Genomic DNA, 55,184 nt, shown 5'->3' on the forward strand with positions numbered 1-55,184 from the left:
CGCCCCAGTTTCTCGCGGGCCGCGCCAACCTGATTTTTTTAAAGCCTGCTCCAGCAGGCTGCCACCCTCACGCGGCTCGCTCCAGATCGCAAAGTACGCGTGCACAGTGCGCCACTTTGGAAACTCCTCGGGCAGCATGCGCCACTGGCAACCGCTTCTGAGCAGGTACAGCACTGCACAGAACACCTCGTACAAATCCACCCTGCGCGGAGAAGTCTTCCTGCGCGCGCTTTCCAACAGTGGCTTGATGGTCTCGAATTGTTCGCGACTGATGTCGCTCGGATAGTTCTTTCTCACTCCCCGAGCTTCTCACGCCAGTGGGGAGACTTTGAACAGGTTCTTACTGGCGGGCGGTGCGCACGTTGCGCGGCAGGCCCTGCGGGTGGCTGGTGCGCAGCGGGTTGATGTCCAGGCCACCGCGGCGCGTGTAGCGGGCATACACCGTGAGCTTGATGGGGTGGCAGCGCGTCCAGATGTCCATGAAGATGCGCTCCACGCATTGCTCGTGGAACTCGTTGTGGTTGCGAAAGCTCACGATGTACTGCAGCAGCCCTTCCTGCTGGATCTGCGGGCCGCTGTAGGCAATCTGCACGCTGCCCCAGTCGGGCTGGCCGGTCACGAGGCAGTTGCTCTTGAGCAGGTTGCTGGTCAGCACCTCGGACACCGGGGCTTCGCCCAACGCGGCGGTCAGCAGCTCGGGTGCAGGCTGGTAGCGCGTGCATTCCACGTCCAGGCGGTCCAGGCTCAGGCCATCGAGTTCGTGCACGGGCTCCTGGTCGAACAGCTCGGGGCCGATGAGCTTCACGCCCACGGTGGCCGGGTGTTCCGCGCCGCGCCACACGGCCTCGCTGATGTCGGCGCGGATGCGCGCCTGCACCTCGGCTGCGTCGGCAAAGCGTGTGTTGTTGAAGCTGTTGAGGTAGAGCTTGAACGACTTGCTTTCGACGATGTTGGGCGTTTCGCAGGGCACGGTGATGTGTGCCAGTGCCACCTGCGGTTTGCCGCGCGCATTCAGCCACGACAGCTCGAAGGCTGTCCACAGGTCGGCCCCGAAGAAGGGCGCCGCGCCCGCAATGCCGATCTCGGCGCGTTTGCCCGCGCGCGGTATGGGAAACAGCAGCGCGGCGTCGTACTGGTCAGCGTACGCCGATGCCTTGCCCAGCTGGGATTGTTCCGGTGTGGTCATGGTGAGTCCTTTTGCTATTTAATGAATAGCTGTTAGCGCTTTATCTATAAGCACTGCAACCTGTTTTTACTTGAATTCCCGTTCGCGCAGCCACTTGGTGGCGATCCACTTGTCGCCCGCAATCACCGGCGCGCCGCCATGCAGTGTGCGGGTGGACGGATCGGGGTGCGCGTAGCTGAAGAACACGGCATTGCCGCGCTGCGGCGCCACGGCGATCTGCGCTTGCGGAAAGAGGGTGGCGCCGCCTTTCTCGGGGGTGTTCAGGTACATCACCAGCGTGCCCACCCGCTGCCCGCCACGCCGCACGATGGCGGGGGTGCCGGGCTCGTTGGGGTCGAAATAGTCGTAATGCGGCTTGTATTCGGCCCCGGGGCGGTAGTGCAGCACCTGCAGGCCCTCGCCGTTCTCGACGGGCCAGTGCAGCAGGCGGGCAATGCGTGCCTCGATGCGCGCTATCAGCGGGCTCTCGCCACGCTGGAAGAACATGCCATCGCTGGTGCGATCGTCGTTGACTTCCTCGCCGCCCGTCTGCGTGGCCACCGTGAGCGAGCGGGCCATGCGCGGCGCGGCGCCAGCGATCAGGGCGTCGCACTCCTCGGGCGAGAGCAGCTGGCCCAACACCACGATGCGCGGCTGGGCCATGGTCAGCAGCACCTGCGCGGTGCGGTCGCCGCAATCCACTACGGCAGGGGAGTCCTGCAGCCGGGGTTCGGGCACCCGTGGCGCGGCCGGAGGGCCCTCGGGGGCAGCCATGGCGTCGAGGTGTTCCTGCAGCGTGATCTCCAGCACATCGGCGGCCAAGGCCTCGTTCCAGCCCGCATCGCGCAGGGCCTGCAGCATCACGGGTGCCGCGTGGCCGGCCCGGGCCTGCTCCCGGATCCAGCGGCGCAGAGCGGGTGTGATGGCCTGCCGTGCGGCGCTGCTGCGCTGGCTGCTTGCAGCGGCGGTGTGCGGGTGCTGGCCAGAACGCGATGCCATGGCGGTCTTTCAACAGGGGCGGGGGTTCGCGCGGATTTACGCGGTGGGCACGGTTTTGCGCCGGAACACCAGGCGCTCGGGTTCGGACGAGGCCGGGGCGAAGGCGTAGCCTTCCAGATCGAATGCCTGCAGCTGGTGCGGGGTGGCGATGCGCTGCGCGATGGCATGGCGCGCCATCAGCCCGCGTGCGCGCTTGGCATAAAAGCTGATGATCTTGTAGGCGCCGCCCTTCCAGTCCTCGAACACGCATTCGACGACGCGCGCCTTGAGCACCTTGCGGTCCACGGCCTTGAAATACTCCTGCGAGGCCAGGTTGACCAGCACGGGCGTGGTGTCCGATTGCAGGCGCTGGTTGAGGTGCTCGGCAATCTGGCGGCCCCAGAACTGGTAGAGGTTGCTGCCCGCATCGGTGACCAGGCGCGTGCCCATCTCCAGCCGGTAGGGCTGCATCCAGTCGAGCGGGCGCAACACGCCGTACAGGCCGCTGAGGATGGCCAGGTGGCTCTGTGCCCAGTCCAGGTCGGGCGCAGTGAGTGTGCGGGCCTGCAGGCCTTCGTACACGTCGCCGTTGAAGGCCAGCAGTGCCTGGCGCGCGTTGGTGGCGTTGAATTTCGGTTGCCAGACCTGGTAGCGCGCCACGTTCAGGGCGGCGAGCGCGTCACTCAGGCCCATCAGCGAGGCGATGTCTTGCGGCGATTTCTGGCGCAGCACCTCGATCAGCTGCATGGACTGCGGCACGAACTGTGGCAGGGTGTGTGGCAGTCCCGCTGGCAGAGGCGTTTCGTAGTCGAGTGATTTGGCGGGAGACAGCAGGAACAGCATGGTGGGGCGTTGTGGTCCGGGGATCTTGGAAATGAAGGCGGGCAACAAAACGGAGCAGACAGAGGCACCAGGGGCCCCAATGAAAGAAGGCGGCCCAGGCCGCCTTCTTGGTCACTGCATCAGGCAGCCGGGGGCTGCTCAAAAGGCAGCGTCATGGCCGACAGGTCGCGGCGGGTTTCCACCAGCACCAGCGGGCCTTCGTCCAGCACCACGGCGGGCGGACGCTCGCGTGGCACACGGATGGGCTGTGGCTCGGCTGCAATCGCTGCCTGCACGGCGGCGATCTTTTCAGCGTCCGAGTTCACCCACTGCAATCCGGATGCGGCAGCCACCTGCTGCAGGGCATCGAGCGGCAGCGTGAAGCTCTGGACGCGTGGCATGCCCTGGGTGGCAGGTGTCGCAGGCGCAGCAGCAGGCACCGGTGCCGCCACCGGTGCGGGTACGGCCACCGGCGCAGGCGCGGCGGCCATGGGTGCCGGCGCTGCGGGTACTGGCGCAGGCGTTGGCGTGGGTGCGGGCTCCTGTGCCGGTGCCTGGGCCGCCGGGGCCGTGTCAAAGTAGCTGCGGCGTGCGGGCTCTGGCTGGGCTTCGGCGGCCGGGGCAGCCACTGCGGCCGGCGCATCCGACTCCATCCGTGCGGGTGCCGTCGGCTCCACCGTGTCGCGGGGAGCGCGCTCGCCACGCTCACGCCGGTCGCGGCCATAACGGTCGCGCGAGCGGCGCTCGCGGCGGTCGTCGCTGGCCGGTGCGGTGTCGTTGCCGGTCAGGTCCAGGTCGGGCAGCGATGCCAGCGGGGCGGTATCCGCAAAGTCGGCGGCGGGGACACCGGTGTCTCGCGGGGCTTCGGCCGCGCGGGGGGGGCGCTCGCCACGTTCCCGGCGACCCTGGCCTTCGCCGCGCTCACGGCGGGGGCCGCGTTCGCCACGGGGCGGGTTGCCGGCCGCTTCGGCGCCATTGCCGTTCGGACCGGTCACCTGCGCCTGGATGGCGGTCTGGGCGGCGGTGTTGTCGGTGTCGGCCGCGGCGGCGTTGCTGCGGGGCTCGGCATCGCGGCGGCCACGGCCGCCTTCACGGCTTTCCCGGCCTTCGCGTCCATTGCGGCCTTCTCCTTCGCCACGGGGCGGACGGCCTTCGCCATCGCGCGGTGCACGGCCTTCGGCCGAGCGCTCACTACGGCGGCCACGGCCTTCAGCGGTGCCTTCGCGGTTGCCGTCACGGGGCGCTCCGTCGCGCTGACCGTCCCGGTTGCCATCGCGGCCACCACGGCGGCCGCGGCCTTCGCCGTTGCGACCTTCGCGGCGGGGTTCACCGCGCGTGCCGGCTTCAGCGGCAGGAGCGGGGGCCACCACCGGTGCGGGTGCCGGGCTGTCACCCATGCCAAACAGGCTCTTGAGCCAACCGAAGAAGCCCTGTTCCTGCGGCTTCGCAGCAGCCGGGGCGGCGGCTTGTGCCGGGGCGGTAGGGGCAGGGCGCTGGCCGGCGCGCGGTGGGCGCGCGGCGACTTCGGGGCGGGGCTCGGCCACGGGGGCGGGTGCGTCGGGCAGCACGCCCTTGATCACCGGGGTCTGCTTGTTGGTGGGCTCTTGCGAGCGGCGCGTCACGGCGGTGGGGTCTTCCACTTCCTCGGCGAGCTTGTAGCTGGCTTCGATGTGGTCCAGGCGTGGGTCGTCGTGCTTGAGGCGTTCCAGGCGGTAGTTGGGGGTTTCCAGCGTCTTGTTGGGCACCATCAGCACGGCCACGCGCTGCTTGAGCTCGATCTTGGCGATCTCGGTGCGCTTTTCGTTGAGCAGGAAGCTGGCCACCTCCACCGGCACCTGGCAGTGCACGGCGGCCGTGTTGTCCTTCATGGACTCTTCCTGGATGATGCGCAGGATCTGCAGCGCCGACGATTCGGTGTCGCGGATGTGGCCCGAGCCGCCGCAACGGGGGCAGGGGATGGACGAGCCTTCGGAGAGGGCCGGCTTCAGGCGCTGGCGGCTCATCTCCATGAGGCCGAACTTGCTGATGGTGCCGAACTGCACGCGGGCGCGGTCCTGGCGCAGTGCGTCGCGCAGGCGGTTTTCCACTTCGCGGCGGTTCTTGCTCTCCTCCATGTCGATGAAGTCGATCACGATCAGGCCGCCCAGGTCGCGCAGGCGCATCTGGCGGGCCACTTCGTCGGCGGCTTCCAGGTTGGTGCGGGTGGCGGTTTCCTCGATGTCACCGCCCTTGATGGCGCGGGCCGAGTTCACGTCCACGCTGACCAGTGCTTCGGTGTGGTCGATCACGATGGCGCCGCCGCTGGGCAGTTGCACGGTGCGTGCATAGGCCGATTCGATCTGGTGCTCGATCTGGAAACGGCTGAACAGGGCGGCGTCGTCGCGGTAGCGCTTCACGCGGGCGGCATGCTCGGGCATGACGTGCGCCATGAACTGCTGTGCCTGTTCGTAGATGTCGTCGGTATCGATGAGGATGTCACCGATGTCGTTGTTGAAGTAGTCGCGGATGGCGCGGATGACGAGGCTCGATTCCTGGTAGATCAGGAAGGCACCCTTGCCGCCCTTGGCAGCGCCGTCGATGGCGTTCCAGAGCTTGAGCAGGTAGTTCAGGTCCCACTGCAGTTCGGGCGCGCTGCGGCCGATGCCGGCGGTGCGGGCAATGATGCTCATCCCGTTCGGGTATTCGAGCTGGTCCATCGCCTCCTTGAGCTCGGCGCGGTCCTCGCCCTCGATGCGGCGCGAAACGCCACCACCACGGGGGTTGTTGGGCATCAGCACCACATAGCGGCCGGCCAGTGATACAAAGGTGGTCAGGGCCGCGCCCTTGTTGCCGCGCTCTTCCTTCTCGACCTGAACCAGCAGTTCCTGGCCTTCCTTGATCACTTCATTGATGCGCGCCTGGCTGGGCGAGACACCGGGGGCGAAGTAGCTGCGCGAGATTTCCTTGAACGGCAAAAAGCCGTGGCGGTCTTCGCCGTAGTCGACGAAGCAGGCTTCCAGAGAAGGCTCGACACGCGTGACAACGGCCTTGTAGATGTTGCCCTTGCGCTGTTCGCGCCCTTCGATCTCGATCTCGTAGTCGAGGAGCTTCTGTCCGTCGACGATGGCCAGGCGCCGTTCTTCGGGCTGCGTGGCGTTGATGAGCATCCGCTTCATGATGCGATTCCTTTGCGTGTTTTGCGGTGGGCGGCGGCGCAGCCAGCAGGGCTGCGCGGGCTGCCACCCGCAGTTCCAAACCAATAACAAGCTCTACCGGAGCTGTGAATGCCTGGACTGACGCATTGAAACGAAGGGAATTGCCGGAGATGCCGCAGGGCCGTCGAGCGCTAGCTCAGCGGGGGCGGCAAGGGCGGGTGGATGGGGGCGAGTGGGAGTGGACGCAGTTTTGCTATTGAAGTAATAGCTTTTTGCGCAGGCAAAATGAGCGCCAGAGGCGACATGACGCCCAAAAGCGGGGGCAAGCACCACCGCCAGAGCGTCAATATCCATGCCATCAGCAACCACATGCTCGCTTCGATCCGCTGGCAGACGGTGCCCTGGTGGGGCGAATCTGCCAGCTTGGGGGATTCCGTATCAGTGTTTCAACCTGTCAGCCCGCCGTGCGGTGTACGGGCCACTGCAGGCATCTGGCCTGCAATCTACCCGTACGACGCCCGCTGGCATCGACCTGCCTGCGCAGATGCAAGGGCTGTGTGGACTAAACTCCAGACAAATCAACCACTTACATATTGACGCGCAGGTGAAACACATTATAGGGGGCAAACCACCATCCGACCGTACTCCCGGCGCCCCCGCTCCTGCGGCGCGCCTGGTGGAGGTCGACGAAGACTCCGCTGGCCAGCGCCTCGACAATTTCCTGCTGCGCCAGCTCAAAGGCGTGCCGAAAACCCATGTCTATCGCATCATCCGCAGTGGGGAAGTGCGCATCAACAAGGGCCGGGTCAATGCCGACACCCGCGTGGAGGTGGGCGATGTGGTGCGCCTGCCGCCGGTGCGCATTTCCGACAAGGTGGCCGAGAAGGCTGAGCGGCCCGCGCCGGCGCGCGAATTTCCGATTCTGCTCGAAGACGAGCACCTGATCGCCCTGGACAAGCCCGCCGGCGTGGCCGTGCATGGCGGCAGCGGCGTGAGTTTTGGCGTGATCGAGCAACTGCGCCAGGCGCGGCCGCAGGCCCGGTTTCTGGAGCTGGTGCACCGGCTCGACCGTGAGACCTCGGGCATTTTGCTGGTGGCCAAGAAGCGGTCAGCGCTCACTCACTTGCAAGACCAGTTCCGCGAACGTGAAACTGGCAAGACCTATCTGGCACTGGTGACGGGTTCCTGGCCGGCCAACAAGAAGGTGATCGACCAGCCACTGCACAAATACCTGCAGGCCGATGGCGAGCGCCGGGTGCGAGTGACCACGGCCGATGACCCCGACGGCATGCGCTCCATCACGCTGGTCAAGGTGCGGCAGACGCTGCCCGCCCGCGCGGCGCAGGGCCTGCCCGCCATGAGCCTGCTGGAGGTGACCATCAAGACCGGTCGCACCCACCAGATCCGGGTGCACCTGGCAGCCCAAGGCCATCCCATCGTGGGGGATGACAAATATGGCGACTTTGACCTGAACAAACGCCTGCAGAAGCTGGGGATGCGGCGCATGTTCCTTCATGCCTGGCGGTTACAGTTCACCCACCCGGCCTCCGGCGAACGCGTGCTGCTGAACGCCGAGTTGCCGCCGGAACTTGCCGATTTCGTCCCCACCGCCTGATTGCCCCATGCGTCCCACCACCCGCCCGCGCCGCTTTGACCTGATCGCTTTTGACTGGGACGGCACCCTGTTTGATTCCACCGCCATCATCGTGCGCAGCATCCAGGAGGCGGTGCGCGACGTGGGCGGCGCCGTGCCCACCGACCAGGCTGCCGCCTATGTGATCGGGATGGCCCTCACGCAGGCGCTGGCCCATGCGGCACCCGATGTTCCGCCCGAAAAATACCCCGAGCTGGGCAACCGCTACCGTTTCCACTACCTGCAGCACCAGGACGACCTGAACCTTTTTGCCGGCGTGCTGCCGCTGCTGGCCGACCTGCGGGCGCAGGGGCACCTGCTGGCCGTGGCCACCGGCAAAAGCCGCCGGGGCCTGGACGAGGCGCTGCACTCGGTGCAGCTCAAGGGCGTGTTCGACAGTTCCCGCACCGCCGACGAAACCGCTGGCAAGCCCCATCCCCTGATGCTGCAGGAGCTGATGGCCGAGCTGGATGTCGCGCCCGAGCGCCTGCTGATGATTGGCGACACCACCCACGACCTGCAGATGGCGCTGTCGGCTGGATGCGCCAGCGTGGGCGTGAGCTACGGCGCCCACGAGCCCGAAGCCTTTGAGGTGCTGAACCCCTTGCATGTGGCCCACTCGGTGCGCGAACTGCACGACTGGCTGCTGACCAACGCCTGATGGGCCTGCCGTTGCGAGATCCTTGCTTGCCTGCCGTCCATGACCACCGCTGATTCCGTCGCCATTGCGCTGTGCAGCAGCGCCGATTTGCAGGAGCGCCACCTGGCCGTGCCCTTTGATGTGGTGTATGCCGGGCAGACCTGCCGGGCCTTTGCCATCCGCTTCGAGGGGCGGCCCCATGCCTTCCTGAACCGCTGCACCCATGTGGCCATGGAAATGGACTACCAGCCCGACCGTTTTTTTGATGACACCGGCCAGTGGCTGCTGTGCGCCACCCATGGCGCGGCCTACCGGCCGGACACCGGCGCCTGCGCGGGCGGCCCCTGCCGCGGTGGGCTGGTGAAGATCGCCCTGTCCGAAGTGGACGGGGTGGTGCACTGGCATACTGCCTACAACCTGCAACCCGTTGACTTCTGACCCATGACCGACACCACCCGCATCGAGCCCACAGGTTCTGGGCAAAATCCAGCGCAAGCGACCGATCTGTGGTCGCAAGCAGCTACAAATTCGGCAGCAAAAGTGAGCGATGCATCGCGTGAACCCGGTTGGGAGCGGGCCACGCTGGAAAAACTGGCCTTCGCTGCCCTCAACGAGCAGCGCAGCGCCCGCCGATGGAAGATCTTCTTTCGCCTGACCTGGCTGCTGGTGGCGCTGCTGGTGGCCTGGGCGGCCCTGTACCAGAGCACCAGTGGCCCCAGCAAGTCGGCGCCCCACACGGCGGTGGTGGACATCAAGGGCGAAATCGCCTCGGGCGCCGAAGCCAGCGCCGAACTGGTCGTGGCCGCCATGCGCAGCGCCCTGGAGGACGAGGGCTCGCAGGCGCTGGTGCTGCTGATCAACTCCCCCGGTGGCAGCCCGGTGCAGGCGGGCATGATCAACGATGAAATCGTGCGCCTGAAGGCCAAGCACAACAAGCCGGTGTATGCCGTGGTGGAAGAGACCTGCGCCTCGGCCGCCTACTACATTGCCGCGGCGGCCGACGAGATCTTTGTGGACAAGGCCAGCATCGTCGGCAGCATTGGCGTGCTGATGGACGGCTTCGGCTTTACCGGCACCATGGAGAAGCTGGGCGTGGAGCGCCGCCTGCTCACTGCCGGCGAGAACAAGGGTTTTCTCGACCCCTTCAGCCCGCAGACCGAAAAACAGCGCGAATACGCCCTGACCATGCTCGACCAGATCCACCGGCAGTTCATCGGCGTGGTGAAGGCGGGGCGCGGTGACCGCCTCAAGCCCACGCCCGAAACCTTCAGCGGCCTGTTCTGGACGGGCCAGCAGGCCATCGAGATGGGCCTAGCCGACAAGCTGGGCAGCCTCGACTTTGTGGCGCGCGAAGTGGTCAAGGCCGAAGACGTCATCGACTACACCCGCCGCGAAAACGTGGCCGAGCGCCTGGCCAAACGCTTTGGCGCGGCAATGGGCGTGGGTGCGGCCAAGGCCCTGGCAAGCAGCACCGCTCCGCAATTGCGTTGAACGCCGCGGCCCCGGGTTTTGCCCGGGGGGCGGTGCAGGGCCGAAAATTTGATAGAAAAATGCTTCTAGCGTTTATTTGGTAAGCACTGATAGCTATCGAATAAATCGTATTTCCGGGCCGCAATGGCGAAGAGCCTGTTGACGATCCCCTGCGAGATCGTCAACAGGCTCTAACGGCCGAAGGCAAATACCACCGGCGTGCGGTTGTCGATGGGGATGGCTTGCTGGCGCCACTGGCGCACCAGCTGGCTGCGGATCTGCACCTGGGGCAGTGTCAGCCCCCCCGCCAGTGCCAGCCTGGTGTGCGGCTGCAGCGTCTGCACCAGGGCCTGCCACAGCGCCGCGTTGCGGTAAGGTGTTTCGATGAAGAGCTGCGTCTGCCCCGTCTTGAGTGCCAGCGATTCCAGCTCGCGGATGCGCTGGGTGCGCTCCTGCGCGTCTTGCGGCAGGTAGCCGGTAAAGGCGAAATTCTGGCCGTTCAGGCCGCTGGCGGCCAGCGCCAGCAGCAGCGAGACAGGGCCCACCAGCGGTACCACCGGAATGCCCAGGTCGTGTGCCGCGCGCACCACGGACGAGCCCGGGTCCGCCACGGCGGGCATGCCCGCTTCGCTGATCAGGCCCATGTCATGCCCCACCAGGGCGGCGGCCAGCAACGGCCGGGCGTCGAAGGGGGCCGAGCCCTTGCCGCCGTGGTCGCCTTTCTTGTGGACTTCGCGCGGCAGCTCGGTGATGGTTTGCTGTTGCAGCGAGGCGGCCAGCGGGTGCAGGGGCTCGATGCGCTTGAGGTAGGCGCGCGTGCTCTTGGCGTTTTCGCAGATCCAGTGCGTCAGGCGGGCGGCCGTTTTCAGGGTGCCGTCGGGCAGGGCGTTCTGCAGGGGCGCCTGGGTGTCGCAACCGAAGTCGAGCGGCGCCGGCACCAGGTACAGCGTGCCGTGGGTGGCCGTGTAACCTGGCGCTTCCGCCGGGGGGGTGGTGTGTGTGCTCATGGCAGCACCAGGCCCGCGGCGCGCAGCATGCGGCAGGTGCGGATCAGCGGCAGTCCGACCAGGGCGGTGGGGTCGTCGCTCACGATGGCGTCGAGCAGCGCAATGCCCAGGCCTTCGCTTTTGGCGCTGCCCGCGCAGTCGTAGGGCTCTTCGGCGCGCAGGTAGCGCTCGATTTCATCGTCCGACAAGTGGCGAAAGCGCACCTCGACCGGCGCCAGGTCCACCTGCTCGAACCCGGTGGCGGTGCAGACCACGGCCACGGCCGTCTGAAAGATCACGGTCTGGCCGCGCATCTGGCGCAGCTGGGCCACCGCGCGCTCGTGCGTGCCCGGCTTGCCCAGCGGGTAGCCGCCCAGGTCGGCGACCTGGTCGGAGCCGATCACCACCGCCTGCGGGTGCTGACGGGCCACGGCACGGGCCTTGGCCAGCGCCAGGCGCAAGGCCAGGGTGCGGGGTGTTTCTCCAGCCAGCGGGGTCTCGTCCACCTCTGGGGCTGTCACCGTGAAAGGCAGGTTCAGCCGTGACAGCAGCCCATGGCGGTAACGCGATGTCGAGCCCAATACCAGTGGGCGTTGCGGGGTGTGGGATGGATGCATCGGCCGATTCTCTTACACTGCCGCCATGACCAAGGAATTCTCCCCCGACCGGCTCGATGTCAAGGCTTTCGCGCAGGCGGGCGGGCAGCTGTCCGGGCACGATTCGCTGCTGAAATACGAGCGGCTGTCCCAGGAGGCCAAGAGCCTGCACCCTGATCTGCGCGTGGACTGGACGGCCACTGGCGAGTTGCGCACCGCACTGGGTGGAATCGTGCAGGTGTGGCTGCATGTGCAGGTGCAGGCGACCTTTCCCATGGAGTGCCAGCGGTGCCTGACGCCGGTGGATGTGCCCTTGGCTGTGGAGCGCTCATTTCGCTTCGTGGCCGATGAGGCCACGGCCGAGGCGCTGGACGACGAGAGCGAGGAGGATCTGCTGGCACTGAGCCGCGAGTTCGACCTGCGCGAGCTCATCGAGGATGAACTGCTGATGGCGCTGCCCGTGGTGCCTCGGCACGACGAATGCCCCACGGCTGTGCCGCTGGCCTCCAGTGACGACGATTTCGAGGCCGCCAGCGCCGAAAAACCCAATCCCTTTGCTGCGCTGGCGAGTCTGCGCAAAGAAGAAAAGGGACAATAATTGGCGTTTGGGATATAATCGAGGGCTTCACGCGAATCCCCTCGTGTCTTTAATGGGCTGATCGCGTTTTTACCAACCCTATTCAAGACCAGGAGCCATCATGGCCGTTCAGCAGAACAAAAAGTCCCCTTCCAAGCGCGGCATGCACCGCTCGCACAATGCCCTGAACGTGCCGGGCATTGCCGTGGAGCCGACCACCGGTGAAACGCATCTGCGCCACCACATCAGCCCCAACGGTTTCTACCGTGGTCGCCAGGTGCTGAAGAACAAGTCTGAAGCCTGACGCTAGCCTTCCCCGCAAGGCCCGTTGCTACTTTTGCTGTAGCACGGGCCTTTGTTTTGACCGTTGCATTTATCTTTCGACCAGCCTTGCTGGCCGGACAAGTCGCCCATGATCACACTGGCTGTTGACTGCATGGGGGGCGACCATGGCCCCCGCGTCACGCTTGCGGCGTGCCGTCAGTTCCTCCAACATCATCCTGATGCCCATCTGCTGCTGGTCGGTCTGAAGGACAGCCTGCAGCCGTTCTCGCATGAGCGGGCCACCCTGGTGCCGGCCTCCGAAGTGGTCGCCATGGACGACCCGGTGGAGATTGCCCTGCGCCGCAAGAAGGATTCGTCCATGCGCGTTGCCATCCAGCAGGTAAAGGATGGCACGGCGGCTGCTGCGGTTTCCGCCGGCAATACGGGGGCCTTGATGGCCATTGCCCGCTACATCCTCAAGACGCTCGATGGCATAGACCGTCCGGCCATCGCCACCCAGATGCCCAATGCCCAGGGCGGCGCCACCACGGTGCTCGACCTGGGGGCCAATGTGGACTGCTCGGCCGAGCATCTGCTGCAGTTTGCTGTCATGGGTTCTGCCCTGGTTTCGGTGCTGAAAGACGCCGACGAGCCGACCGTGGGCCTGCTCAATATTGGTGAAGAGATCATCAAGGGCAGTGAAGTCATCAAAAAGGCAGGTGAACTTCTTCGATCTGCTGCCAATTCAGGTGATCTGAATTTTTATGGCAATGTCGAGGGCAACGACATCTTCAAGGGAACCGTGGACATCGTGGTGTGTGACGGTTTTGTGGGCAACGTGGCACTGAAGGCCAGCGAAGGTGTGGCGACCATGGTGGTAGGTGGGCTCAAGCAGGAGTTTTCGCGCAATATCCTGACAAAAGCTGCTGCCATCGTCGCCTATCCCGTGCTGAAAGCGTTGATGAATCGCATGGACTACCGTCGCTACAACGGTGCGGCACTGTTGGGCCTGCGGGGGCTGGTATTCAAGAGCCACGGGTCGGCGGATGCCATGGCCTTCGAGCAGGCGTTGAACCGGGCGTATGATGCAGCCCGCAACAACCTGCTCGATCGTGTCCGGACCCGGATTGCGCATGCGGCGCCCCTGCTGGCGCCCGCCAATGCCCAGTCAATGCCCGGTGCCGCGGCGACAACACATTGATGAGACGCTATTCCCGCATTACCGGCACCGGCAGCTACCTGCCGCCGCGCCGCGTGACCAACGCCGATCTGGTGGCCGAACTGGCACAGAGCGGTATCCAGACCTCTGACGAATGGATCGTGGAGCGCACCGGAATCCGGGCGCGCCACTTCGCAGCCCCTGATGTGACCAGCAGTGATCTGGCGCTGGAGGCTGCGCGCAAGGCGCTGGAGGCTGCCGGCTGCCAGGCGCAGGACATCGACCTGATCATCGTCGCCACCTCCACGCCGGACATGGTGTTCCCCTCGACGGCCTGCATATTGCAAAACAAGCTGGGTGCCAACGGTTGCCCTGCGTTTGACGTGCAGGCCGTGTGCAGCGGCTTTGTCTATGCCCTCACGGTGGCCGATGCCATGATCCAGAGCGGAGCCGCCAGGCGTGCGCTGGTGGTGGGCGCCGAGGTCTTCAGTCGCATTCTGGATTTCAAGGACAGGACCACCTGTGTGCTGTTTGGCGATGGCGCGGGCGCGGTGGTGCTGGAGGCGTCGGATACGCCCGGCATCCTGGCGAGCGAACTCCATGCCGATGGCCGGTATGTCGATATCCTGTGTGTGCCGGGCGGCGTCTCGGGCGGCGAGGTGCTGGGCCATCCGCTGCTGAAGATGGACGGCCAGGCCGTGTTCAAGCTGGCGGTGGGTGTGCTGGACAAGGCCGCCCGCGCCACCTTGGCCAAGGCGAACCTGACCGATGCCGACATCGACTGGCTGATTCCGCACCAAGCCAATATCCGCATCATGCAGAGCACGGCCCGAAAACTGAAGCTGTCCATGGACAAGGTGGTGGTGACGGTGGACCAGCATGGCAACACGTCTGCGGCCTCCATTCCGCTGGCGCTGGACCATGCGGTGCGCACGGGTCAGGTCCAGAAGGGTGAAACCCTGTTGCTCGAAGGCGTGGGAGGGGGCTTCACCTGGGGTGCTGTGCTCCTGAAGTTCTAGCTGTTTGCGCTTTATGGGTAAGCGCATGAGGCATATGTCCTATAAATATCTGGTGGTATGAAATCTTTTGCATTTGTCTTTCCGGGGCAGGGCTCGCAGTCCGTGGGCATGCTGGACGCCTGGGGCGATCACCCGGTGGTGGCCCAGACGCTTCAAGAAGCCTCCGATGCCCTGGGTGAAGACCTGGGCCGGCTGATTCATGAAGGCCCCAAGGAGGCGCTGGCCCTGACGACCAACACGCAGCCGGTCATGCTGGTGGCCGGGGTGGCCGCGTGGCGCGTCTGGCGCGCCGAGGGCGGAGCCATGCCGCTGGCCGTGGCCGGGCATTCGCTGGGTGAGTATTCGGCGCTGGTGGCTGCGGGTGTGCTGACACTGGCGCAGGCGGCACCGCTGGTGCGTCTGCGCGCTGCTGCCATGCAGGAGGCCGTGCCGGTGGGAACGGGGGCCATGGCGGCCATTCTGGGTATGGAGGCCGCCCGTGTCATCGCTGGTTGCTCCGAGGCGGCGGCATCCTTTGGTGCGGGATCGTCAGAAGTGGTCGAAGCCGTGAATTTCAACGATCCGGTCCAGACCGTGATCGCCGGTACCAAGGTCGGTGTCGAGAAGGCCTGCGAGCTGCTCAAGGCAGCGGGTGCCAAGCGTGCGTTGCCACTGCCCGTGTCGGCGCCGTTCCATTCCAGCCTGATGAAGCCTGCTGCAGAGAAGCTGCGCATGGCGCTGGCCGATGTGGTGCTGGGAGCGCCGCAGATTCCGGTGCTCAACAATGTGGACGTGGCCGTGCAGCAAGACGCGGATGCCATCCGGGATGCGCTGTACCGCCAGGCCTTCGGCCCGGTGCGCTGGGTCGAGTGCGTGCAGGCGCTCAAGGCGCGCGGCATCACCCACCTCATCGAATGCGGCCCCGGCAAGGTGCTGGCGGGCCTGGCCAAGCGCATCGACCCCGAGCTGGTCGGCGCGGCACTGTTTGATCCGGCTACATTGGCCGAAACCCGGGAGTTGTTGGCATGACGCAATCTGCATCTGAAACGCAAGTGGCGCTGGTGACCGGCGCATCGCGCGGCATTGGCGCGGCGATTGCGCTGGAGCTTGCCGCGCGCGGCTACCAGGTGGTGGGCACCGCCACCACCGATGAAGGCGCCGGGCGCATCAGCCAGGCTCTGTCGGCCTACCCGGGCTGCCGGGGCGCCAATCTGAACGTCAACGATGGCGCGGCCATCGAGGCGCTGATGGACTCCATCGTCAAGCAGCAGGGCGGCCTGCATGTGTTGGTGAACAATGCCGGCATCACGCGCGACACCCTGGCCATGCGCATGAAGGATGACGACTGGGATGCCGTGCTGGACACCAATCTCAAGGCGGTCTTCCGCGCGAGCCGTGCCGCCATTCGTCCCATGATGAAGCAGCGCTTCGGGCGCATCATCAGCATCACGAGCGTGGTGGGCGCATCGGGCAACCCGGGCCAAGCCAACTATGCGGCCGCTAAGGCCGGTGTGGCCGGCATGACGCGCGCACTGGCCCGCGAACTGGGGAGCCGCAGCATCACGGTCAATTGCGTGGCGCCGGGTTTCATCGAAACCGACATGACGGCCAGCCTGCCCGAAGAGCAGCAAAAAGCCCTCAACGCACAGATTCCGTTGGGCTGCATGGGCAAGCCTGCCGACATCGCCCATGCGGTCGCCTACCTGGCATCGCGCGAGGCGGGCTATGTGACGGGGCAGGAATTGCACGTCAATGGCGGCATGTACATGTAATTATTGAGAGTTAACGTCGGTTCATCCGTGCGACGGGTCGGCTTGGGGGCTTTCCTCAAGCGGCTAGAATCGCGGATCTATTCACAACCCCCAGAGGGAAACCATGAGCGATATCGAAGCACGCGTCAAAAAAATCATTGCTGAACAACTCGGCGTTGAAGAGTCCCAGGTCACCAACGAGAAAGCCTTTGTGGCCGACCTCGGCGCTGACTCCCTGGATACCGTCGAACTCGTGATGGCGCTCGAAGACGAATTCGGCATCGAGATCCCTGACGAAGATGCAGAGAAGATCACGACGGTGCAAAACGCCATCGACTACGCCAACACCCACCAGAAGGCCTGAGCGGGCTTTCAGCGCCTGACTTGAGCGATCAGCAGAGGTTTTACGCATGAGCCGTCGTCGCGTTGTCGTGACCGGCCTGGGGTGTGTCAGTCCCGTGGGTAACACGGTGGCGGATTCCTGGGCCAACGTCCTGGCCGGCAAGTCCGGCATTGATCTCATCACCAAGTTCGATACGTCGAACTTTGCCTGCAAGATTGCAGGCGAGGTCAAGGGATTTGATCTGGAGTCGTACATCAGCGCCAAGGATGCGCGCGCGATGGACGCTTTCATCCATTTCGGCATCGCTGCGGCGGCCCAGGCGGTGCAGGACGCAGGCTTGCCCACAGGGGAGGCGCTGCACGACGACCTGGCCACGCGCATCGCCTGCGTGATTGGCTCGGGTATCGGCGGTCTGCCGCTGATCGAGAACACCCATGCTGAGCTGGCCAGCCGGGGACCTCGGCGCATCACCCCATTTTTTGTGCCCGCTTCCATCATCAACATGGTGGCAGGGCATGTTTCCATGCGGTTTGGCTTCAAGGGGCCCAACCTGTCGGTGGTGACCGCCTGCACGACGGGCCTGCACTGCATTGGCCAGGCGGGTCGCATGATCGAATACGGCGATGCCGACGTGGCCATCGCAGGGGGCACTGAGTCCACGGTGTCCCCGTTGGGTGTAGGTGGCTTTGCCGCCATGCGCGCACTGTCCACGCGCAATGACGATCCCCAGACGGCTTCGCGTCCCTGGGATAAAGACCGTGACGGTTTTGTGTTGGGCGAGGGCGCCGGTGTCATGGTGCTCGAAGAGTACGAGCATGCCAAGGCACGCGGAGCCAAAATCTATGCCGAACTGAGCGGCTTTGGCATGAGCGCCGATGCCGGTCACATGACCGCTCCCAACATGGACGGTCCACGCCGCGCCATGCTGAGCGCCATGCACAATGCGGGTGTCAACCCTGATCAGGTCGACTATCTCAACGCGCATGGCACGTCCACACCGCTGGGCGATCTCAACGAGACCAACGCCATCAAGGCGGCCTTGGGTGCACATGCCTACAAGACCGTGGTCAGCTCCACCAAGTCCATGACGGGGCACCTGCTCGGTGGTGCGGGCGGGATTGAAAGTGTGTTCACCGTGCTGGCGTTGCACCACCAGAAGGTGCCGCCGACGATCAACCTCTTCAACCAGGATCCTGAATGCGACCTGGATTTTTGCGCGAACACGGCGCGTGACATGCGGATGGACGTGGCCGTCAAGAACAACTTTGGCTTTGGCGGAACCAACGGCACGCTGGTCTTCAAGCGCTTTTGATGCCGCTTGCTGTCGCCAGGCCTTGTTGGTGACAGCCTTGAACGTGGCGGTCTGCCATGCCGCGGCCCGTCTGCAGGGCTGGTTTGCTTGCCCGTATCTCGTCGAGTGGCGCTGACCATGCGCAGCGCCTCGTCCCACTTCTCTGCACCACCGGTTCAATATCCCGTTGGACGGGGGCTGGTGTTGCTTTGGGGATTGCTGGCCCTGCTGGGGTCGGGGGCTGCCGCTTTGTTGCACTGGCTCCTGCAGGGGGCTGGTCACTCGGTGGTGCGGCTGTCCGTGGCCATTTTTTTCTGGTTGTACGCTGCTGGTGCGGTATGGCATTTCTGGCGGCACCGCGTTCGCGGGCTGCTGCAGTGGGACGGTTTGCAATGGCGCCTGGAGATCGACCAGCGGGGCAGGCCGGCACATTCACTGGAGGGCGCCCTCTGGGTGCGGCTGGATCTCCAGAATCAACTCTGGGTTTGCCTGGATGTCCCCGATGGACGCAGCACCTGGCTGTGGCTCGAACGCCAGAGTGCTCCCGACCGATGGGGCGACCTGCGGCGTGCGGTATATTCGCGCCCCAGGCCGGATGCCCCAGGGGCTGGTGAACCTGCCGCAGCGCGCCGCACGGACGCGTAAATTCAAAGTGACAATGACCGTAACACTCCCCACCGCCCCCGCCGACAGCGACCTCCAACTGGTGGAACGTACGGTTGCGGGTGACCAGCGTGCCTACGAATTGCTGGTCATCAAGTACCAGCGGCGCATTGAACGCCTGATTGGCCGCATGGTGCGGGATACCGACCTCGTCCCCGATATCGCCCAGGAAACCTTCATCCGTGCCTACCGGGCACTGCACCAGTTTCGGGGCGACGCGCAGTTCTATACCTGGCTGTACCGGATTGCCGTGAACACCGCCAAAAAGGCGTTGATGGACATGAAGCGCAATCCTGTCATCTCGGAAAACGCCCTGCGGGGCAGTGACGAAGAAGATGAAACTTCCCGCCTGGGACACGAACTAACTTCCGAAGAAACGCCCGAAACCATTCTTGCGGCCCAGGAAATTGCGGCGGCGGTGAACGCGGCCATGGAGGCTTTGCCGGAGGACCTGCGGCAAGCCGTGACCTTGCGTGAGATAGAAGGCTTGACGTACGAAGAGATCGCCGCAGCGATGGAATGCCCCATAGGAACAGTGCGGTCACGGATTTTTCGGGCGCGCGAGGCGATTTCTGCGCGTGTGCGCCCGTTGCTGGAGAACCAGTCGGGCAAGCGCTGGTGATGCAGTTTCTTTGGGGTTCGCGTGCAAGCGCGGGTGCTTGGGTTAAGGACGAGATGGGCAGGTGATGCTATGACCACAGATGGTATGAATCGCGAACAGTTGTCGGCGTTGGCCGATGGGCAATTGCAGGGCGATGCGTTGGCGCAGGCCTTGGAGTTCGCTGCGCAGGCCGAGGGCCAGGCTACCTGGCAGCTCTACCATCTGGTGGGGGATGTCCTGCGTTCTCCAGAGCTGGCGCTGCACCAGCAAGGCAATCATTCGATGGTGATGCGCGTGCGAGAGCAGTTGGCGCAAGAGCCCATCCCCGGGCGCCTGCCCGAAGCCGCACCTGCGGTGGAGCAGGTCGTGCGCGCAGAAACGGCGGTTGCCGCCAATGCATCGGTGTTCCGCTGGAAGATGGCGGCTGGATTCGCCTCGTTGGCTGCTGTGGTGGCCATTGGCTGGAGTTCTTTGGCAGGGCTGCAAGGGACGCCGTCTTCTGGCGCACAGCTGGCCGCAGCCCCAGCGCCAGTCCAGCCGGCGGCACCCGTGGTTTCCGTCGCGGGAAACGATGGGCAACAGGTCATGATTCGCGATCCGCGGCTGGATGAACTGCTGGCCGCACACCGGCAATTTGGAAACACCTCTGCATTGCAGATGCCTGCAGGGTTCCTTCGCAATGCCACTTTTGAGGCGCCTGCCCGCTGATACCCTGGCGGCGTGATTCTGTTCGCCAGGGGAGGCGTCGCAATGCGGTGGAGCGCACCTTCCTGTCCCTGTCAAAAATTGTCCACCAGGACATTCGTGGTGCGTCCGGCCCGTTCCCGCCATTGCCCGAAACCAGGGGCATCGCGCTGACAGCACCGGAACCGGACCTGCGGAGCGTGCGGTGCTGGGAACCAAGTCACTCCGGCTGCCTCCACCGTCATACAACCTCTGTTCGTAACGATTGCCATAATTGAAGAAAGGTCGATGATGCTCAGGATCGATTGGAAAAGACTGCACTCCTATGCACTGGCAGGCGTGCTGATGGGGGCGGCAAGTCTGGTGGCTGTGCCCCATGGTGCAGCCCATGCGCAAGCTGCTGTGTCGCGCGGCTTGCCGGACTTCACCGAGCTGGTGGAGCAGGTGGGGCCTTCGGTGGTGAACATCCGGACTTCCGAGAAGGTGTCGGCCCGCGCCAACACGAACGGCATGGACGAGGACATGCTGGAGTTCTTCAAGCGGTTTGGCGTGCCCATTCCCAACATGCCACGGCAGCAGCGTCCCCAGCGCCCTCAGCCCGAAGAGGAGCAGCCTCGGGGCGTGGGGTCGGGATTCATTCTCACTGCCGACGGTTATGTGATGACCAATGCGCATGTGGTGGACGGTGCTGATGAGGTCATCGTCACCCTGACCGACAAGCGGGAGTTCAAGGCCAAGATCGTGGGGGCTGACAAGCGCACCGATGTGGCCGTGGTCAAGATCGAAGCCACCGGGCTTCCTGCCGTGAAGGTGGGGGATGTCAGCCGCCTGAAGGTGGGCGAATGGGTGATGGCGATCGGTTCGCCGTTTGGCCTGGAGAGCACGGTCACTGCCGGCATCGTGAGCGCCAAGCAGCGGGACACGGGGGATTACCTGCCATTCATCCAGACCGACGTGGCTATCAACCCTGGCAACTCGGGCGGGCCGCTGATCAACATGCGCGGCGAGGTGGTGGGGATCAACAGCCAGATCTATTCGCGGTCGGGTGGTTTCATGGGCATCTCGTTTGCCATTCCCATGGACGAGGCCATCCGCGTGAGCGATCAGTTGCGTGCCACGGGCCGGGTCACGCGCGGGCGCATTGGCGTCCAGGTGGGGCAGGTCACCAAGGATGTGGCTGAATCCATCGGCCTTGGCAAGGCATCGGGAGCCCTGGTGACGGGCGTGGAGGCGGGCTCTCCGGCCGACAAGGCGGGCATCGAGGCCGGCGACATCATTACCCGGTTTGACGGCAAGCCGATCGACAAGCTCGCGGATCTTCCACGCATGGTGGGCAATACCAAGCCTGGAACGAAAAGCACGGTCACGGTGTTTCGCCGTGGCAGCGCCAAGGACCTGGGCATCACCATCGCGGAGATCGAGAGCGACAAGCCGGCCGGCAAGACCGCCGAGCGCGAAGAAAAGCCCAAGGCCTCGGCGGCTGCGCAGCTGGTGGGATTGTCAGTGAGCACGCTGACCGACGCGCAAAAGAAAGAACTGAAGATCCGCGGTGGCGTGGTGGTGAATGCTGCCACCGATGCCGCTGCCCGTGCCGGTCTGCGCGAAGGCGACATCATCCTTTCCATCGCCAACACCGAAATCAGCGGGGTCAAGGATTTCGAGGCGGCCCTCGCCAAGGTGGACAAGAGCAAGCCCATCAATGTGCTGTACCGGCGCGGAGAATGGGCCCAATACGCCCTGATCCGTCCATCCAGATGATTCCGCGTTGAGCTTGCACGGACTGCGCTGGCAGAGAAATCCCGGGTATTTGTCCGGGATTTCCTTGTCCGGATGGTCGCCGAGCGCGCGCAGTTTCTCCAATCTTCGTCAAAGTGGAGATTGGCTCGCGCTAACTCCAGGACCCGTCCAACGATCACATTGGATAGAATGCAGGCCTTTGTTCAATGCATATCGACATATCGGCCGACACTGGGTTCATATGGTGGAATGAGATATGACTTATGCACCATTGGTCCACAGCTAGCCCACAAGTTGTCCCATGTTGTTCGGATGCTGGCTGTGAATAAGCTGTGTGTAAAATGCTTGTTGCACTGCGGCAACGCGCGCCACTTGTAGGGTTGGAGGGGGATTGAAATGGGCTTTTTGCCTACAATAAGACCCCAACCTTCGCAGTTGCCAATGATTGTTGGTTCAGGGCGCGTCGCCACTCGACGCGCCCTTTTTTCTTGTCCGCACCGTTTCGATTCAATTACTTGACGTTTCCCGTTGATGAAACACATCCGAAATTTTTCCATCATTGCCCACATCGACCATGGCAAATCGACGTTGGCCGACCGCCTGATCCAGCGGTGCGGCGGGCTTGCCGATCGCGACATGGAGGCGCAGGTACTTGACTCGATGGACATCGAGAAAGAGCGCGGGATCACCATCAAGGCGCAGACCGCTGCCTTGCACTACAAGGCGCAAGACGGGCAGGTCTACAACCTCAATCTGATCGACACGCCGGGGCATGTGGACTTCTCTTATGAAGTGAGCCGTTCACTGTCTGCGTGCGAAGGCGCCTTGCTGGTGGTCGATGCCTCGCAAGGCGTGGAGGCACAGACCGTGGCCAATTGCTACACGGCGCTCGACCTCGGTGTGGAGGTGGTGCCGGTGCTCAACAAGATGGATCTGCCCAATGCCGATCCCGACAATGCCAAGGCCGAGATCGAGGATGTGATCGGTATCGACGCCACCGATGCCATCCCGTGTTCTGCCAAGACCGGCATGGGTATTGACGAGATCCTCGAGGCCATCGTTGCCAAGGTGCCCGCACCCAAGGGCAACGCCACGGGTCCCCTGCGCGCGATGATCATCGACAGCTGGTTCGACAGCTATGTGGGTGTGGTGATGCTGGTGCGCGTGGTCGATGGCCGCCTGCTCAAGGGTGAGCGCATCAAGATGATGGCCAGTGGCGCGGTCTACAACGCCGACAACCTCGGTGTGTTCACGCCCGCCAACGAGCCGCGCAACTCGCTCGATGCCGGCCAGGTGGGCTACATCATCGCCGGCATCAAGGAGCTGCAGGCGGCCAAGGTGGGCGACACGATCACGCTCGAAAAGAAATTGCCCAACAATGCAGGTCCTGCGGCCGAGGCGCTGCCTGGCTTCAAGGAAATCCAGCCCCAGGTGTTTGCCGGGCTGTATCCCACCGAGGCCAGCGAGTACGACTCGCTGCGCGATGCACTCGAAAAGCTCAAGCTCAATGACGCGTCGCTGCATTACGAGCCCGAAGTCAGCCAGGCGCTGGGCTTTGGTTTCCGCTGCGGCTTCCTGGGCCTCCTGCACATGGAGATCGTCCAGGAACGCCTCGAGCGCGAGTTCGACCAGGACCTCATCACCACTGCGCCCAGCGTGGTCTACCAGGTGGTGCGGGCCGACGGCGAAGTCATCATGGTCGAGAACCCGTCCAAGATGCCCGACCAGGGGCGCCTGGAAGAAATTCGCGAGCCCATCGTCACCGTGCACCTGTACATGCCCCAGGACTACGTGGGCCCGGTGATGACGCTGGCCAACCAGAAGCGCGGCGTGCAGATGAACATGGCCTACCACGGGCGCCAGGTCATGCTGACCTACGAGATGCCGCTCGGTGAGATCGTGCTCGACTTCTTCGACAAGCTCAAATCGGTGTCGCGCGGCTATGCCTCGATGGACTACGAGTTCAAGGAATACCGTGCGTCGGATGTGGTGAAGGTCGATATCCTGCTCAACGGCGACAAGGTGGACGCGCTGTCCATCATCGTGCACCGCTCGCAGTCGCAGTACCGTGGCCGCGCCGTGGTGGCCAAGATGCGCGAAATCATCAGCCGCCAGATGTACGACGTGGCCATCCAGGCGGCCATCGGCGCCAATATCATTGCGCGCGAAACCATCAAGGCCTTGCGCAAGAACGTGCTGGCAAAATGCTACGGCGGCGACGTCAGCCGCAAACGCAAGCTGCTGGAAAAGCAGAAGGCGGGCAAGAAGCGCATGAAACAGATTGGCTCGGTCGAGGTGCCCCAGGAGGCATTCCTCGCCATTTTGCAGGTGGAAGATTGATGCAGTTCATGCAAATTCTGACTTCGATGGTGCTTGCCGCGTTCGTGGGCTATATCGGTGCCTGGTACATGGGGGCGATCGAGGGCAACTTTGCCTTGCTGCTGTTCCTGGCCACCGTGGTCACCGGGGCCTACTGGCTGGCGGAGCGTCTGGTTTTCCTGCCGCGCCGGCGCCGCGCGGCCCAGGCCGTCGAGGATGCGGCCGTGCAGCGCCGTGCGGAACTCGACCGCATGGGCATCCAGAAGGTGGACATGGACGTGCAGGAGGCCAAGGGCCGCATCCTGATGCAGCCCTGGTGGCTGGACTGGACGGCGGGCCTGTTCCCCGTAATCGCCGCGGTGTTCCTGCTGCGCTCGTTTCTGTTCGAGCCCTTCAAGATTCCGTCCGGCTCCATGATTCCGACACTGCTCGTGGGCGACCTCATCCTGGTCAACAAGTTCACCTACGGCATCCGGCTGCCCGTGATCCACACCAAAGTGACCGAAGGCACGCCACCAGCGCGTGGTGATGTGATGGTGTTTCGCTATCCGCCACAGCCCAGCCTGGATTACATCAAGCGCGTGGTGGGTGTGCCCGGCGACGAGGTGGCCTACCTCAACAAGCGCCTGACCGTGAATGGCAAGCCGGTGGAAACCACGGCCATGCCCGATTTCTTGGATGAGGACGCCATGCGCTACTTCAAGCAGTACGAAGAGCAGCTGGGTGGCCAGCCGCACCGGCTGCTGAACAACCCCGACGTCCCCGCCTTTGTGCAGGGTGCCAGCAATTTCACCTACCGCGAGAACTGCCGCTACAGCGTGGAAGGGGTCGTGTGCAAGGTGCCGCAGGGGCACTATTTCATGATGGGTGACAACCGCGATAATTCGCTGGATTCACGCTATTGGGGTTTTGTGCCAGAGGCCAATATCGTCGGCAAGGCATTCTTTGTCTGGATGAATTTTGGCAACCTCAAGCGGATTGGTTCGTTCCATTGAAGACACCTGACACAGAACAACGAGGGAGTAAAAGCATGAGCATGCATCGCACAGCCAGCCGGTCGCGCCAGCGCGGTCTGTCGTTTTTCGGGCTGATCTTTGTCGGTCTGTTTGCCGTGGCTGCCTTTGCCATTGGCGGGCAGTCCATTCCGATCTTTCTGGAATATATCGCCGCCAAAAAAGCCATCGAGAAGGCCAAGACCGAAACCACCGTACCTGCGATTCGTGCCGCCTTCGACCGCGCCGCAGCGATTGATGACATCAATTCGCTCAAGGGTTCGGACCTCGAAATCACCAAGCGGGGTGAGAAAGTCGTGGTGTCCTTCAAATATGCGCGCGAGATACCCCTGGCAGGCCCAGCCTACCTGGTGTATCGCTTTGACGGGCAGACCAACTAGGTGCAGCCGGCACTTCTTGCGCTGCAGAGTCGTCTGCAGCACCAGTTCTCCAACGCCTCGCTGCTGCAGCGCGCCGTCACGCACCGCAGTTTTTCGGCGGACCACAACGAGCGCCTGGAGTTTCTCGGGGACTCGGTGCTCAATCTGGCCGTGGCCAGCCTGCTGTACCAGCGTCTGAGCGATCTGCCCGAGGGCGATCTGTCGCGCGTGCGCGCCAACCTTGTCAAGCAGGACACCCTGCACCAGTTGGCACTGCGCCTGCAGGTCTCCGACGTGCTGCGCCTGGGGGAGGGCGAGTCCAAATCCGGGGGCCAGCAACGGCCGTCCATCCTGGCGGACGCCCTCGAGGCACTGATTGGCGCCGTGTACCTTGATGCCGGTTACGCCAGCGCCGAAGCACTGGTGCACCGCCTGTACCAGGGGGTGGAGATCAACCCGCAGATGCAGGCCGCCGCCAAGGACCCCAAAACCGCGTTGCAGGAGTGGCTCCAGGGCCGCAAAATGAAGCTGCCGCAATACAGCGTGGTGGCCACGGTAGGGGCGGCGCACCGCCAGACCTTTGACGTGGAGTGCGAAATCGCCGAGCTGGGTCTGGCCGAACGTGGCATCGGCGGTTCGCGCCGTGCCGGCGAACAGGCCGCCGCCGCCGCCATGCTGGCCACACTGAAAGCGAAGAATGTATGAATGATGCTACCAAAGATGTAGCTGGTGACGCAGGCATTGAAGGCGCTCCCGTGCAAAATGACCTTGAAGCCATGCTGGCCGCCGCCGGTGCGCCGGCCGCCGTGCCGGGCCAGCGCTGCGGCGTGATTGCCATCGTGGGCAAGCCCAACGTGGGCAAGTCCACGCTGCTCAATGCCCTGGTGGGCCAGAAGATCAGCATCACCTCGCGCAAGGCACAGACCACGCGCCACCGCATCACCGGCATCCGCACGCGCGAGCAGACGCAGTTCATCTTTGTCGATACGCCCGGGTTCCAGACGCGCCACGCCACGGCGCTCAACAAGTCGCTGAACAAGACCGTGATGGGTGCGATCGGCGATGTGGACCTGATCCTGTTCGTGGTCGAAGCCGGCCACTTCACGCTGGCCGACGCCAAGGTCTTGAGCCTGTTCAAGCCCGGCATCCCCACGCTGCTGGTGGCCAACAAGCTCGACATGGTGCACCGCCGTGCCGAGCTGGCACCCTGGCTCAAGAGCATGCAGGAGCGCCACCCGTTTGCCGAGTTCGTTCCCATGTCGGCCAAGAACAAGGGCGACATCGACCGGATGTTTGGCATCTGTGCCAAATACCTGCCCGAGCAGGCCTGGTGGTATGCCGAAGACGAGCTGACCGACCGCAGCGAAAAGTTCCTGGCCTCCGAGACCGTGCGCGAGAAGCTGTTCCGCTTCACGGGCGACGAGCTGCCCTACACCTCCACCGTGGTCATCGACAAGTTTGAAGAAGAAGCCAGCAAGGCGCACAAGCGCCTGGTGAAGATCGCCGCCACCATCGTGGTCGAGCGCGACAACCACAAGATGATGGTCATCGGCGACAAGGGCGAGCGCCTGAAGCGCATCGGCACCGAAGCCCGCCAGGAGCTGGAAAAGCTCATGGACGCCAAGGTGTTCCTGGAGCTGTGGGTCAAGGTGCGCTCGGGTTGGGCCGACGATGAAGCGCGGGTGCGCTCTTTTGGATACGAATAACCCCGGGCTTCCGTGGCTGCCGCCAAGCGCATTTCCGATGAACCCGCCTTCGTGCTGCACAGCTACGACTGGAGCGAGTCCAGCCTGATCCTGGAAGTCTTCTGCCGCCGCCAGGGGCGCGTGGCCCTGGTGGCCAAGGGGGCCAAGAAACCCAGCTCCAACTTCCGTCCCGTGCTGCTGCCGCTGCAGCCGCTGCTGGTGACCTACACCCTGGCCGGTGACGGCACGGCCGACATCCACACCTTGAAGGGCGCCGAGTGGGTGGGTGGCCATGTGATGCCCACGGGCGATGCACTGTTGTCGGGCCTGTACCTCAACGAGTTGCTGCTGCGCCTGCTGGCCCGGGCCGACCCGCACGCCGCCCTGTTCGATGCCTACGCGGGCGTGGTGCGTGTGCTGGCCAGCGAGCATGGCGATGCGCTGGAGCCGGTCTTGCGCAGCTTCGAGCTGCTGCTGCTGCGCGAGATCGGCCTGCTGCCCAGCCTGGACGCCCAGACCATGACCTTTGCGCCGCTGCAGGCCACCGTGCGCTACACGCTGGTGCCCGAGGGTGGCCTGCGCGCTTCGTCCGATGCCGACCGCGCAGGTCTGTCCGGCAGCCAGTGGCAGGCCCTGCAGCGTGCGCTCGATGATGCGGCCAGCTACACCGCCACCTTGCGCGCCTGCGCCCCCGTGGCCGCAGAACTCAAACCCCAGCTGCGTGCCCTGCTGCAATACCATTGTGGCAGCCCCACGCTGCGCACCCGCCAGCTCATGATCGACCTGCAGTCCTTATGACCATGCCTTTACACGCCCCGCAACGCGCCGCCCTGTCGGTCAACGTCAACAAGGTGGCCCTGGTGCGCAACACGCGCCACCTGGGCATCCCCAGCGTCACGCGCGCGGCCACGCTGTGCCTGCAGGCCGGTGCCCAGGGCATCACGGTGCACCCCCGGCCCGATGCGCGCCACATCCGCGGCCAGGACGTGTTCGAGCTGGCCGCGTTGATGAAAACCTGGCCGGGCCGTGAATACAACATCGAGGGCAACCCGTCGCAGAACCTGATGGATTTCATCCGCCAGGTGCGCCCCCACCAGGCCACCTTTGTGCCCGACAGCGAAGACCAGTTCACCAGCGACCACGGCTGGAGCTTTCCGCAGGATGCCGGGCGCCTGGCACCACTGATCGCCGAATGCCACAGCCTCGGCGTGCGCGTGAGCCTGTTCATGGACCCGATTCCTGAGCAGATGGCCGCCGCCAGGGCGGTGGGCGCCGACCGCGTGGAGCTGTACACCGAGCCCTATGCCGCCGCCTGGGGTACGCCGCAGCAATCCATCGAACTGAAACGTTATGCGGCTGCGGCGCAGGCCGCGCTGGATGCAGGCCTGGGTGTGAATGCGGGCCACGACCTGAACCGCGACAACCTCGCCGCCTTTGTGCGCGAGGTGCCTGGCGTGCTGGAGGTCTCGATTGGCCACGCCCTCATCGCCGACGCGCTGGAGCTGGGCTATGCCGCCACGGTGCAGGCGTACCTGGGCTGCATCGAGGCGGGTTTCGCATCCGCTGAAAACTCCTGATTGGATAGCTGCCAGCGCTTGATGGATCAGCTCTAGAGATCAATTTCATTCATATTTTCCATGATCTACGGCATCGGTACCGACATCTGCGATGTGCGCCGCATCGCGGCCAGCCTGGCCCGCCACGGCGAGCGCTTTGTCGAGAAGGTGCTGGCCGATGGTGAGCTGGCCACCTGGCGCGCGCGCAGCGCACGGTGGCCCGAGCGCGGCGTGCGCTACCTGGCCACGCGCTTTTCCGCCAAGGAAGCCTTCAGCAAGGCCATCGGGCTGGGCATGCACATGCCCATGACCTGGCGTGCGTGTGAGGTGGGATCTCTGCCCAGCGGCCAGCCGGTGATCGTGCTGCACGGCGCCCTCAAGGAGTGGTTCGACGCCAGGGGCCTGCAGGCGCACCTGAGCGTGACCGACGAGACCGACTACGCCGCCAGTTTTTGCGTGGTGGAGGCAATTCAAGCCAGATAGCCCTGTAGCGCCGTTTAAACAAGCGCAAGCAGCTATGGTTCAAGTAGCAAATTGACGATTGGAAGCCCGATGACCGAACACGCACCCCTCATTCTCGATGTGGCTGGCACCACCCTCAGCGCCGACGACCACCGCCGCCTGGCCCACCCGCTCACGGGCGGCGTCATCCTGTTTGCCCGCAACTGGGAAAACCGCGCGCAACTGCTGCAACTCACGAGCAGCATCAAGGCCGTGCGCGACGACCTGCTGATCTGCGTGGACCACGAAGGCGGCCGTGTGCAGCGCTTTCGCACCGATGGCTTCACGCACCTGCCGCCCATGCGCGCTTTTGGCGAGCTGTGGATGAATGACGGCAAGGGCGCCAAGGCCGTGCCCGGCAGCGGCGCACTGCGCGCCACCAACGCCGCCACGGCAGCGGGCTACGTGCTGGGCGCCGAGTTGCGCGCCTGCGGCGTGGACTTCAGCTTCACGCCCGTGCTGGACCTCGACTGGCAGAGTGACGCCCCCACGCCAGCGCAAGCGCTGGCTGCCCCCCGGGGGGGCTCGGGAAGCTTGGGGCGGCCCGGCGCTTCCCGGAGCAGCGTGATCGGCGACCGCGCCTTCCACCGCGACCCGCGCGTGGTGGCCCTGCTGGCCAAGAGCCTCATGCACGGCCTGCTGCAGGCGGGCATGGCCAACTGCGGCAAACACTTTCCGGGGCACGGTTTCGTCAAGGCGGATTCGCACACCGAGGTGCCAGTCGATAAGCGCAGCCTCCAGGCCATCCTGGCCGACGACGCCGCGCCGTACCCCTGGCTCAGCAGCACGCTCACCAGCGTGATGCCGGCGCATGTGATCTACCCCAAGGTGGACAGCCGGCCGGCGGGCTTCTCGCAGCGCTGGCTGCAGGACATCCTGCGCCGCCAGATGCGCTTTGACGGCGCGATCTTCAGCGACGACCTCAGCATGGAAGGCGCCCGCCGCCTCGATGGCCAGGTGGTCAGCTACACCGATGCCGCCATTGCAGCGCTGGCCGCGGGCTGCGACCTGGTGCTGCTGTGCAACCAGAGCGTGGGCGATGGCAAGGCCGTGGACGAACTCCTCGCCGGCCTGGACGAGGCCCGCGCCCAGGGCCGCTGGCAGCCCAGCGTGGACAGCGAATCACGCCGCCTGGCCTTGCTGCCCGAAACCCTGCCGCAGGCCTGGGACGATCTGATGTACCAGCCCGCCTATCTGCAGGCGCTGGATTTGCTGCCTTGACGCCTTGAGAGTGTGGGCCCGCGCTACGGCGCTGGAGTGGCGCGGGCGGGCAAGGCGTCAGGCGGGCTGGTGGTTGCCACGGTGGGCTCCGGTGCAGCCGGGTCCGGTGGCGGTGCATCCTGGAAGCGGCGCACCACGCGCTGGAAGATCAGGGCGTTCGGAATCTGCAGCCAGGCCGCCTGGCCTGGCGCTGCGCTGTGGTCTTCCAGCGTGCTGTAGAGCAGATTGATGTCCACCACCCGGCCCTTGGCACCGGGCTTCTCGGCGGTGTCCAGCACCTCGATGTAGTCGCCCACGCGAAAAGGCCGCGCGGTGAAGATGAGCAGCGCACAGAACAGGTTGGACAGCACGCTCCAGGCCGCAAAGAACGCCACGGCGCCCACCGTGGCAAAGCCGGTGAAAGCCGTCCACAGCACGGTGGCCGACACACCCAGCCGCTCCAGCACCAGCAGCAAGGCGCTGGCCACAATGGTCCAGCGGACCAGCCCCTTGATGGGAGCCAGGAGTTCCTCGGGAAACTGGAAGCGCACGCTCGCGCGTGCCAGAACGCGGCGCAGCAGGCGTTGCAGCGCCCAGGCAGCCACAAGGATCAGCAGGATCTGCGCGCCCGGAACAATGACGTCGAGCCAGTCCTGCACCCACTCGGGAAGGTGGGCCTTCAGCAACTGCAATCGGGATGCGGCCATCGAGCGGTGCGGTGGCCGCCTCAGGACTCGCGCCGCAGGGCCGGGAACAGGATCACGTCACGGATGCTGGGGCTGTCGGTCAGCAGCATCATCAGTCGGTCGATGCCGATGCCGCAGCCGCCGGCGGGCGGCATGCCGTATTCGAGCGCGCGCACGAAGTCGTGGTCGTAGTACATGGCCTCGTCGTCGCCGCTGTCCTTGGCCGCCACCTGGGCGTGGAAGCGCGCGGCCTGGTCTTCGGCGTCGTTGAGCTCGCTGAAACCGTTGCCGAATTCGCGGCCGGTGATGTACAGCTCAAAGCGCTCGGTGACCTCGGGGCGCGTGTCGTTGGCACGGGCCAGCGGCGAGATCTCGGTGGGGTGCTCCATGATGAAGGTGGGCTGCCACAGCTTGTCTTCCACCGTTTCCTCGAAGTAGAGCACCTGCAGGCTGGCCAGAGTGCGCCCGGAAAGCTGGTTCTTTTCTTCCGACATGCCCAGCTTCTTGAGGGCGCTGATGAGCCATGCCGCATCGTCCACATGGGCTCCAGCCTCGGTGTGCTGGAAGATGGCCTCGCGGATGGTCAGGCGCGCAAAGGGCTGGGCCAGGTCGACCTCGCGGCCCTGGTAGCTGAGCTGCAGCGTACCCGTGGCCTTGAGGGCCGCGTCGCGCACGAGCTGCTCGGTAAAGCCCATGAGGTCCTGGTAGTTCCAGTAGGCCGCATAGAACTCCATCATGGTGAACTCGGGGTTGTGGCGCACCGAGATGCCTTCGTTGCGGAAGTTGCGGTTGATCTCGAACACGCGCTCGAAGCCGCCCACCAGCAGGCGTTTGAGGAACAGCTCGGGCGCGATGCGCAGGTACATCTCCTGTTCCAGCGCATTGTGGTGCGTGACGAAAGGCTTGGCATTGGCGCCGCCCGGAATCGGGTGCAGCATGGGCGTCTCGACCTCCAGGAAGCCGTGCTGCACCATGAAGTCGCGGATGCCGCTCACGGCCTTGCTGCGTGCCACGAAGCGCTTGCGCGCCTGCTCGTCGGTCATCAGATCGACATAGCGCTGGCGGTATTTGACCTCCTGGTCGGCCACGCCGTGGAACTTGTCCGGCATGGGGCGCAGGCTCTTGGTCAGCAGGCGCAGGGTGGTCACCTTGACCGACAGCTCGCCGGTCTTGGTCTTCATCAGCGTGCCTTCGGCGCCGATGATGTCGCCCAGGTCCCAGTGCTTGAAGGCTGCATACAGTTCTTCGCCCAGCGCATCGCGCGTGATGTAGAGCTGGATGCGCCCGCCGGTTTCGCCCAGCGAGCCATCTTGCACGGTAGCAAAGCTGGCCTTGCCCATCACGCGCTTGAGCATCATGCGCCCGGCAACGCTCACATGAACGGCGTGGGTTTCAAGCGATGCAGCGTCCTTGCTGGCGTGCTGGTCCTGCAGCGTGGCCGCGTGGTGCGCCGGCTTGAAGTCATTGGGGAACGTGACGCCCCCGCCCTGTGCATGGGCCTCGCGCAGTGCGCGCAGCTTGTCGCGGCGCTCGGCGATGAGCTGGTTTTCGTCTTGGGGGGCTGGGGCGTGATTCTGGTCAGACATAGGAGCCGTGGATGCGGGGCGTGAATAAAGGACTGGACGGGCCGATGCCAGCCAAACCGTTGATTTTATGGGCTATCGACGGGATCCGGGCAGCGCTGGCAACACGTCCGTTACGTCATGTCGGTATAGGGTGTGGTGCCGAGCGTGGCCATTCCAGAACTTGGCGCAATAAATACCGGTTTTAGGGCATTCGTCTATGGCGGCGCAATCCCCGTCCGCTCCAGCACATCCCCCACCAGCTCCAGCCGCACCAGCGGATTGTCCAGTTCCATCAGCTGCTGCTTGAGCTTGAGGGGGATGGGCAGCAGCTCGCACCAGCGGTTGGCAACCCAGCCGCAGTCGGCCAGCTGTTCGGGGGTGGGGTGGATGGCCGTGGCGGCCTCGGTGTCACGCTCGCGCAGGGATGCCAGCACCTGGGCCAGGGTGGTTACGGTGGGCAGAAGATCGTCGGGAATGGGCACAGGCAGGTCGGCGGCCAGTTGCTCCACATTGCCAATCCACAGGCCATGGGGCAAATGGCTACGCTCTGTGATGCGAAAACGCTGGCTGCCGCGGCACAGCAGGGTGATCAGCCCGGGCTGCGGATAGTCGATTCTTTCGATCACGGCCAGGGTGCCGATGTCGTGGAACCCTTCCTCTGGCGCACCCGCCTGCCGGACCTCGTGGCCCTGCGTGAGCGCCACGACACCAAAGGGGGCGCCAGCGTGGTGGCATTTGCGCACCATGTCGAGGTAGCGCACCTCGAACACGCGCAACGCCAGCACTCCGCCAGGAAACAGCACGGAATGGAGCGGGAACAGCGGAAGGGATGACAGGGTGAGGGGTTGTGTCATGGGCGGGGATCTGCGGTCGCTATCATCCCATGCAGCAGTCCGCTTTCGCACGCGATTCCATCCAATTTGTCTCATCCATGCTCTACCAGATCGCCTCTTTCCTGCTCGATGTCATCGGTGGCCTGCTGACCGGGGCCTGCCTGTTGCGTCTGTACATGCAGTGGCAGCGTGTGCCGTTCTCGAATCCGATCGGCGGGCTGGTGTTTGCTCTCACCGACTGGCTGGTCATGCCGCTGCGGCGCGTGATTGCCCCGGTGGGCCGCTGGGATCTCTCCAGCCTGGTCGCGGCCGCCTTGTTGCAATTGGTCCAGTATTTCCTGCTGTGGCTGATTTTGGGGGCGGGGTCCGCCTGGGCCTGGCTGCCGTGGCTGGCGCTTTTTGGTCTGGTGCGGGTGGCCATCTCGGGCCTGATCGGTTTGCTGATTGTCCATGCGGTCATGTCATGGATGCAGACCCGTTCGCCCATTGCCGATGTGGTGGCGCGTTTGTGCGCACCGGTGCTGCGGCCGTTTCAGCGCATCATTCCGCTGGTCGGTGGGGTGGATCTCTCGCCGCTGGCCGTGCTGGTGCTCTTGCAGGTTGCCATGATCGTCCTGGGGCACCTGCAGGCGGGCGTCATGCAGGGGTGATAGCGGGTTTTGTGGCAGATTGGCTGCTGGCGTTTATGGGACAAGCGCTAGTAGCTATTCAATGAATAGCTACTGCGCAAAACCGACGCTGAGCCGGCTTACACAACGGCGTCGGCTGGCAGGCGTTGCAGCATGGCCAGGCTGCTGGCCACGGTGTTGCGCAGCTCGCGGCGGTCGCAGATGAGATCGACGGCCCCCTTGGTCTGCAGGAACTCGGCGCGCTGGAAGCCTTCGGGCAAGGTCACACGCACGGTGGACTCGATCACGCGCGGCCCGGCAAAGCCGATCAGGGCCTTGGGCTCGGCGATCACGATGTCGCCCACAAATGCAAAGCCGGCGCTCACACCGCCCATGGTCGGGTCGGTCAGCACGCTGATGTAGGGCAGGCCCTTCTTGGCGAGGTGGGTTAGCGCCGCATTGGTCTTGGCCATCTGCATGAGCGAGAGCAGGCCTTCCTGCATGCGCGCGCCGCCGGTGGCGGTAAAGCAGATGAAGGGGACCTTCTGTTCGATGGCGGCTTCGACGCCGCGCACGAAGCGCTCCCCCACTACCGAGCCCATGGAGCCGCCCATGAAGTCGAACTCGAAGCAGGCGACCACCACATTGACGCTCTTGACCGCACCGCCCATGACGATGAGGGCGTCGGTTTCGCCCGTGTGTTCCAGCGCTTCTTTCAGGCGCTCGGGGTATTTGCGGCTGTCCTTGAACTTGAGTGCATCGACCGGCAGAACTTCCTGGCCGATTTCGTAACGGCCTTCGGGGTCCAGGAAGGCATTCAGCCGTGCGCGTGCACCGATGCGGTGGTGGTGGCTGCAGTGGGGGCAGACGTTCTGGTTTTGTTCCAGATCGGCCTTGTAGAGCACTGTTTCGCAGCTCGGGCACTTGATCCACAGCCCCTCGGGCACCTGGCGGCGCTCGGTGGGGTCGGTTTGCTGGATCTTGGAGGGCAGAAGTTTTTCAAGCCAGGACATGCGTATTCCTCTGTATAGATGGGCCAGTTGCGGAGCGGCCTTGAAACGGGCGCTGCCCAGACCAGGGCTCCCGCGCAAGGGCCGCCCCGCAGCGCTGGGAGCGTCCCCCTTCCCGCGCGCAGCGCGAGAGAAGGGGGAAGCGGCGAAGCCGCTCAGGGGGTTGCCCTCTATTATGCGTCGAGCGCTTTCCGGATACCGCGCAGGAAGTCGATCGTGATGGGGACCACCTTGGCGTGCTCCTGGTCTTCAATCAGCTGGATGATGCGACTGCCGATCACTACCGCATCGGCCACTTGGCCGATCGCCTGGGCCGTAGCGGCATCCCGGATGCCAAAGCCCACACCCACAGGGATGTGCACATGCTGGCGGATGCGGGGCAGCATCTGCTCCACGGCCGCCGTGTCCAAAGCGCCAGAGCCTGTGACGCCCTTGAGCGACACGTAGTACACATAACCGCTGGCCACGCGGGCCACCTGGGCCATGCGCTCGTCGGTACTGGTGGGTGCCAGCAGAAAGATCAGGTCCATGCCGTGGGCGCGCAGATCGGCTGCAAAGGCCTCGCATTCCTCGGGCGGGTAGTCCACGATGAGCACGCCGTCCACCCCGGCCTCGGCGGCATCGCGCACAAAGGCGCTGCCTGCCTTTGTCGTGGCGTGCTTTTGGTCGTAGCGCTCGACCGGGTTGGCGTAGCCCATCAGCACCACGGGGGTGGTGGTGTTGCGTTGGCGGAATTCGCGCACATGCTCCAGCACCTGCACCATGCCAACACCCATGCCCAGGGCTTTTTCACCCGCCTTCTGGATGACCGGGCCGTCGGCCATGGGGTCGGAAAACGGCACGCCCAGCTCGATCACGTCGGCACCGGCTTCCACCATGCCGTGCATGAGCGAGGGGGTGATGTCCGCAAACGGGAACCCGGCCGTGACGTAGGGGATCAGCGCCTTGCGGCCCTGGGCTTGCAGTTGGTTGAAAGTGGTCTGGATGCGGCTCATGGCTTGGCGTCTCCCACAGCGCCCTTGACGGACAGGCCGCGCATGGAGGGGCGGTCGTAAAAATCTTCGCCGGACAGGTCGGCCACAGTGCCTATGTCCTTGTCGCCCCGGCCTGACAGGTTCACGAGGATGGACTGGTCAGGGCGCATGGTTTTGGCCAGCTTCAGGGCATAGGCCACGGCATGGCTGGACTCCAGCGCAGGGATGATGCCCTCGGTGCGGCACAGGTAGTGAAAGGCTTCCAGGGCTTCCTTGTCGGTGATGCCGACATATTCGGCGCGGCCGATTTCCTGCAGCCAGGCGTGCTCAGGTCCCACGCCGGGGTAGTCCAGGCCTGCGCTGATGCTGTGGGTTTCGGTGATCTGGCCGTTGTCGTCCTGCAGGATGAAGGTGCGGTTGCCATGCAGCACCCCGGCGCTGCCTTTTTGCAGCGAGGCCGAGTGCTTGCCCGACTCCAGTCCTTCTCCGGCCGCCTCCACGCCAATCAAGCGGGTGTTCTCGAACGGAATGTAGGGGTGGAAGATGCCCATGGCATTGCTGCCGCCACCCACGCAGGCAATCACCGCATCGGGTTGCCGGGCTGGCAGCTTCTGGTCGGCCAGCATGGCGGGCATCTGTTCGATGGATTCCTTGCCGATCACGCTCTGGAAGTCGCGCACCATCATTGGGTAGGGATGGGGCCCGGCCACGGTGCCGATGATGTAGAAGGTGTTGTCCACATTGGCCACCCAGTCGCGCATGGCTTCGTTCAGTGCATCCTTCAGTGTCTTGCTGCCCGATTCCACGGGCACCACGGTGGCGCCCAGCAGCTTCATGCGAAAGACGTTGGGGCTTTGGCGCTTGACGTCCTCGCTGCCCATGTACACCACGCATTCCAGGCCATAGCGTGCGCAGATGGTGGCGGTGGCCACGCCATGCTGGCCGGCGCCGGTTTCGGCAATGACGCGCGGCTTGCCCATGCGCTTGGCCAGCATGGCCTGGCCGATGACGTTGTTGATCTTGTGCGCGCCAGTGTGGTTCAGGTCTTCGCGCTTGAGGTAGATCTGCGCGCCGCCCATTTCGCGGCTGGTGCGGGCTGCGTGGTAGATGGGCGAGGGGCGGCCCACGAAGTGCTTGAGTTCGTACTCGAACTCGGCCAGAAACTCGGGGTCGTTCTGGTAGCGGGCGTAGGCGTCGCGCAGCTCCTGGATGGCATGGGTCAGGGTTTCGCTGACAAAACTGCCGCCGTAGGGGCCGAAATGGCCGGAAGCATCAGGTTGCTGATAGGAATTCATGGGGGGTCTTTGCAAGTTGGGCATCGGCCGCACGCACGGCGGCAACGAAGCGTTGGATTTTTTTGGCGTCCTTGATGCCCTTGATGGGTTTGCCATCGGGGCCATCGGCCTCGACGCCGGAACTGACGTCAACCGCCAGCGAGAGGCCTCGCGGGCGGACTTGCAAAATGCCATCGATCACGTTTGCAGGCGTGAGTCCACCAGACAAAACGAGATGAGAGTTGACGCTTGGTGGAAGGAGTGACCAATTGAATGCCTTGCCGCCGCCGCCATAGCCGTCGACATGGGCGTCGAGCAGGATGGCTTGGGCGCGTGAAAAATCCTGTGCGTATTTTACGAGGTCGAAGCGTTCGGCACCATCGCCAAGGGGAATGCGGGCAGCGCGCAGAAACGGACGGGCGCCCCCGAGGGTGGCAGCCAGGCAGTCCGCAGGGGACTCGTCACCATGAAACTGAATGGTAGCGCCCGCCAGTAAAGTGCTGGCAGCTAGGATATTGGAAGCGGTCTCGTTGACAAACAGCAGCACAGGCGTAACGAACGGGGGCAGGCGGGAGGCCAGCGCGGCAGCCCTTTGCGGGGTGACGGCCCGGGGGCTTGCCGGGTACATCACGAAGCCGATGGCATCCACACCCGCGGCGACCGCTGCGTCAACGTCCTGTTCGCGTGTCAGCCCGCAGATCTTGATGCGGGTGCGAATGCAGGGGGAAGTGGATGTTTTTTCAGGTGGCAGGCTGCTCATGGCAGCCAATCATACGCAGCCGTGCGGCTGGGCAGGCCCCAATGGGGTTCGTAAACCGGGCCTTGAAAATACAGGCCGTCGGGTGAAAAGGTGGGCGCTGCCGCGTTGCGTGAGCGCGCGGCCAGCACTTCACCGATCCATTGCGGCGGTTTCTTGCCCTGGCCCACAGCGATCAGGCAGCCCATGATGTTGCGGATCATGTGGTGCAGGAAGGCATTGGCTTCGAACTCGAAACGCCAGTAGCAGGGCGCAAAGCCGTCAGACGGCCCTGCCCCGTTGGCTGGCGTGCGGGTGATGGCGATCCGTTGCAGGGTCTTGACGGGCGACTTGGCCTGGCAAGCCGAAGCCCGGAACGAGGTGAAGTCGTGTTCGCCTAGTAGCTGTTGCGCCGCCTGCTGCATGGCAGCATGGTCGAGCGGGTGAAAGACCCAGCCCACGCGGCCCGCATCGACGCTGGGGCGTACGGGAGACTGGAGCAGCACATAGGCGTAGCGCCGTGCAATGGCGCTCCCGCGCGAATGAAAGCCAGCGGGCACTGGCTGGGCCCATTGCACGGCGATATCCGCTGGCAGAAAGGTGTTGGTGCCGCGTACCCACGATGCCGCCGGGCGGTGCAGCGGGGTATCAAAGTGGACGACCTGCATGAGGCCGTGCACCCCCGCATCGGTGCGGCCCGCACACAGGGTGCTGATCCGCTGCGTAGCGAAGCGGCTCAGGGCCGCTTCGAGGTGATCCTGGATGGTGTTGCCAGAGAGCTGGCTTTGCCAGCCGCTGTAGCGCTGGCCGTTGTAGCCGACCCCCATGGCCACCCTGGATAGGTGGCCCGGGGTCGGGTTATGCGGTGCGGTGGAATCGACCGGGCGCATCAGCCCAGGTCGGTCAGCAGCCGCTGGGCGCGGGCCTTGAGCGCTCCCGAGGACTCGGCGACCACTTCTTCGATCAGGGTTCGGGCGCCGTCTGTATCGCCGATGGCATTGAACTCCTGCGCCAGTGCCAGTTTGGTTGCCAATGGATCGTCTGCCGCCGCATCGACGCCGCTGTCAGCCAAGGCCGGTGCCGCGGCCGATACGGGCGCGGTGACAGGTTTGGATGGTGTGCCCAAGTCCAGCGTCAGATCGCCCAGGTCAAACTCCATCGGGGCCGTGTGCGGGGTGGCTGCCGGGAGGCTGGCCGTTGTCGGCATGGCCCCGGACGTGAGCATGGCGAGGTCGTCGGTGGCTGGAAAATCCAGGTCTGCCATGGGAGGTGGCGTGATGGCAGGGGTTGCTGCCACGGCTGGCTCAGCGGCATGCGGCAACGTGGGCAGATCCAGTGGTGGAAGTCCGGCCGATGCGGTGTCACCTTCGTGGGTTGCGGCAGCTGGTGCCTTGGTCCGAGCGTCCTGGAGGAAATCCAGATCCAGGTCGAGATCGGGTGGCAGCGTTGCTGCCGCGGACGCCACGGCCATCGCGGCGCTCGCCGCACTGGCGGCGGGTGTGGCCAAGGCATCGCCATTTGGCGCACCAGGGCGACCGCCAGGCTGGTACAGCGGGTTTTCCTGGTCCAGATCGCGCCCCAGATCGGTCACACGCGTCCAGTCCGGGCCTTCCCCCTGTGTGAGCTGGAATACGTCGCCTGCCACGGCCTCCAGGGCCTTGCGATCCTGTCGTTTGGCGTAAATCTCGGCCAGCTTGACCCGTATCGATACGCGGGCCGGGTTGTGGCGAATCGCTTCCTTGAGGATTTCTTCGGCCTGGAGGTCGCGGCCGTATGCCAGGTACACATCGGCTTCGGCCACTGGATCCACGTCACCACCGGCATCCAGCTGGCTGGGGGAGTAGGCCATGGACGAGCCAGTGCTCATCTGGCTGTTGGCCGTGTCCACTTGCTGGCCGCCGCTGGCGCCAAAAAAGGAGTCGGGTTGTGCACGGCTATCCATGAATGAACTGTCAACACCGGCGTTGGCACGGCGCCGTTGGACCACGCGGTAGGCACCGTAACCCCCCAGGGCGATCAATGCGAGCAGTCCCCCAGCAGGCACCAGGGGGTCTTCCATCAGGCCCGAAAGAAAGCTCGTTTCGATGGCTGGCATAGGCACGGGTGCGGGCTTGGGCACAGGTGCTGGCGCAGGAGCGGATGCCGGTGCAGCGGCTTCCGCTGGCACGGCGGGATCCGAGGCGGCTGCTTCGGCTGCAGCGGGCATGCTGGCCGCAGGGGAGGCCGCAACGGCCGCTGGCTCGGAGGCGGCTGGCTGGCTGGGCAGCGATGCCGGCGTGGCCACGGCAACCAGGCCGGGTGTGCTGGAGGCAGCAGCTGCAGGTTCGGCAACTGGCGCAGACGCCGCGCTGAGCTGGTTCAACTCGTTGATGTTCTTGGACAGTTCGGCCATCCGGGCCGAGGATTCGCTGGCCTGCTTGTCCTTGGCCAGCTGGTCTTCTGCCGCCTTCTGGCCCGTGATGGACCCCTTGGACAGGGTCAGCTTGTCAGGCGCTGCCGTTGCGGGCTTCTTGTCTTCGATGCGGGTTTGTACGGTGCCGCTGGCAGAGCGCTCTGCGGCCGCCACCTTGGTCGCGGGGGCTGCCGCAGCGAGTTTGCGGCGGAAATCGTTGAAATCCCGGCTTTGTGCCGCCAGGATCTGGCGGGCTTCGGCCGGTGGCGTTGCCAGTGCGGAAGCCTCGTCAGGCATTTGCAGCACAGCTCCGGCCTTGACCCGGTTGACATTGCCCTGGATGAATGCGTCCGGGTTGGCGCGCAGCAGTGCCACGAGCATCTGATCCAGCGATACGCTGGCGGGGCGGTAAGCATTGGCGAGGCGGCCAGCCGTGTCTCCCGCCTGAACGGTGACACCATTGGCAGGCGCTGGGCGTGGGCCGGCTGCAGCGGTGCTGCGGGGTGCAGCGGGAGCCGATGCGCGTGCGGTTGCCGCTGCAGAGCCGCCCCGTGCCTGAGCGGTGGGCGCTGAGGCTTGCGCTGCCGCAGTGACGGCAGGTGCTGCGCGGCGCGATGCCGGGGGATCAAACAGCATGGTGTAGTTGCGCACGATGTGGCCACTGCTCCACGAGGCGTCTAGAACCAGGTCAACAAAGGGGTCGTTGACGGGGCGGTCACTGGACAGGCGCAACACGGCAGTGCCATTGGCACGTCGCTGCAGTTGCACGCGCAGGTTGGTCACCGCCGGATTGAACTCCATGCCCTGGGCGCGAAACACTTCGGGCGAAGCGGTGGTGGCGCGCAGGGTGTCAGCCTCTTCCGGGGTGATTTGGGGGAGTTCGATTTCGGCGCGCAGCGGCTCACCAAGAGCAGACTGCACCGTGATGCGACCCAGAGCTAAGGCAGAAGCATCGTCGGCATGGAAGCCGGTCAATGCGACGGCCGCAGCGGCCAGGACAGAAAATTTCCAACGATGCATGTGTGCCATCAAAAGTGGTGGTTGTGCGGCCCGGTCGAGCGGCGTGGTTCTTCTCATGGTCTGATCCCGCCCCGGCGCGTGAAAATATGTAAAAAGCACCATAGCATCAATGTTTTGCACTGACAAGCTGAGGTAGCGTGGAAGCTTTGTGCGGGGTGTTGGTGCCCGGTTTTGGCGTATTTCCTTGTTGTCAATTGCCAACGTAGCGTAACCGGGTGTTTCTGGCCGGGCGGACAAGAAAAAGCGCGCAGCGGCGAGGCCGTGCGCGCTTGCGGGATCTGTCTGGTTCAGGCGCTCAGGAGGATGCACAACATGCGGCGCAGAGGCTCTGCCGCGCCCCACAGCAATTGATCACCGACAGTGAAGGCGCCCACGTACTCGGGGCCCATGGCCAGCTTGCGGATGCGGCCCACGGGGATCGTCATGGTGCCGGTCACGGCCACGGGGGTCAGGTCCTGGATGGTCGCCTCGCGGGTGTTGGGTACCACCTTCACCCACTGGTTGTCGGCCGCAATCATGGCTTCGATGTCGGCCACAGGCACATTCTTCCTGAGCTTGAAGGTCAGGGCCTGGCTGTGGCAGCGCATGGCGCCCACGCGCACGCAGAAGCCATCGACCGGGATGGCGGCCGAGTTGAAGCCTTCGCCCATGCCGAGGATCTTGTTCGTCTCGGCCATGCCCTTCCATTCTTCCTTGGATGTGCCCCAGCCAGGCTCGTCCTGGCTCTTGCCGATGCCCAGGTCCTTGTCGATCCAGGGGATCAGGCTGCCGCCCAGCGGCACGCCGAAATTGGCGGTCTCAGCGGCGGTGAGGCTGCGCTGCTTGGCGATGACCTTGCGGTCGATCTCCAGGATGGCACTCTTGGGATCATGGAGCAGGTCCGTCACCTCGGCGTTCAGCGTGCCGTACTGCGTGAGCAGCTCGCGCATGTGCTGGGCGCCGCCGCCGCTGGCGGCCTGGTAGGTCTGGGTGCTCATCCATTCGACAAGGCCGGCCTTGTACAGCGCGCCCACGCCCATCAGCATGCAGCTGACGGTGCAGTTGCCGCCGATCCAGTCCTTGCCGCCGTTCGCCAGCGCGTTCTGGATGACGGGCATGTTCACCGGGTCGAGCACGATGACCGCGTTCTTCTCCATGCGCAGGGAGGATGCGGCGTCGATCCAGTGGCCATTCCAGCCGGCTGCGCGCAGCTTGGGATACACCTCGTTGGTGTAGTCACCGCCCTGGGCGGTGAGGATGATGTCGCAGCGCTTGAGGGCGTCGATGTTGAACGCATCCTGCAGCGTGGTTTCGTTCTTGGCTTGTGCAGGGGCTTTGCCGCCGGCGTTGGAGGTGGAGAAGAACAGGGGCTCGATCAGATCGAAATCCTTCTCCTGCACCATGCGGTCCATCAACACCGAGCCGACCATGCCGCGCCAGCCGACCAAACCTACCAACTTGCTCATTTCAACGCCCTTTCAAAGTAAGAAACAGTGCCAGACCTGGCTGTTTTGCCCCGGCTCGTCTGGCCAGGGAGGGCGCACGACGAACCGGAGCTGGATCAGCCCTTAATGGTCGTGGTTTTGGTGGTGATTGCGCGCGCAGCCACACCGGCCAGGGCGGCGGATGCTGTGTTCAGGGCGAACGGGCGGGCGACAAACATGGTTCGGATTGTAGCGGATGGTGGCTTGACGCCCGTTTGCGGGGCGCCGCCGCGAGGTCCGAAAAAAGCGAAAGGGCGGCACGGGGCCGCCCTGGCGTCGTGTCCGCGGGGCTTATTTATCCCAGCGCCTTCACCACCGCATCCCCCATTTGCGCCGTGCCTACCTTGGTGGTGCCTTCGCTGTAGATGTCGGGCGTGCGCAGGCCCTGGGCCAGCACCTTTTGCACGGCGGCCTCGATGCGTTGGGCGGCTTCCTCCTGGTTCAGGCTGAAGCGCAGCATCATCGCGGCCGAGAGGATGGTGGCCAGCGGATTGGCCACGCCCTTGCCGGCGATGTCGGGGGCGCTGCCATGGCTGGGCTCGTACAGCCCCTGGTTTTTGCTGTTGAGCGATGCGGAGGGCAGCATGCCGATGGAACCGGTGAGCATGGAGGCTTCGTCCGACAGGATGTCGCCAAACATGTTGCCGGTGACCACCACGTCAAACGCCTTGGGGGCCTTCACGAGCTGCATGGCGGCGTTGTCAACGTACATGTGCTGCAGTTCCACGTCGGGGTATTGCTGGCCCACCTCGGTCATCACGTCCTTCCAGAACTGGAAGGTCTCCAGCACGTTGGCCTTGTCCACGCTGGTGACCTTCTTGCTCCGCTTGCGCGCGGCCTGGAAGGCGACGTGGGCGATGCGCTCGATCTCGGGTCGGCTGTAGCGCATGGTGTCGAAGGCTTCCTCGGCACCGGGGAAGTGGCCGTCGGTGGCCACGCGGCGTCCACGCGGCTGGCCGAAGTAGATGTCGCCGGTCAACTCGCGGATGATGAGGATGTCCAGCCCGGCGATCAGCTCGGGCTTGAGGCTGGAAGCGTCCACCAGTTGCTCGTAGCAGATGGCGGGGCGGAAGTTGGCGAACAGGCCCAGGTGCTTGCGCAGGCCCAGGATGGCCTGCTCGGGGCGCAGGGGTCGGTCGAGCTTGTCGTACTTCCAGTCGCCCACGGCGCCAAACAGGATGGCGTCGGCTTCCTTGGCGAGCTGGAGGGTGGACTCGGGCAGGGGGTGTCCGTGGGCGTCATAGGCCACGCCGCCGACCAGGGCGGACTCCATCTCGAACTTCAGGTCGAGCGCCTTGAGAACCTTGACGGCCTCGGCCACGATTTCGGTACCGATGCCGTCACCTGGTAGAACTGCGATTTTCATTGTCGGATGCTTTACTTTTGATAGCTTTCAGTGCTTATGATTAAAGCGCTAGATGCCAGTTTGACTGAAATTTTCGATGCCTGCGCGGTCTCACGACACCATGGTGTGCGCGAGCCAGGGCTTGGTGGCCAGGCGCTGGGCTTCAAAGGCCTTGATCTTGTCGGACTGGCGCAGGGTCAGGCCGATGTCGTCAAAACCGTTGAGCAGGCAGTACTTGCGGAAGGCCTGCACCTCGAACGCGATTTCTTCGCCTTGGGGACGCACGATGACCTGGCGCTCCAGGTCGATGGTGAGCTGGTAGCCGGGGAAGGCGGCCACTTCGTCGAACAGCTGGGCCACCGTGGCTTCGGGCAGCACGATGGGCAGAAGGCCGTTCTTGAAGCAGTTGTTGAAGAAGATGTCGGCAAAGCTCGGCGCGATCACGGCGCGAAAGCCGTACTGGTCCAGCGCCCAGGGCGCGTGCTCGCGGCTGGAGCCGCAGCCGAAGTTCTTGCGCGCCAGCAGGATGGAGGCGCCCTGGTAGCGAGGCTGGTTGAGCACGAAGTCGGGGTTGGGTTGGCGGCTGGCGGGGTCCTGGCCGGGCTCGCCGTGGTCCAGGTAGCGCCATTCGTCAAACAGGTTCACACCAAAGCCGGTCTTCTTGATCGACTTGAGGAACTGCTTGGGAATGATGGCGTCGGTATCGACGTTCTCGCGGTCCATGGGGGCGACGATCCCCTTGAGCAAAGTGAATTTCTGCATGGCGTTCTTTGTTACTTGGCGGCGCGTTCGATGGCGCTGCCTGCGCGTTCGATGTCCTGGCCCACGCCTTTGACGGTGTTGCATCCAGCCAGCAGGAAAGCGGCGGACAGGGCGATAAGGGTGGCGATCTTCTTCATGGCGGTCTCCTTCAGGCGAATTGGCGAATGTCCACAAAATGACCGTGCACGGCAGCCGCTGCGGCCATGGCGGGGCTCACCAAGTGGGTGCGACCACCAGCACCCTGGCGGCCTTCGAAGTTGCGGTTGCTGGTGCTGGCGCAGCGCTCACCGGGCTCCAGCCGGTCGGCGTTCATGGCCAGGCACATGCTGCAGCCGGGCTCGCGCCATTCAAAGCCCGCGGCGACAAAGATCTTGTCCAGGCCTTCGCGCTCGGCCTGTTCCTTGACCAGGCCCGAGCCGGGCACCACCATCGCCAGCTTGACGTTGCTGGCGACCTTGCGGCCCAGGTTCTTCACCACGGCGGCGGCTTCGCGCATGTCTTCGATACGGCTGTTGGTGCACGAGCCGATGAACACCTTGTCGATGGTGATGTCGTTGATCGCCTTGCCCGGTTGCAGGCCCATGTAGGTGAGAGCGCGCTCGATGGCGCCGCGCTTGTTGGCGTCCTTTTCCTTGTCCGGGTCGGGCACGCGGGCGTCCACGCCCAGCACCATCTCGGGTGAGGTGCCCCAGGTGACTTGGGGCACTATGGTGGCGGCGTCGAGCTTGACGACGGTGTCGAACACCGCGTCGGCATCCGAGTGCAGCGTCTTCCAGTAGGCCACGGCCTGGTCCCACTCCACGCCCGTGGGCGACAGGGGGCGGCCCTTGACGTATTCGATGGTCTTGTCGTCCACCGCCACCAGGCCCGCGCGCGCGCCGCCTTCGATGGCCATGTTGCACACGGTCATGCGGCCTTCCATGCTCATGGCGCGGAACACCGAGCCGGCAAATTCGATGGTGTAGCCCGTGCCGCCGGCCGTGCCGATCTTGCCGATGATGGCCAGCACCACGTCCTTGGGGGTCACGCCTTTGGCCAGCTGGCCGTCCACCTGCACCAGCATGTTCTTGGCCTTCTTGGCCAGCAGGGTCTGGGTCGCCATCACGTGCTCGACCTCGGAGGTGCCGATGCCGTGGGCCAGCGCACCAAACGCGCCATGGGTGCTGGTGTGGCTGTCGCCGCAGACCACGGTCATGCCGGGCAGGGTGGCGCCGTTTTCGGGGCCGATCACGTGCACGATGCCCTGGCGCTTGTGCATGAAGGGGAAGAACGCCGCTGGCGTGATCTGCGCCATGTTGTCGTTCAGCGTGGTGATCTGCTCCTTGCTGATGGGATCGGCAATGCCGTCGTAGCCGCGCTCCCAGCCGGTGGTGGGCGTGTTGTGGTCGGCCGTGCCCACGATGGAACTCATGCGCCAGACCTTGCGGCCGGCCTCGCGCAGGCCTTCAAAGGCCTGGGGGCTGGTGACCTCGTGCACCAGATGGCGGTCGATGTAGAGGATGGAGGTGCCGTCCTCTTCGGTGTGGACGACATGCTCGTCCCAGATCTTGTCGTACAGGGTGCGTCCCATGGCGTGGCTTTCTACTTTCAGGTGGGGTGGTTGGATTTTAGGGGTGCGTCAAAGTGCCGCGCGTGGGGGTGCCAGGTGTTCCACGAGCAGCCGGGCCGTCACGGGCAGGGCGTCGAAATCGCGGGCCACCAGGCGCAGTTCGCGCCGTGCCCAGGGGTCGGCCAGGGGCACGGCCTGCAGGCGGCCCACACCCTGCATGAGGGCAAAGGCCCGGTCGGGGAGCAGGCCCACGCCCAGGCCGTTGTCGATCATGCGGCACATGGCGTCGAGCCCGGTGACCTGGATGCGCTGGCGCAGGGGCCGGCCGGCCGCCGCCGCAGCAGCGCGCATGGCCAGGCTGATGCTGCTGTTGGCATGCAGGCCGACAATGTCCCAGTCCAGCACTTCTTCAAAATGGATCGCTTCTTGCGCAGACAGGGCGTGCGCTGCAGGCACAACCAGCACCAGACGGTCGGTGCGGTAAGGGCGGCTTTGCAGATCGGCGGCGGCGGGGCCGCCGGTGTTGCAAATGCCCAGGTCGGCCGCTCCTTCCTGCACGGCATGCAGCACATCGCTGCTCAGGTGTTCCTGCAGGTCAATCTTGACCTGGCTGTGGGCGCGTGCAAAAGCGCCCAGGTCCTCGGGCAGAAACTGCACGATGGCCGAAATGTTGGCGTGCATGCGCACATGGCCGCGCACGCCTTCGGCGTATTCGCTGAGTTCGCCCTGCATGCGCTCCAGGCCAAACAGCACGGTGCGCGCATGGTGCAGCAGGCTCTCGCCGGCGGGCGTGAGCGTCACGCCCCGGCTGTGGCGATAGAGCAGGGCGGTATCGACGGCGGTTTCCAGATCGGACAGCCGCTTGCTGACGGCCGAGGCAGCAATGAATTCGCGCTCCGCCGCGCGGCCGATGCTGCCGAGTTCGCACACCGCCACAAACAGTTGCAGCGAGGTGAGGTCGATACGGCGCGCAAAGCTGCGCTCGGAGCTTTTCATGGGATGGGGTGTAGTCTTCTTGTTTCGAGAAGACTGTGTATTTTCAGCCCAATTATTGTTTGTTGCCATCGTTGAATGCGATGGCATTCATCGTGCAAGAGGCGGATTTATCAACAAGAGGAGCTGGCAGCTCCTCTTGTTGATGGGAGGCCGATCCCGCGCCTTCAGGCAGGGAGCGTGCTGCCATGCTCGGGCACCGTGGCGCGCCAGCGCAGCTCATGTTCGATGCGCTGGCGCAGCATGTCGGCCGCGCCCATCTCGCCGTGCACCACAAACACCCGGTCGGGCGCGTGCCCCATGCTGCGCAGCCAGGCCAGCGTCTGGTTGGCGTCGGCATGGGCCGAGGCGGACGTGAGCTGCACCACCTCGGCGCGCACATCAATGTCCTGCCCGTGGATGCGCGTGGTCTTTTCGCCGCTGGCGATGCGCGCGCCGCGCGTGCCCGGCGCCTGGTAGCCGGTGATGATGACCATGTTGCGGTGGTCGCCCGCGTACAGGGCCAGGTGGTGCAGCACGCGCCCCCCCGTGGCCATGCCGCTGGCCGACAGGATCACCATGGGCCCGTGGCGGCGCGCCAGGGCCTTCGATTCGTCGGTGGTCTGCACCATGGTGGCGCAGTGCGCGAGGGCATCGGCCTCGTGCCTGGTCAGCCGGTGCTCGCCCGTGTGGTGCGCGAACAGCCCGGTGGTGCTCACGGCCATGGGGCTGTCCAGAAACACCGGCAGCGACCGCGCAATGCTGCCCTGCTTCTTGAGCAGGTTGATGGCGTGCAGCACGGCCTGCGCCCGGCCCACGGCAAACACCGGCACCACGGCCACGCCGCCGCGCTGGGCCAGGCGTTGCAGGGCGGGGGCCAGCTCTTGCAGGATGTCTTCCTGCGGGTGCTGGCGGTCGCCATAAGTGGCTTCGACCAGCACGGTGTCGGCCTGCGGCGGAGCCTCGGGCGGGTTCATGAGCAGGTCATCGGGCCGGCCCAGATCGCCCGAGAACAGGATGCGTCGCCCGCCCACTTCCAGCAGCACGCTGGCCGCGCCCAGGATATGTCCGGCCGGCGTGAAGGTCACGCGCCAGCCGGGAATGGGCTCGAAGGCCTTGTGGAACGCGTGGGGGCGGAACTGCTTCATGCAGTGCTGCGCATCCAGCCGGGTGTACAGCGGCAGCGCCGGTGCGTGCTGCGAGAGCTGGTGGCGGTTCAGGAAGGCGGCGTCTTCTTCCTGCAGGTGCCCGCTGTCGGGCAGCAGGATGGCGCACAGGTCGCGCGTGCCGGGCGTGCAGTGGATGGCCTTGGTATAGCCATCGCGTGCCAGCAGGGGCAGGTAGCCGCTGTGGTCCAGGTGCGCGTGGGTCAGCACCACGGCATCGATCTGGTGGGGCGTGAGGGGCAGGGGCTGCCAGTTGCGCAGGCGCAGCTGCTTGTAGCCCTGGAACAGGCCGCAATCGACCAGCATGCTGTGGCCGTTGTGGCGCACCAGGTATTTGGAGCCGGTGACGGTGCCCGCGCCGCCCAGAAAGGTGATGTTGACTTCCATTGCGATCCTCCATGCATGCCGATGGCTGCCATCGTAGCGGCCTGTGCTGGCTGACTTCTCGGGGTGGAGCGGGTCGAAAGGTGATTCAGATCAAGCTGCGCTGGCAAAGATTGCGGGAGGACGCGCGGCAGGAACGCGGGCGCAAGAAAAAAGGCTGCCCCGCGCGGTGCGGGGCAGCCTGGTGTGCCATGGCCGGCGCCCGATGCGGCGCCACGCGTTCAGCTGAAGAAGTTCTTCAGCCGGTCGGTCCAGCTCTCGCCGCTGGGCGAGTGGCGGCCGCCACCCTTCTTCAGCGATTCATCCAGCTCGCGCAGCAGCTTGCGCTGGTGCTCGGTCAGCTTGACGGGTGTTTCCACCGTGATGTGGCAATACAGGTCGCCGGGGTAGCTGGCGCGCACGCCCTTGATGCCCTTGCCGCGCAGTCGGAACTGCTTGCCGGCCTGCGTGCCTTCGGGGATGTCGATGGCGGCCTTGCCGGCGAGCGTGGGCACCTCGATCTCGCCACCGAGTGCCGCGGTGATGAAGCTCACCGGCACCTGGCAGTGCAGGTCGTCGCCATCGCGCTCGAAGATGTCGTGCTTCTTCAGGCGGATCTCGATGTACAGATCACCCGGCGGGCCGCCGTTGGTGCCCGGCTCGCCGTTGCCGGTGCTGCGGATGCGCATGCCGTCGTCGATGCCGGCCGGAATCTTCACTTCCAGCGTCTTTTGCTTCTTGAGCTGGCCCTGGCCGTGGCAGGACGTGCAGGGCTCGGGAATGATCTTGCCCGTGCCGCGGCAGTGCGGGCAGGTCTGCTGCACGCTGAAGAAACCCTGGCGCATCTGCACTGTGCCGCTTCCGCTGCAGGTGGTGCAGGTCTTGGCGCTGGTGCCGGGCTTGGCGCCGCTGCCGTGGCAGGTGTCGCAGCTTTCCCACGATGGAATGCGGATCTGTGCATCCTTGCCGCGCGCGGCTTCTTCGAGGGTGATTTCCATGGCGTAGCTGAGGTCGCTGCCGCGGTACACCTGACGGCCGCCCGCACCACGCCCGCGTCCGCCCTGCTGGCCGAACATGTCACCGAAGATGTCGCCGAAGGCCTCGGCGAAGCCGCCAAACCCTTCCGCACCGGGGCCACCGGGGCCGCGCATGTTCGGGTCCACGCCAGCGTGGCCGTACTGGTCGTAGGCCGCGCGCTTCTGGGCATCGGAAAGCATCTCGTAGGCCTCTTTGGCCTCCTTGAATTTCTCCTCGGCGCCCTTGGCGCTATCCCCCTGGTTGCGGTCAGGGTGGTGCTTCATCGCCAGCTTGCGATAGGCCTTCTTGATTTCGTCCTCGGAGGCGTTCTTGGGAACGCCGAGGACCTCGTAATAGTCTCTTTTGGACATGGATGAATCAGCCTGGTTGGAAGAGGAACGCCGCGCAGGCACCCTGGAAAGGGGCCGGCGCGGCGGCTCGGGTCAGCAAGGGCTGCTTTAGCCCTTCTTGACTTCCTTCACTTCGGCGTCGACCACGTTGTCGTCGTCCGCGGCCTTGCCCGACGACGCCGATGCGCCTGCCGCGTCCGCGCCACCGGCTGCCTGGGCGGCCTGCGCAGCCTGGGTCTCGGCGTACATCTTCTCGCCCAGCTTCTGGCTGGCAGCCATCAGCGCCGTGGTCTTGGCGTCGATGGCGTCCTTGTCCTCGCCCTTGAGCGCTTCTTCCAGTGCCTTGACCGCAGCGGTGATCGCATCCTTTTCGCCGGCGTCGAGCTTGTCGCCATGCTCGGCCAGGCTCTTGTTCACGCTGTGCACGGCAGCCTCGCCCTGGTTGCGGGCCTGGATCAGTTCGAGCTTCTTCTTGTCGTCGGCGGCGTTCAGCTCGGCGTCCTTGACCATCTTTTGGATCTCGTCCTCGGACAGGCCGGAGTTCGCCTTGATGGTGATCTTGTTTTCCTTGCCTGTGCCCTTGTCCTTGGCGCCCACGTGCAGGATGCCGTTGGCGTCGATGTCGAACGACACCTCGATCTGCGGCGTGCCGCGCGATGCAGGTGGAATGCCTTCCAGGTTGAACTCGCCCAGCAGCTTGTTGCCGCTGGCCATCTCGCGCTCGCCCTGGTAGACCTTGATGGTCACGGCCGGCTGGTTGTCGTCGGCGGTGGAGAAGGTCTGAGCGAACTTGGTGGGGATGGTCGTGTTCTTCGTGATCATCTTGGTCATCACGCCGCCCAGAGTCTCGATGCCCAGGCTCAATGGCGTCACGTCCAGCAGCAGCACGTCCTTGCGGTCGCCCGACAGCACCTGGCCCTGGATGGCCGCGCCCACGGCCACGGCTTCGTCAGGGTTCACGTCCTTGCGGGGTTCCTTGCCGAAGTATTCCTTGACCTTCTCCTGCACCTTGGGCATGCGCGTCATGCCGCCGACCAGGATCACGTCGTTGATGTCGGACACGCTGATGCCGGCGTCCTTCATGGCGGTGCGGCAGGGGGCGATGGTGCGCTCGATCAGCTCTTCCACCAGGGCTTCGAGCTTGGCACGCGTGAGCTTGATGTTCAGGTGCTTGGGGCCCGAGGCATCGGCCGTGATGTAGGGCAGGTTGATGTCGGTCTGCGCGCTGTTGGACAGCTCGATCTTGGCCTTTTCGGCGGCTTCCTTCAGGCGCTGCAGGGCCAGCACGTCCTTGGACAGGTCCACGCCTTGCTCTTTCTTGAACTCGGCAATGATGTAGTCGATGATGCGCTGGTCGAAGTCTTCGCCACCCAGGAAGGTGTCGCCGTTGGTTGACAGCACTTCGAACTGCTTTTCGCCATCGACGTCAGCGATTTCGATGATGGACACGTCGAACGTGCCGCCACCGAGGTCGTACACGGCGATCTTGCGGTCGCCCTTTTCCTGCTTGTCCAGACCGAAGGCCAGGGCTGCAGCGGTGGGCTCGTTGATGATGCGCTTGACTTCCAGGCCGGCGATGCGGCCGGCGTCCTTGGTGGCCTGGCGCTGGGCGTCGTTGAAGTAGGCGGGTACGGTGATCACGGCTTCGGTGACGGGCTCACCCAGATAGTCTTCGGCGGTCTTCTTCATCTTGCGCAGAATATCGGCGCTGACCTGCTGGGCCGAGATCTTGTTGCCGCGCACTTCCACCCAGGCGTCGCCGTTGTCGGCGGCCGTGATCTTGTAGGGCATCAGGTCGATGTCCTTTTGCACTTCCTTCTCGGTGAACTTGCGGCCGATCAGGCGCTTGATGGCGTACAGCGTGTTCTTGGGGTTGGTCACGGCCTGGCGCTTGGCCGAGGCGCCCACCAGCACTTCACCATCTTCCTGGTACGCAACGATCGACGGCGTGGTGCGGGCACCTTCCGAGTTCTCGATCACGCGCGTGGTGTTGCCTTCCATGACGGACACGCAGCTGTTGGTGGTGCCCAGGTCGATACCGATGATTTTTCCCATGTTCTTCTCCGCAATGTTGGAATGGTTGGATAGCTAGTAACTTGTGGATAACTTGAAGGGCTTCAAGCTGGTTCCGTGAAATTATTTGGCGGCGGCCACGGTCACCAGGGCGGGGCGCAGCACGCGCTCGGCGATCACATAGCCTTTTTGCAGCACGGCCACCACGGTGTTCGCCTCCTGCTCGGCCGGCACCACGCTGATGGCCTGGTGCTGGTGCGGATCGAACTTGTCGCCGGCGGCCGGGTTGATGGCCAGTACCTTGTTGCGTTCCAGGGCGGCCTGCAGCTGGCGCAGCGTGGCGTCGGAGCCTTCGCGCAGTTGCTGGACCGTGGCGTTCTGGATGGCCAGGGCGGCGTCCAGGCTGTCGCAGACGGGCAGCAGGCTTTCGGCAAAGCTCTCGATACCGAACTTGCGGGCCTTGGCGACTTCGTCTTCCGCGCGGCGGCGGGCGTTCTCTGCCTCGGCCTTGGCGCGCAGGAACTGGTCGGCCAGATCGGCGCTCTTGGCCTTGAATTCGGCCAGCTCGCCCTGCAGGCGGGCCATTTCATCAGAAGCGTTGGCGGCCATGGCGGCCTCGGCTTCTTCGGGGGCGGGATGGCTGGAGAGGGTGGAGGACTGGCTGTTATCTGGCATGTCGGAATTTTTATGAAACGTACGGATACGCGACAAGGATGGGGCGGGTGGCCCGTATTTCAAGGCCTGCGGCAGCGTCAGAGCGCTTTGTCCATGTCCGCTGACACCCACGGAACGCATGGATCAGGCCAGGAGTGTACAAGCGCAAACATGATGGTTATAATTGCCGGCTTTGCCTTGCCACACCACTTCGAGACGCAGTGGGTGGTCTTACCCAAAAGGAGTATGCATGCGTCATTACGAAATCATTTTGTTGATCCATCCGGATCAAAGCGAACAAGTTCCAGCCATGCTGGAGCGCTACAAGGGCATGATCACCGCTGGCGGTGGCAAGGTGCACCGCGTGGAAGACTGGGGCCGCCGTCAACTGGCGTACCTGATCAACAAGCTGGCCAAGGCCCACTACCTGTGCGTGAACATCGAAGCCGACCAGGCCGTGATGGCTGAACTGGAGCACGCCTTCAAGTTCAACGACGCCGTGCTGCGCCACCTGACGGTTCAGAAGAAGAAGGCCGAGACCGGCCCGTCTTCGATGATGAAGACCGTCGAGCGCGAAGAAGCCCGCAAGGTCAGCCAGGCCGAGTACGCAGCGGCCAACGACCGCTGATCTTCCAGCCCTCACGGGAGTGGAAAACCGCGTTGTCTTGACTGCGTGTATCGCTGAGGCCGAGGCCCTGCGCTACACCCCCGCTGGATTGCCTGCCATCGCCCTGCGACTCGAACACGGGTCCCAGCAAACCGAAGCAGGCCAGCCCCGGGACGTCAAGGCTGCCATGAAGGCCGTTGCCTTTGGTGCAATGGCTGAACGGTTGGCCCGGCAGAACATCGGAAGTCTCTGGACTTTCAGTGGATTTCTGGCCACGCCGCGCAACGGCAAGAACGCAGTGCTCCACATCCAGGATATTCAACAAGATTAATTTTCAAGGGGTCCGCAATGGCCACGTTCAAGAAGTTCAACAAAGACAAGCGCCCAAAGCGCAACACCCAGTCCCTGCTGTTCAAGCGCAAGCGCTTTTGCCGCTTCACGGTGACCGGTGTTGAAGAAATCGACTACAAGGATGTCGACACGCTGCGCGATTTCATCGCCGAAAACGGCAAGATCATTCCCGCACGCCTGACCGGCACGCGCGCCATTTTCCAGCGCCAGCTGAACACCGCCATCAAGCGCGCCCGCTTCCTGGCCCTGGTGCCTTACAGCGACCAGCACAAGATCTAAGGAGCACAACCCATGCAAATCATTCTGCTCGACAAGGTTGTGAACCTCGGCAACCTCGGCGAAATCGTCAAGGTGAAAGACGGCTATGCCCGCAATTTCCTGATCCCTTCGGGCCGTGCACGCCGCGCCACCGAAGCCAACAAGGCTGAATTCGAAGCCAAGCGCGCCGAACTCGAAAAGGCAGCCGCTGCCAAGCTGGCACAAGCCCAGGCTGAAGGCGAAAAGCTGGCCGGTACCACCGTCAAGCTGACGCAAAAGGCGGGTGTGGACGGCCGTCTGTTCGGTTCCGTGACCAACCACGACATCGCCGAAGAGCTGAACAAGCAAGGCTACAAGGTGGTGAAGGCCCAGGTTCGCCTGCCCAATGGCCCTATCAAGGTTGTCAGCGAAACGGCTGTCAGCGTGGCTCTGCACACCGATGTGGTGGTGGAAGTCAACGTGTCGGTCTACGGCGAAACCGCCTGATCGTCGCCCCATCGTCATTTCGTGACGTTGTGCAAAAGCCGCCCTCGGGCGGCTTTTGTTTTTGGTGCGGTACGCCCATACAGGGCCATCCACAGTCTGCCACCTGGTTATCCACAGGCTTGTCCCCATCCCGCCAGGCTGCTCTGCGCTAGCATTGAACGCCTGTCCCAAGGAGCCCCATGTCCGCTGTTTTTCCCCCGCTCGAAGACCACGGTTTTGCGCCGTCCCTGCCGGATCGCGAAATTGCCCAGTTGCGCGTGCCCCCGCACTCGATCGAGGCGGAATCGAGCGTGCTCGGCGGGCTGCTGCTGGACAACAACGCCTGGGACCGCGTGGGCGACCTGCTCAAGGATGGCGACTTTTATCGCTACGAGCACAAGCTGATCTACGCCGCCATCGGCGGCCTGATCAATGGCAGCAAGCCCGCCGACGTGATCACGGTGTACGAGCAGCTCCAGGGGCTGGGCAAGGCCGAGGAAATCGGTGGCCTGGGGTACCTGAACAATCTGGCGCAGTATGTGCCGAGCGCGAGCAACATCCGGCGCTACGCCGAGATCGTGCGCGAGCGCGCCATTCTGCGCAAGCTGGTCACGGCCAGCGACGAG

General features: G+C 64.5%; 57 protein-coding genes (1 of these 57 running past the window's edge). 31 read left to right on the top strand and 26 right to left on the bottom strand.

Features of this window, described 5'->3' with window-relative positions:
• The 5 genes from K225_RS0110625 to K225_RS0110645 form a co-directional block, all read right to left on the bottom strand.
• On the bottom strand, window positions 1-297 hold a 297-nt coding region (locus K225_RS0110625), incomplete at its 3' end, for an IS5 family transposase (protein ID WP_026436391.1).
• Window positions 298-340: 43 nt separating this feature from the next.
• Window positions 341-1,186: an NADPH-dependent 7-cyano-7-deazaguanine reductase QueF gene (gene queF / locus K225_RS0110630; RefSeq protein WP_026436392.1), complete on the bottom strand. Its 846-nt coding sequence runs from the start codon at window positions 1,184-1,186 to the stop codon at window positions 341-343.
• Window positions 1,187-1,252: 66 nt separating this feature from the next.
• Window positions 1,253-2,164, bottom strand: coding sequence for a 2OG-Fe(II) oxygenase (locus tag K225_RS0110635; RefSeq protein WP_026436393.1), 912 nt, complete (start codon window positions 2,162-2,164; stop codon window positions 1,253-1,255).
• A gap of 36 nt (window positions 2,165-2,200) precedes the next feature.
• Window positions 2,201-2,986, bottom strand: coding sequence for a peroxide stress protein YaaA (gene yaaA / locus K225_RS0110640; RefSeq protein WP_026436394.1), 786 nt, complete (start codon window positions 2,984-2,986; stop codon window positions 2,201-2,203).
• Between the two features lie 119 nt (window positions 2,987-3,105).
• Window positions 3,106-6,120: an Rne/Rng family ribonuclease gene (locus K225_RS0110645; RefSeq protein ID WP_026436395.1), complete on the bottom strand. Its 3,015-nt coding sequence runs from the start codon at window positions 6,118-6,120 to the stop codon at window positions 3,106-3,108.
• 583 nt (window positions 6,121-6,703) lie between these two features.
• Between K225_RS0110645 and K225_RS0110650 the strand changes: the two genes are divergently transcribed.
• The 4 genes from K225_RS0110650 to K225_RS0110665 are packed head-to-tail and all read left to right on the top strand — an operon-like array spanning window position 6,704 to window position 9,863.
• Window positions 6,704-7,714: an RluA family pseudouridine synthase gene (locus K225_RS0110650; RefSeq protein ID WP_026436396.1), complete on the top strand. Its 1,011-nt coding sequence runs from the start codon at window positions 6,704-6,706 to the stop codon at window positions 7,712-7,714.
• 7 nt (window positions 7,715-7,721) lie between these two features.
• Window positions 7,722-8,393 (top strand): HAD family hydrolase, encoded by a 672-nt coding sequence (locus tag K225_RS0110655; protein WP_026436397.1) that lies wholly within the window; start codon window positions 7,722-7,724, stop codon window positions 8,391-8,393.
• 39 nt (window positions 8,394-8,432) lie between these two features.
• A complete protein-coding gene (locus tag K225_RS0110660; RefSeq protein WP_026436398.1) occupies window positions 8,433-8,810 on the top strand; it encodes a Rieske 2Fe-2S domain-containing protein in 378 nt (125 codons plus the stop codon).
• Window positions 8,811-8,813: 3 nt separating this feature from the next.
• A complete protein-coding gene (locus tag K225_RS0110665) occupies window positions 8,814-9,863 on the top strand; it encodes a S49 family peptidase (RefSeq protein WP_026436399.1) in 1,050 nt (349 codons plus the stop codon).
• Between the two features lie 170 nt (window positions 9,864-10,033).
• Here K225_RS0110665 and K225_RS0110670 read toward each other — a convergent pair whose 3' ends face one another.
• Both K225_RS0110670 and K225_RS0110675 read right to left on the bottom strand, forming a co-directional pair.
• Entirely contained in the window at window positions 10,034-10,849 is an 816-nt protein-coding gene (locus tag K225_RS0110670; protein ID WP_026436400.1) for an SAM-dependent methyltransferase, read from the bottom strand.
• The gene (locus K225_RS0110675; protein WP_026436401.1) at window positions 10,846-11,445 is read right to left on the bottom strand and encodes a Maf family nucleotide pyrophosphatase; all 600 of its coding nucleotides are present in this window, start codon (window positions 11,443-11,445) and stop codon (window positions 10,846-10,848) included. The genes K225_RS0110670 and K225_RS0110675 overlap by 4 nt, the downstream gene beginning before the upstream one ends.
• 25 nt (window positions 11,446-11,470) lie before the next feature.
• Between K225_RS0110675 and K225_RS0110680 the strand changes: the two genes are divergently transcribed.
• The 21 genes from K225_RS0110680 (at window position 11,471) to nagZ (ending at window position 30,146) form a co-directional block, all read left to right on the top strand.
• Window positions 11,471-12,022, top strand: coding sequence for a DUF177 domain-containing protein (locus K225_RS0110680; protein ID WP_026436402.1), 552 nt, complete (start codon window positions 11,471-11,473; stop codon window positions 12,020-12,022).
• Window positions 12,023-12,122: 100 nt separating this feature from the next.
• Complete coding sequence (gene rpmF, locus K225_RS0110685) at window positions 12,123-12,305, top strand: 50S ribosomal protein L32 (RefSeq protein ID WP_005794249.1); 183 nt, start codon at window positions 12,123-12,125, stop codon at window positions 12,303-12,305.
• Between the two features lie 108 nt (window positions 12,306-12,413).
• Window positions 12,414-13,466 carry a phosphate acyltransferase PlsX gene (gene plsX, locus K225_RS0110690; RefSeq protein WP_026436403.1) on the top strand — a complete coding sequence of 351 codons (1,053 nt, stop codon included), beginning with the start codon at window positions 12,414-12,416 and terminating at the stop codon, window positions 13,464-13,466.
• Complete coding sequence (locus tag K225_RS0110695) at window positions 13,466-14,443, top strand: beta-ketoacyl-ACP synthase III (RefSeq protein WP_026436404.1); 978 nt, start codon at window positions 13,466-13,468, stop codon at window positions 14,441-14,443. Before plsX ends, K225_RS0110695 begins: the two co-directional genes overlap by 1 nt.
• Before the next feature lie 57 nt (window positions 14,444-14,500).
• Window positions 14,501-15,451 carry an ACP S-malonyltransferase gene (gene fabD, locus K225_RS0110700; RefSeq protein WP_026436405.1) on the top strand — a complete coding sequence of 317 codons (951 nt, stop codon included), beginning with the start codon at window positions 14,501-14,503 and terminating at the stop codon, window positions 15,449-15,451.
• Window positions 15,448-16,194, top strand: coding sequence for a 3-oxoacyl-ACP reductase FabG (gene fabG / locus K225_RS0110705; RefSeq protein ID WP_026436406.1), 747 nt, complete (start codon window positions 15,448-15,450; stop codon window positions 16,192-16,194). The genes fabD and fabG overlap by 4 nt, the downstream gene beginning before the upstream one ends.
• A gap of 103 nt (window positions 16,195-16,297) precedes the next feature.
• Window positions 16,298-16,537, top strand: a complete 240-nt coding sequence (gene acpP, locus K225_RS0110710; protein WP_003058049.1) for an acyl carrier protein — start codon at window positions 16,298-16,300, stop codon at window positions 16,535-16,537.
• 46 nt (window positions 16,538-16,583) lie between these two features.
• The gene (fabF, locus tag K225_RS0110715) at window positions 16,584-17,828 is read left to right on the top strand and encodes a beta-ketoacyl-ACP synthase II (RefSeq protein ID WP_026436407.1); all 1,245 of its coding nucleotides are present in this window, start codon (window positions 16,584-16,586) and stop codon (window positions 17,826-17,828) included.
• A 117-nt stretch (window positions 17,829-17,945) separates the two neighbouring features.
• On the top strand, window positions 17,946-18,452 hold the full coding sequence (locus K225_RS22380; protein ID WP_034712462.1) for a hypothetical protein: 507 nt from the start codon (window positions 17,946-17,948) through the stop codon (window positions 18,450-18,452).
• Between the two features lie 13 nt (window positions 18,453-18,465).
• Window positions 18,466-19,092, top strand: coding sequence for an RNA polymerase sigma factor RpoE (rpoE, locus tag K225_RS0110725; protein ID WP_026436408.1), 627 nt, complete (start codon window positions 18,466-18,468; stop codon window positions 19,090-19,092).
• 69 nt (window positions 19,093-19,161) lie between these two features.
• Window positions 19,162-19,779 carry a sigma-E factor negative regulatory protein gene (locus K225_RS0110730; protein ID WP_026436409.1) on the top strand — a complete coding sequence of 206 codons (618 nt, stop codon included), beginning with the start codon at window positions 19,162-19,164 and terminating at the stop codon, window positions 19,777-19,779.
• Window positions 19,780-20,046: 267 nt separating this feature from the next.
• Window positions 20,047-21,513, top strand: a complete 1,467-nt coding sequence (locus K225_RS0110735; RefSeq protein WP_026436410.1) for a DegQ family serine endoprotease — start codon at window positions 20,047-20,049, stop codon at window positions 21,511-21,513.
• Between the two features lie 510 nt (window positions 21,514-22,023).
• The gene (gene lepA / locus K225_RS0110740) at window positions 22,024-23,832 is read left to right on the top strand and encodes a translation elongation factor 4 (protein ID WP_026436411.1); all 1,809 of its coding nucleotides are present in this window, start codon (window positions 22,024-22,026) and stop codon (window positions 23,830-23,832) included.
• The gene (lepB, locus tag K225_RS0110745; RefSeq protein WP_026436412.1) at window positions 23,832-24,806 is read left to right on the top strand and encodes a signal peptidase I; all 975 of its coding nucleotides are present in this window, start codon (window positions 23,832-23,834) and stop codon (window positions 24,804-24,806) included. Before lepA ends, lepB begins: the two co-directional genes overlap by 1 nt.
• A gap of 35 nt (window positions 24,807-24,841) precedes the next feature.
• Window positions 24,842-25,204 (top strand): DUF4845 domain-containing protein, encoded by a 363-nt coding sequence (locus K225_RS0110750; RefSeq protein WP_026436413.1) that lies wholly within the window; start codon window positions 24,842-24,844, stop codon window positions 25,202-25,204.
• Entirely contained in the window at window positions 25,205-25,888 is a 684-nt protein-coding gene (gene rnc, locus K225_RS0110755) for a ribonuclease III (protein ID WP_026436414.1), read from the top strand.
• Window positions 25,885-26,889 (top strand): GTPase Era, encoded by a 1,005-nt coding sequence (gene era, locus K225_RS0110760; RefSeq protein ID WP_026436415.1) that lies wholly within the window; start codon window positions 25,885-25,887, stop codon window positions 26,887-26,889. Before rnc ends, era begins: the two co-directional genes overlap by 4 nt.
• A 12-nt stretch (window positions 26,890-26,901) precedes the next feature.
• A complete protein-coding gene (gene recO / locus K225_RS0110765) occupies window positions 26,902-27,666 on the top strand; it encodes a DNA repair protein RecO (protein ID WP_026436416.1) in 765 nt (254 codons plus the stop codon).
• Between the two features lie 2 nt (window positions 27,667-27,668).
• Window positions 27,669-28,445, top strand: a complete 777-nt coding sequence (locus K225_RS0110770) for a pyridoxine 5'-phosphate synthase (RefSeq protein ID WP_026436417.1) — start codon at window positions 27,669-27,671, stop codon at window positions 28,443-28,445.
• Window positions 28,446-28,505: 60 nt separating this feature from the next.
• Complete coding sequence (acpS, locus tag K225_RS0110775) at window positions 28,506-28,907, top strand: holo-ACP synthase (protein WP_026436418.1); 402 nt, start codon at window positions 28,506-28,508, stop codon at window positions 28,905-28,907.
• Between the two features lie 69 nt (window positions 28,908-28,976).
• Window positions 28,977-30,146: a beta-N-acetylhexosaminidase gene (gene nagZ, locus K225_RS0110780; protein ID WP_026436419.1), complete on the top strand. Its 1,170-nt coding sequence runs from the start codon at window positions 28,977-28,979 to the stop codon at window positions 30,144-30,146.
• Window positions 30,147-30,169: 23 nt separating this feature from the next.
• On the opposite strand, the gene K225_RS0110785 is transcribed toward nagZ, so the two are convergent.
• From K225_RS0110785 to K225_RS0110795, 3 genes are all read right to left on the bottom strand, one after another.
• The gene (locus K225_RS0110785; RefSeq protein WP_026436420.1) at window positions 30,170-30,832 is read right to left on the bottom strand and encodes a mechanosensitive ion channel family protein; all 663 of its coding nucleotides are present in this window, start codon (window positions 30,830-30,832) and stop codon (window positions 30,170-30,172) included.
• A 20-nt stretch (window positions 30,833-30,852) separates the two neighbouring features.
• On the bottom strand, window positions 30,853-32,397 hold the full coding sequence (gene lysS, locus K225_RS0110790) for a lysine--tRNA ligase (protein ID WP_026436421.1): 1,545 nt from the start codon (window positions 32,395-32,397) through the stop codon (window positions 30,853-30,855).
• Between the two features lie 194 nt (window positions 32,398-32,591).
• Window positions 32,592-33,230 (bottom strand): LON peptidase substrate-binding domain-containing protein, encoded by a 639-nt coding sequence (locus tag K225_RS0110795; RefSeq protein WP_026436422.1) that lies wholly within the window; start codon window positions 33,228-33,230, stop codon window positions 32,592-32,594.
• A 77-nt stretch (window positions 33,231-33,307) separates the two neighbouring features.
• On the opposite strand from K225_RS0110795, the gene K225_RS0110800 reads away from it, so the two are divergent.
• Window positions 33,308-33,859 (top strand): YggT family protein, encoded by a 552-nt coding sequence (locus K225_RS0110800; RefSeq protein ID WP_026436423.1) that lies wholly within the window; start codon window positions 33,308-33,310, stop codon window positions 33,857-33,859.
• Window positions 33,860-33,957: 98 nt separating this feature from the next.
• On the opposite strand, the gene accD is transcribed toward K225_RS0110800, so the two are convergent.
• The 16 genes from accD to grpE form a co-directional block, all read right to left on the bottom strand.
• Window positions 33,958-34,830, bottom strand: a complete 873-nt coding sequence (accD, locus tag K225_RS0110805) for an acetyl-CoA carboxylase, carboxyltransferase subunit beta (protein ID WP_026436424.1) — start codon at window positions 34,828-34,830, stop codon at window positions 33,958-33,960.
• A 170-nt stretch (window positions 34,831-35,000) separates the two neighbouring features.
• Complete coding sequence (trpA, locus tag K225_RS0110810) at window positions 35,001-35,822, bottom strand: tryptophan synthase subunit alpha (protein WP_026436425.1); 822 nt, start codon at window positions 35,820-35,822, stop codon at window positions 35,001-35,003.
• Window positions 35,819-37,096, bottom strand: coding sequence for a tryptophan synthase subunit beta (trpB, locus tag K225_RS0110815; RefSeq protein WP_026436426.1), 1,278 nt, complete (start codon window positions 37,094-37,096; stop codon window positions 35,819-35,821). The genes trpA and trpB overlap by 4 nt, the downstream gene beginning before the upstream one ends.
• The gene (locus tag K225_RS0110820) at window positions 37,074-37,835 is read right to left on the bottom strand and encodes a phosphoribosylanthranilate isomerase (protein WP_051248881.1); all 762 of its coding nucleotides are present in this window, start codon (window positions 37,833-37,835) and stop codon (window positions 37,074-37,076) included. Before K225_RS0110820 ends, trpB begins: the two co-directional genes overlap by 23 nt.
• A complete protein-coding gene (gene truA, locus K225_RS0110825; protein ID WP_034712444.1) occupies window positions 37,832-38,638 on the bottom strand; it encodes a tRNA pseudouridine(38-40) synthase TruA in 807 nt (268 codons plus the stop codon). The genes K225_RS0110820 and truA overlap by 4 nt, the downstream gene beginning before the upstream one ends.
• 62 nt (window positions 38,639-38,700) lie before the next feature.
• Window positions 38,701-41,223: a FimV/HubP family polar landmark protein gene (locus K225_RS0110830; protein WP_026436429.1), complete on the bottom strand. Its 2,523-nt coding sequence runs from the start codon at window positions 41,221-41,223 to the stop codon at window positions 38,701-38,703.
• A gap of 287 nt (window positions 41,224-41,510) precedes the next feature.
• Window positions 41,511-42,668, bottom strand: a complete 1,158-nt coding sequence (gene asd / locus K225_RS0110835) for an aspartate-semialdehyde dehydrogenase (RefSeq protein WP_026436430.1) — start codon at window positions 42,666-42,668, stop codon at window positions 41,511-41,513.
• Window positions 42,669-42,981: 313 nt separating this feature from the next.
• Window positions 42,982-44,052 (bottom strand): 3-isopropylmalate dehydrogenase, encoded by a 1,071-nt coding sequence (leuB, locus tag K225_RS0110845; RefSeq protein ID WP_026436431.1) that lies wholly within the window; start codon window positions 44,050-44,052, stop codon window positions 42,982-42,984.
• A gap of 90 nt (window positions 44,053-44,142) precedes the next feature.
• Window positions 44,143-44,793, bottom strand: a complete 651-nt coding sequence (leuD, locus tag K225_RS0110850; RefSeq protein ID WP_026436432.1) for a 3-isopropylmalate dehydratase small subunit — start codon at window positions 44,791-44,793, stop codon at window positions 44,143-44,145.
• Between the two features lie 11 nt (window positions 44,794-44,804).
• A complete protein-coding gene (locus K225_RS0110855; RefSeq protein WP_026436433.1) occupies window positions 44,805-44,930 on the bottom strand; it encodes an entericidin A/B family lipoprotein in 126 nt (41 codons plus the stop codon).
• Window positions 44,931-44,941: 11 nt separating this feature from the next.
• The gene (gene leuC, locus K225_RS0110860; protein WP_026436434.1) at window positions 44,942-46,363 is read right to left on the bottom strand and encodes a 3-isopropylmalate dehydratase large subunit; all 1,422 of its coding nucleotides are present in this window, start codon (window positions 46,361-46,363) and stop codon (window positions 44,942-44,944) included.
• Between the two features lie 48 nt (window positions 46,364-46,411).
• On the bottom strand, window positions 46,412-47,338 hold the full coding sequence (locus K225_RS0110865; RefSeq protein WP_026436435.1) for a LysR family transcriptional regulator: 927 nt from the start codon (window positions 47,336-47,338) through the stop codon (window positions 46,412-46,414).
• 164 nt (window positions 47,339-47,502) lie between these two features.
• Complete coding sequence (locus K225_RS0110870) at window positions 47,503-48,867, bottom strand: MBL fold metallo-hydrolase (RefSeq protein ID WP_026436436.1); 1,365 nt, start codon at window positions 48,865-48,867, stop codon at window positions 47,503-47,505.
• 218 nt (window positions 48,868-49,085) lie between these two features.
• Window positions 49,086-50,231 (bottom strand): molecular chaperone DnaJ, encoded by a 1,146-nt coding sequence (gene dnaJ / locus K225_RS0110875; RefSeq protein WP_026436437.1) that lies wholly within the window; start codon window positions 50,229-50,231, stop codon window positions 49,086-49,088.
• An 87-nt stretch (window positions 50,232-50,318) separates the two neighbouring features.
• On the bottom strand, window positions 50,319-52,265 hold the full coding sequence (gene dnaK / locus K225_RS0110880) for a molecular chaperone DnaK (protein WP_026436438.1): 1,947 nt from the start codon (window positions 52,263-52,265) through the stop codon (window positions 50,319-50,321).
• 81 nt (window positions 52,266-52,346) lie between these two features.
• Window positions 52,347-52,898, bottom strand: a complete 552-nt coding sequence (gene grpE / locus K225_RS0110885) for a nucleotide exchange factor GrpE (protein WP_026436439.1) — start codon at window positions 52,896-52,898, stop codon at window positions 52,347-52,349.
• A 229-nt stretch (window positions 52,899-53,127) separates the two neighbouring features.
• Here grpE and rpsF point away from each other — a divergent pair, with 229 nt between their 5' ends.
• The 5 genes from rpsF to dnaB all read left to right on the top strand — a co-directional run.
• Window positions 53,128-53,505, top strand: a complete 378-nt coding sequence (gene rpsF, locus K225_RS0110890; RefSeq protein WP_026436440.1) for a 30S ribosomal protein S6 — start codon at window positions 53,128-53,130, stop codon at window positions 53,503-53,505.
• A gap of 19 nt (window positions 53,506-53,524) precedes the next feature.
• Entirely contained in the window at window positions 53,525-53,815 is a 291-nt protein-coding gene (gene priB / locus K225_RS20710) for a primosomal replication protein N (protein WP_034712451.1), read from the top strand.
• A 17-nt stretch (window positions 53,816-53,832) separates the two neighbouring features.
• Window positions 53,833-54,114 (top strand): 30S ribosomal protein S18, encoded by a 282-nt coding sequence (gene rpsR, locus K225_RS0110900; protein ID WP_005795932.1) that lies wholly within the window; start codon window positions 53,833-53,835, stop codon window positions 54,112-54,114.
• Between the two features lie 12 nt (window positions 54,115-54,126).
• Entirely contained in the window at window positions 54,127-54,579 is a 453-nt protein-coding gene (gene rplI / locus K225_RS0110905) for a 50S ribosomal protein L9 (protein ID WP_026436441.1), read from the top strand.
• A 179-nt stretch (window positions 54,580-54,758) separates the two neighbouring features.
• Window positions 54,759-55,184: the beginning of a replicative DNA helicase gene (gene dnaB, locus K225_RS0110910; protein WP_026436442.1), read on the top strand. 993 nt of this gene lie beyond the right edge of the window; 426 of the gene's 1,419 nt are visible here — the first part of the coding sequence; the start codon lies at window positions 54,759-54,761; its stop codon lies beyond the right edge, outside the window.

The sequence above is a fragment of the Acidovorax sp. JHL-9 genome, from assembly GCF_000426205.1.
GTDB lineage: Bacteria > Pseudomonadota > Gammaproteobacteria > Burkholderiales > Burkholderiaceae_C > Acidovorax > Acidovorax soli.

What these genes read in the sequence shown, in the direction of transcription:
- queF (WP_026436392.1), bottom strand. Translation starts at nt 1,186, where the DNA reads ATGACCACACCGGAACAATCCCAGCTGGGCAAGGCATCGGCGTACGCT.
- K225_RS0110635 (WP_026436393.1), bottom strand. Translation starts at nt 2,164, where the DNA reads ATGGCATCGCGTTCTGGCCAGCACCCGCACACCGCCGCTGCAAGCAGC.
- yaaA (WP_026436394.1), bottom strand. Translation starts at nt 2,986, where the DNA reads ATGCTGTTCCTGCTGTCTCCCGCCAAATCACTCGACTACGAAACGCCT.
- K225_RS0110645 (WP_026436395.1), bottom strand. Translation starts at nt 6,120, where the DNA reads ATGAAGCGGATGCTCATCAACGCCACGCAGCCCGAAGAACGGCGCCTG.
- K225_RS0110655 (WP_026436397.1), top strand. Translation starts at nt 7,722, where the DNA reads ATGCGTCCCACCACCCGCCCGCGCCGCTTTGACCTGATCGCTTTTGAC.
- K225_RS0110660 (WP_026436398.1), top strand. Translation starts at nt 8,433, where the DNA reads ATGACCACCGCTGATTCCGTCGCCATTGCGCTGTGCAGCAGCGCCGAT.
- K225_RS0110665 (WP_026436399.1), top strand. Translation starts at nt 8,814, where the DNA reads ATGACCGACACCACCCGCATCGAGCCCACAGGTTCTGGGCAAAATCCA.
- K225_RS0110670 (WP_026436400.1), bottom strand. Translation starts at nt 10,849, where the DNA reads ATGAGCACACACACCACCCCCCCGGCGGAAGCGCCAGGTTACACGGCC.
- K225_RS0110675 (WP_026436401.1), bottom strand. Translation starts at nt 11,445, where the DNA reads ATGCATCCATCCCACACCCCGCAACGCCCACTGGTATTGGGCTCGACA.
- K225_RS0110680 (WP_026436402.1), top strand. Translation starts at nt 11,471, where the DNA reads ATGACCAAGGAATTCTCCCCCGACCGGCTCGATGTCAAGGCTTTCGCG.
- rpmF (WP_005794249.1), top strand. Translation starts at nt 12,123, where the DNA reads ATGGCCGTTCAGCAGAACAAAAAGTCCCCTTCCAAGCGCGGCATGCAC.
- plsX (WP_026436403.1), top strand. Translation starts at nt 12,414, where the DNA reads ATGATCACACTGGCTGTTGACTGCATGGGGGGCGACCATGGCCCCCGC.
- K225_RS0110695 (WP_026436404.1), top strand. Translation starts at nt 13,466, where the DNA reads ATGAGACGCTATTCCCGCATTACCGGCACCGGCAGCTACCTGCCGCCG.
- fabD (WP_026436405.1), top strand. Translation starts at nt 14,501, where the DNA reads ATGAAATCTTTTGCATTTGTCTTTCCGGGGCAGGGCTCGCAGTCCGTG.
- fabG (WP_026436406.1), top strand. Translation starts at nt 15,448, where the DNA reads ATGACGCAATCTGCATCTGAAACGCAAGTGGCGCTGGTGACCGGCGCA.
- acpP (WP_003058049.1), top strand. Translation starts at nt 16,298, where the DNA reads ATGAGCGATATCGAAGCACGCGTCAAAAAAATCATTGCTGAACAACTC.
- fabF (WP_026436407.1), top strand. Translation starts at nt 16,584, where the DNA reads ATGAGCCGTCGTCGCGTTGTCGTGACCGGCCTGGGGTGTGTCAGTCCC.
- K225_RS22380 (WP_034712462.1), top strand. Translation starts at nt 17,946, where the DNA reads ATGCGCAGCGCCTCGTCCCACTTCTCTGCACCACCGGTTCAATATCCC.
- rpoE (WP_026436408.1), top strand. Translation starts at nt 18,466, where the DNA reads ATGACCGTAACACTCCCCACCGCCCCCGCCGACAGCGACCTCCAACTG.
- K225_RS0110730 (WP_026436409.1), top strand. Translation starts at nt 19,162, where the DNA reads ATGACCACAGATGGTATGAATCGCGAACAGTTGTCGGCGTTGGCCGAT.
- K225_RS0110735 (WP_026436410.1), top strand. Translation starts at nt 20,047, where the DNA reads ATGCTCAGGATCGATTGGAAAAGACTGCACTCCTATGCACTGGCAGGC.
- lepA (WP_026436411.1), top strand. Translation starts at nt 22,024, where the DNA reads ATGAAACACATCCGAAATTTTTCCATCATTGCCCACATCGACCATGGC.
- lepB (WP_026436412.1), top strand. Translation starts at nt 23,832, where the DNA reads ATGCAGTTCATGCAAATTCTGACTTCGATGGTGCTTGCCGCGTTCGTG.
- K225_RS0110750 (WP_026436413.1), top strand. Translation starts at nt 24,842, where the DNA reads ATGAGCATGCATCGCACAGCCAGCCGGTCGCGCCAGCGCGGTCTGTCG.
- era (WP_026436415.1), top strand. Translation starts at nt 25,885, where the DNA reads ATGAATGATGCTACCAAAGATGTAGCTGGTGACGCAGGCATTGAAGGC.
- K225_RS0110770 (WP_026436417.1), top strand. Translation starts at nt 27,669, where the DNA reads ATGCCTTTACACGCCCCGCAACGCGCCGCCCTGTCGGTCAACGTCAAC.
- acpS (WP_026436418.1), top strand. Translation starts at nt 28,506, where the DNA reads ATGATCTACGGCATCGGTACCGACATCTGCGATGTGCGCCGCATCGCG.
- nagZ (WP_026436419.1), top strand. Translation starts at nt 28,977, where the DNA reads ATGACCGAACACGCACCCCTCATTCTCGATGTGGCTGGCACCACCCTC.
- K225_RS0110785 (WP_026436420.1), bottom strand. Translation starts at nt 30,832, where the DNA reads ATGGCCGCATCCCGATTGCAGTTGCTGAAGGCCCACCTTCCCGAGTGG.
- lysS (WP_026436421.1), bottom strand. Translation starts at nt 32,397, where the DNA reads ATGTCTGACCAGAATCACGCCCCAGCCCCCCAAGACGAAAACCAGCTC.
- K225_RS0110795 (WP_026436422.1), bottom strand. Translation starts at nt 33,230, where the DNA reads ATGACACAACCCCTCACCCTGTCATCCCTTCCGCTGTTCCCGCTCCAT.
- K225_RS0110800 (WP_026436423.1), top strand. Translation starts at nt 33,308, where the DNA reads ATGCTCTACCAGATCGCCTCTTTCCTGCTCGATGTCATCGGTGGCCTG.
- accD (WP_026436424.1), bottom strand. Translation starts at nt 34,830, where the DNA reads ATGTCCTGGCTTGAAAAACTTCTGCCCTCCAAGATCCAGCAAACCGAC.
- trpA (WP_026436425.1), bottom strand. Translation starts at nt 35,822, where the DNA reads ATGAGCCGCATCCAGACCACTTTCAACCAACTGCAAGCCCAGGGCCGC.
- trpB (WP_026436426.1), bottom strand. Translation starts at nt 37,096, where the DNA reads ATGAATTCCTATCAGCAACCTGATGCTTCCGGCCATTTCGGCCCCTAC.
- K225_RS0110820 (WP_051248881.1), bottom strand. Translation starts at nt 37,835, where the DNA reads ATGAGCAGCCTGCCACCTGAAAAAACATCCACTTCCCCCTGCATTCGC.
- truA (WP_034712444.1), bottom strand. Translation starts at nt 38,638, where the DNA reads ATGGGGGTCGGCTACAACGGCCAGCGCTACAGCGGCTGGCAAAGCCAG.
- K225_RS0110830 (WP_026436429.1), bottom strand. Translation starts at nt 41,223, where the DNA reads ATGCATCGTTGGAAATTTTCTGTCCTGGCCGCTGCGGCCGTCGCATTG.
- asd (WP_026436430.1), bottom strand. Translation starts at nt 42,668, where the DNA reads ATGAGCAAGTTGGTAGGTTTGGTCGGCTGGCGCGGCATGGTCGGCTCG.
- leuB (WP_026436431.1), bottom strand. Translation starts at nt 44,052, where the DNA reads ATGAAAATCGCAGTTCTACCAGGTGACGGCATCGGTACCGAAATCGTG.
- leuD (WP_026436432.1), bottom strand. Translation starts at nt 44,793, where the DNA reads ATGCAGAAATTCACTTTGCTCAAGGGGATCGTCGCCCCCATGGACCGC.
- K225_RS0110855 (WP_026436433.1), bottom strand. Translation starts at nt 44,930, where the DNA reads ATGAAGAAGATCGCCACCCTTATCGCCCTGTCCGCCGCTTTCCTGCTG.
- leuC (WP_026436434.1), bottom strand. Translation starts at nt 46,363, where the DNA reads ATGGGACGCACCCTGTACGACAAGATCTGGGACGAGCATGTCGTCCAC.
- K225_RS0110865 (WP_026436435.1), bottom strand. Translation starts at nt 47,338, where the DNA reads ATGAAAAGCTCCGAGCGCAGCTTTGCGCGCCGTATCGACCTCACCTCG.
- K225_RS0110870 (WP_026436436.1), bottom strand. Translation starts at nt 48,867, where the DNA reads ATGGAAGTCAACATCACCTTTCTGGGCGGCGCGGGCACCGTCACCGGC.
- dnaJ (WP_026436437.1), bottom strand. Translation starts at nt 50,231, where the DNA reads ATGTCCAAAAGAGACTATTACGAGGTCCTCGGCGTTCCCAAGAACGCC.
- dnaK (WP_026436438.1), bottom strand. Translation starts at nt 52,265, where the DNA reads ATGGGAAAAATCATCGGTATCGACCTGGGCACCACCAACAGCTGCGTG.
- grpE (WP_026436439.1), bottom strand. Translation starts at nt 52,898, where the DNA reads ATGCCAGATAACAGCCAGTCCTCCACCCTCTCCAGCCATCCCGCCCCC.
- rpsF (WP_026436440.1), top strand. Translation starts at nt 53,128, where the DNA reads ATGCGTCATTACGAAATCATTTTGTTGATCCATCCGGATCAAAGCGAA.
- rpsR (WP_005795932.1), top strand. Translation starts at nt 53,833, where the DNA reads ATGGCCACGTTCAAGAAGTTCAACAAAGACAAGCGCCCAAAGCGCAAC.
- rplI (WP_026436441.1), top strand. Translation starts at nt 54,127, where the DNA reads ATGCAAATCATTCTGCTCGACAAGGTTGTGAACCTCGGCAACCTCGGC.